Raw genomic sequence first — 57,671 nt, 5'->3', positions numbered from 1 at the left:
ACTTGCACAGGCGTACCCGATCAGAGCGTCAAGGCTCCGGTAAACCCGTTTCAGCATCAGCTCCTCACCTCTTCGACCACCTGGGCGGTCATCTCCTGCATTTGGGCATCGTCAGCCTCCATCTCCTCAACCAAGCGCATCTGGGTATGGGTCCGCACCAGATTGTGCTCCGGGTAGGCGGTAGCGAAATAGGTGTCGCCCTGAAGGTAGTCGGTCAGAAAGCGCATGCCGCACTCCAGGGTCATAATCCTGCAGGAAGCCGGGAAGAGGCTCAGCTCCCGGTCCACGGCCTTTCTGGCCACGGCTCCCAGGAACCCTTGAGCATAGGCACGGTAAAGATCGGGGTTGAAATGAACCTTATCCAGATCACGCTCATCCTCCAGGGCTGTCGAGGCGCCGAAACGGATGGAGTCGCCGAAATCGAAGAGCATGGATCCAGGCATGATCGTGTCCAGGTCAATGATGGCCCTGGCCTTACCGGTGGCGGCATCCATCAGGATGTTGTTGAGCTTGGTGTCGTTATGGGTGACCCTGAGTGGAATGGATCCATCGGCCAGCCCTTCCATGATGATCGGGTACTGGTCGGCACGTTCCATATACCAGTCGATCTCGGTTCGGCAGGTGGATGCCCTGTCTTTGATATCTTCCTGAACAGTCCGTTTGAAAGTCTCGAACCGTTTGGGGGTGTCATGGAAGTGGGCGATGGTCTCGGTCAGCTGCGAGGCGTCGAAGAGCGCCAGGGAGTTCTGGAAGCGTCCGAAAGCCTGGCCCGCCTCCTTGAAGACCTCTGGGCTGGGGACCAGATCGTAGGAAATCGTGTTCTCGATGAAGGCATAGACCCGCCAAGCCCCACTTGCCAGCTCGCAGTATGTATTGCCCTCTCTATTGCGGATGATATCCAGAGTCTCCTGGCCCTGCGAGCGCAGGAATTCGGTCACCAACTCGATGTTGCGCATCAGGGAGGCCGTATCAGGGAAAACCGAGGTGTTCATTCGCTGCAAAATGTAACGACGCTTGTCCGTTTGTATTAGATAAGTCTGATTGATGTGCCCGTTTCCATAAGGGGCAATGCTCTCCACACGCCCTTCGATGGGGTAGCGAGCGGCAACCGCGGCCAGCTCCTGATCTTGAACCGTCGTCATAATAGCCCCTTTCCTGCCGAACCTGCCCTTATGCCTGCTGCCAGACCATGGCGCTGGGTTCCAGGACAATATCTCTGACCTGGCCGTCCGCCTGACGAACGCTGGTCTCCTGGGGCTGGTCGGTGTTGTTGACGACGCAGTAGACACCCTCCTGTGGGAAGTAGGCCACCTCACAATGAGGGTTGGTGCAGCTCCAGTCCCCGTACCGGTCCTGTTGCCCACTGGCGTAGAAGAGGATCCGTTCAAGAAGCCTGGCGTTGACGGCCGAATAGGGCAGTCCGGAAAGGTAGACCCCACGGCCTATGCCATACTGGTTGACCGCCAGCTGCACCTGACCCTGGTCGGCCCTGAGCAGGGTGACATCCCCGTTGATGGGGTAGGTGTTCACCACTGGCTCTCCGAAGTCCGCCTTGCCGTCCTCGGGCAGATCGGCGGTGATGAAGTGCTTCTCGGTGACCTTCGGGAAGTACTTGTCTACCGAAAGGGTGTGGAAGCGCTCCTGATCAACGCCGAAAACGTCGGCCAATTGGAAGAAGCGCCCCTCTCTTTCCAGAGCAGTCGGCTGGCCTATGCCGACCAGGGCCCCTCCCCCGTCGACCCAGGATCGCAGGGTCTCCAGCAGGGCAGGATTCTTCCAGACCCCGCCACCACTGAAGGCCGTATCGGCCGGACCACCGGTGATGATCACATCCAGGTCATGATCCACGCCGTGGGCCAGAATGTCGTCGAAGCTGATGAAGCGGACGTTCACCCTCATGCCCGACAGTGCCTCCAGAACCCCGTAGTAGGAGTATGTCTGCTTGTTAGGCAGGGCGTGCGCCACCGTGTAGGCCATCCAAGAACGCATGGCGCCCCAGGAATTCAGCACCGCCACATTGAGCTGGCCCTGTGCCGCCCTCCCCTTGATCCTGTCGTGCAGATCGCGGAACTCGTCTGCGATGCGGGCCACGGTCTGAACGAACTTGGGGAACTTGGCCGCCAGGGATGGGTAGCCGCCGTAGCCCATGCGCGATATGGGGCTGCGCAGGATGGCCCTACGGGCCTTGCGCCAATTGTCCAGCCCCTCGATGCTGGGATCGTTGCCCTCATGGAAGGTATCAGGGAAGAAGTATGGCAGAAAACGACCTTCGGTATAGCGGACCCCTGGAATATCGGAGATCATGCGCAGGGTAGTACCGTCGCCCACGGACCCGACCACAGCATCCAGACCCAGCTTCTCGAAGCCCGGCTTGTAGGGCTCGGTGCCGATCCACTGGTCTCCCAGGAACATCATGGCTTCCTTGCCTGCCTGGTGGGTCATATCGACCATGGTCTTGACATTCTCCCGCACAAAATCCGAGAGGAAATCGATCCAATCACGCTGCGCCCTGCCAGGAATGCAGAAGGAGGAGTTGTAGCTGCCCTTATTGATGAAGTCCTCTGGACGCAGACGGTAACCGTACCGGGTTTCGAAATCGTCCAAGGCCTGGGGGGAGACCGTGCAGGCATATCCGAACCAATCCACCAGCTTCTCCCGGTGGAGCTGGTCGAAGATCAGCGTGAACTGGTAGAAGAAGGTGGTGAACCGGACCACGTCGGTCGCCGGGTTCTCATCCAGCCACTGCCAATAGGCATCCATGACGAACTTTCGGGTGGCAGGGTGGTAGATGTCCAGGGGAATCTCGTGTTCCTTGTCGCCCCAGTCGTTGGTCAGGTGGTTGTACATCTCGACCGGATCCCAGATGATGTAGGCCAGGAAGGACGCCGTGTACTCATGCATGGAGGTGGCCCCGGTCACGCGAACCAAGTCCTGATCCGGATCCAGGCTCCACTCCGACTGGTCCAGGACCCGTCCGGCGGTGCGGTCGATGACCTCCCAGTACCGGTGGGGGTCGGCATCCCTGTTGGGCCTGAGCTGCTGGTCGAAGTAGCGGTCCATCAAGGGAATCTGCACTTGGTCTTCGTGGGCCAGTACGCGCTCAGACATGAGGTAGACCTGCGGGGTCTCGTCCATGTGCTTGCTGATCCACTCGTTGTGGGCGCGAGTAGGGAAGTAGGCGCTGTACACCTTCATCCCTAAGTTCAGCAGCTCCTGGTCCAAACGGGTGCCGTCCGAGTTACGAATGGCATCCGCTCCCCAGAGCTTGGCCAGCTCCTTGGTCTTTTCGGCAAAGTTCTCTTCGCCCGGCAGGGTAAAGCGCCCGGTCGTGGTCATTGAATCGAATCTCCTTGGAATATCTCGTAACGGAATGACTGAAAAACTGTGTGCAGCCGTGGACTCTTACTCCTTGACCGAACCGGCGGTCAGTCCAGCCTGCCAGAACCGCTGCAGGCAGAAGAAGAGGATGATCACCGGCAGAACACCCAGCAGGGACCCCATCATCAGCGCCCCTCGATCGGTAAAGACCGGCAGAGAGACCAGACCATAGAGGCCCAGGGTCACTGGGAAGAGGTTCTCGCTGGAGAGCATCATCAGCGGCAGGAGGAAGTTGTTCCAGGTGGCCACGAAGAGGAAGAGGAAGATCGTGACCATGGCGGGCGCAAGAATCCTGAGCACAATCGTGAAGAAGATCCTGGCCTCACCGGCACCGTCGATCCTGGCCGCCTCCAGAAGCTCGGTAGGTACCGAACTTTGGGCGTATACCCTTCCCAGGAAGAAACCGAAGGGCGAGACCGAGCAGGGGATGATCACTGCCAGCATGGTGTTGCTCAGATGCAGGGCGTTGAAGATGGAGTACTGGGGGATGGTCATCAGCGCCGAGGGCATCAGCAGGGCAGACATGGCGATGGTCATGACGACGCCCCTGCCCCGGAACTGGAACTTGGCTGTGCCATACCCGGCCATGACCGAAACCACCGTGCCGATCAGGGCGGAGACCCCTGAATAGATCAAGGAATTGAAGACCCAGTGCCAGAACTGCGAGTGGGTCCAGCCCAGGAGGATCGAGTAGTTGGTGGCCACCGCCTGGGGAATCTTCTTCAGGTCGACAGCAAACCAGAGGCCGTTGCTGCTGACCAGCTGGGAGGGTGACTTGGTAGAGGCGATGATGGCCCAATAGATGGGAAAGAGGAAGTAGATCAGAGCGAAGACCAGGACCACGATGGTGGTAATCTTGACCACCTTGGTGGGTCTCATGGAGCGAGGCAGCTCATCGGCCTTCTGCTTGAGGAGCTTGTCCTGCTTTTTTGCAAGGCGTGCGGGATTGGCCGAGGTCATGATTCATTCACCTTCCTCTCGATGTATGCGTAGAGGGCGGCAAGGACCCCGGCAATCAGCGCCATGACAATTGCGATGGCTGAAGCCGGACCGTCACCCTTGGGGGTGAGGATGCCCCGTGATGTGTTCATGGCCATCATCATGGGGGTGTAGGAGTTCGATATGCCCTTGTCGACGGTCTGCATGACCTGGGGCTCGTTGAAGAGCTGGATGCTGCCGATGATGGACAGGAGCATGGCCAGGAGGGCGGCCCCCCTGACGTTGGGGAGTTTGATCCTCATGGCGATCTGGAAGCCATTGGCTCCGTCGATTCGAGCAGCCTCGTAGAGGTCACGCGGGATGGCCTGGAGGGCTGCCAGGAAGATCAGCATGTTGTAGCCCGTGAAGGTCCAGGTGGTGATGTTGGCCATGGAGGCGATCAGAGCGTTGGATGCGAAGAAGTTGACGTGTATTCCTATGGCTGCCAGGCCCTTGACGATGGGCGAGAACTGGTCGTTGTAAAGGAACACCCAGATGATGGCCGCGATCGCGCCCGGGATGGCATAGGGAAGGAAGTAGCCCAGCCGATAAGGGGTGACATGCTTGACGATGAAGGAATCCAGAAGCATGGCCAGGGCCAGGGCTGCGATGATCATGACCGGGACCTGGATGACCGTGTAGATCAGGACCCTGCCGATGCCGGTCCAGAAGGCCGCGGAGGTGACTGTAAATCGGAAGTTCTCCAACCCGACGAACTTATTGATCATCTCGCCCCCGCCGTAGGCGCCGCCGCCCGAGGCCACCTGCTGGAAGAAGCTCATATAGACGGCGTAGGCAATGGGGATGATGAAGACAATCGCAAAGAGGATGCAGAAAGGCATCATGAATGCCCAACCCGTCCGTTCGTTGCGTTTGGTGATCTCGGATCTCCTCTTCTTCTGCGCCCCTGCCTCAGCTGCTGTTCGATGGCTCATGTGAAAACCCATCCTCCCGGAACCTATAAGGCGAGCGACCTTCCAGCAGGCGGGGAACACGAGCCACAGACCCGGGTTCCCCAACCTGTTGAGAATTGTCAGGGAAGGCCTCCCTACTGTATCCGCCGAAGAGCGGTTACCGATCAATCCTTGGCGATCGGAAGGCCATAATCCTTCAGTGTGGCAAGGGACGTCTTCTGCGCTGCATCGAAGGCATCGGAGACCTTGGCTTGACCCTTGCCGGCCTTGTCCGCAGCCTCGCCGACGGCGCTGCTCACCGCGGAGAATCCGGGCATGTAGTTGAAGGAACCCATGTTGGCATTGGCCTTAGCGAATTCCGCCATCACGTCCTGCCCGCCGAAGAATTCGGTCCAGGACTGAGGGGTCTTGGCTTTCTCGGTGGAGGCCGCGACAATCAGACCCTGAGAGGTCAGATCAGGCACCTGGGTGTTGAACCAATCCAGGAACTCCATGGCCTCTGCCTTGTGCTTGGTGCCCTTGATGGCTGCAACACCCGAACCGCCGTTGGGTCCGGTCTTCTCGCCGTTCTTGAACCAGTCGCCGATCTGGGTGACCCTCCACTGGCCCTTGCCGGCATCACCGATCCAGTCCATCATGATCGGGGCATTCCAGGCGGCATCAATGGATCCGATGATGGAGCCGTCATGGAAGGCACCAGCGAAGGAGGGGTCGGTGCTGGGGGTCAGATTCATCGCCTTGGCATCGAGCAGCTGCTGGTAGAAGTCGGCCGTGGCCTTGGAGCCGGGCGTATCAACATTGACGACCCACTTGCCGTCCTTGATTTTGTACCAGGGAGATGACGCGCCGGAAAGGGCGGAGAAGGCCATGCCTGCACCATCGGGCTGGTAGGTCATGATGTACTTACCCTGAGCCGCTGCCTTCTTGGCCGATTCGATGAATTCCTCGGCCGTGGTGGGGACCTTAATGCCCAGCTTGTCGAATTCCGTCTTGTTGTAGTAGTAGACCATGGGGCCGGTATCCTGGGGCAGACCGAAGACCTTGCCGTCTACGCTCATAAGCTTGCTGGGACCCTCTGCGAAGTCTTTGGAGTACTTGCCTGCCTCTGCAGTGACATCCTCGACGATGCCCTTGGTATAGACCTCAGGCAACTCAGCGTAGCCTACCTGGGCCAGATCGGGAGCATTACCGGCCTTGACGTCGGTCTCCAGCTTCTTAATCAGGTCGCCGGGGCTGCCGTTGAACTTGGTAGCCTTGACCTGGATGTTCGGGTGATCCTTGTTCCACCTGGCCACGGTGTCCTTGACCATGGTCATGCCCTGCTTGTCGGGAAGACGGTGCAGGTATGTCAGTTCGACCTTGCCGCCCGACTTGGTGTCACCGCTCTTGTTGGCATCGGATCCGCCGGAGGAACCGCACCCGGCCAGTGCCATGCTTAAGGCCGCGACTGCAGCCATGGCCGCCATTATGCGTTTGTTGCTGGTTCTCATCTAGACTCACCCCTTCACAAAAACATCATTGTCTTACCTCGAAGTTCACATTCAGTATAGCAGTACTTATTTGCAAGGATAGTTTATTAATTCAATTATAAGAATTGTAGATTTAGCAAAGCAGTGCTAAACCACGGGATTTTCATTTGATTACCTTCGTTCACAATTGATATCGATCTATTGGATCCAATGCGTTCTAAGCGAGAGTAGTGATTTGCAGTAGCGGCGCTTTCGACGACTTCACCCCATGCCCTATAGGCGAGCGATCCGGCCTTGTCTGAGAATCCATCTATGCTTACCCGTAATTGCAAAGCCACTGAAGAGGTCGCCGAACCTATCAGTAACCGGGATCAGACAGTGCGGTGTCGCCTATTCCCGGCGAAAGGATGTCCGGCCGAAACGGTTCGGATCCGCCCATCCGACCCGTTGGGCCCGGGTCGAACAGGTCCGGGACTGTCGCAACCAGATGTTGCGGAGCGCTATGTGCAGTGTCACAGACAGGCAACCCGCCTGGATTTCGCCTGAGCGGAACCGGCCGGAACCGTCGTCATAGGGCTCTCAGGTCAGTTCGAGGAGAAGAGCAGTCATGGCGACCAGGCAGGGCGGGAAAGACGACCCCTCCGCATCCGACGACCGGGTCCAACGCAACCTCAAGACCCGACACGTCACCATGATCGCCCTGGGCGGCTGCATCGGCACGGGCCTGTTCATGACCTCCGGATCCACTATCGCCAAGGCCGGACCGGGAGGCGCGCTGGTGGCCTACGCGGCCATGGGCCTCATGGTCTACTTCCTGATGACCAGCCTGGGCGAGCTGGCCACCCACCTGCCCACTTCCGGTTCCTTCGCCGCCTACAACGCCCGCTATGTGGATCCGGCCCTGGGCTTCGCCATGGGCTGGAACTACTGGCTGAACTGGGCCATCACCGTGGCTGTGGACATCTCCACCGCCGCCCTGCTGATCCAGTACTGGCTGCCCCACACCCCAGGATGGATATGGAGCCTGCTGGTCCTGGTGGTCATTTTCCTGATCAACGCCCTGACCGTGTCCACCTTTGGCGAGACCGAGTTCTGGCTCTCCCTGATCAAGGTAGTGACAGTGATTGTCTTCCTGGTCATCGGTCTGGCCATGATCTGCGGCATCATGTTCCGCCCGGCCGTGGGCCTGGGCAACTTCACCTACAAGGATGCGCCTTTCGTGGGCGGATTCCCCGCCATTCTCAACGTCTTTTTGATTGCCGGCTTCTCCTTCCAGGGCACCGAGCTGATCGGCGTCACGGCCGGCGAGTCCGAAAACCCCGGCAAGGCGGTACCCAAGGCCATCAATGATGTCTTCTGGAGGATCCTGCTCTTCTATATCCTGTCCATCTTCGTCATCGCCGCGCTGATCCCCTACACCAGCCCCAACCTGCTCAGCTCCGCCCAGGGGGACATCGCCATGTCGCCCTTCACCATGGTCTTCCAGCGGGCGGGTCTGGCCTCGGCGGCCAGCGTCATGAACGCCATCATCCTGACCTCGGTCCTCTCGTCCGCCAACTCAGGGGTCTACGCTTCCACCCGGATGCTCTACGCCCTTGCCAAGGACCATTACGCCCCGGCCTTCTTCGGGCACACCACCCGTCATGGCATCCCCATGGCCTCGCTGGTCGCCACCCTGGTGGTCTCCCTGGCCACCTTTGCCGCCAGCATCTTTGGCCAGCGGATCTACATGTGGCTGGTGGCCGCTTCGGGCCTGACCGGATTCATCGTCTGGATCGGCATCGCTCTGAGCCACTATCGCTTCCGCCGCGCCTGGGTGGTCCAGGGCCACCGGGTTGAGGAGCTGCGCTACCATGCCAAGCTCTTCCCCCTGGGGCCCATCCTGGCCCTGATTCTGTGCATCATCGTCATCGGCGGGCAGAACATCGAGGCCTTCGTCAACTGGAACTGGCAGGAGATCGGCGTCACCTACATCAGCGTGCCCCTGGTGCTTGCCCTCTACCTGGGCTACAAGATCCGCTACCATACCCGGATCGTGCCCCTGAAGACGATGGATTTGAGCGGGGATCCGGAATCGCTATGAACAATTGGTCAACTAGCATGACATATTGTGGCCATGGGAGGCGGAAAGCCACACCAGTGGCATAGACTCCCTAATCGTTCGAGGACCGGCTCAAGGACCCGGTCATATGAATCTGTTCCGGCATCCAGCCGGCATATCAGGAATCGCAATTTCAGTACGACCCCGGACTCCCCGGTGCGTCGCCCAGCCAAAAGGAGGAGGATCATGACGCAGAACACCAGCAATGCAGCGTCGAACACCAATCAATCCGACCGGGCCGGGCAAGAGCACCATGGCTACGGCAGCGTCAAGCGCAACCTCAAGACCCGCCACATCTCCATGATCGCCCTGGGCGGCTGCATCGGCACCGGCCTGTTCATGACCTCAGGCTCCACCATCTCCACAGCCGGCCCCGGCGGCGGACTTCTGGCCTACATAGCCATGGGCGTCATGGTCTACTTCCTGATGACCAGCCTGGGCGAGCTGGCCACCCACCTGCCGGTGTCGGGATCCTTCGCCGCCTACAGCGCCCGCTACGTGGATCCGGCCCTGGGCTTTGCCATGGGCTGGGACTACTGGCTGAACTGGACCATCTCGGGTGCCGTGGACATCTCCACCGCCGCCCTGCTGATCCAGTACTGGCTGCCCCACACCCCGGGATGGATCTGGAGCCTGCTGGTCCTGGTCATCGTCTTCCTGATCAACGCCCTGACGGTCTCCGCTTTCGGGGAGACCGAGTTCTGGCTCTCCCTGATCAAGGTGGCCACCATCATCGTCTTCCTGGTCATCGGCATGGCCATGATCTGCGGCATCATGTTCCAGCCGGCGGTCGGCCTGAAGAACTTCACCTACAAGGACGCCCCCTTCGTGGGAGGCTTCCCGGCCATCATGAGCGTCTTCCTGATCGCCGGCTACTCCTTCCAGGGCACAGAGGTGGTGGGCGTAACCGCCGGGGAATCCGAAAACCCCGGCAAGGCGGTCCCCAAGGCCATCAACGACGTCTTCTGGCGGATCCTGCTCTTCTATGTGCTGTCCATCTTCGTCATCGCTGCCCTGATCCCCTACACCAGCCCCAACCTCCTGGGTGCCTCTGACGGGAACATCGCCATGTCGCCCTTCACCCTGGTCTTCCAGCGGGCCGGCCTGGCCTCGGCAGCCAGCGTCATGAACGCAGTGGTGCTGACATCCATCCTTTCGGCCGTCAACACCGGGGCCTACGCCTCCAGCCGCATGCTCTACGGGCTGGCCAAGGACCACTATGCCCCGGCCATCTTCGCCAAGACCACCAAGCGGGGCATCCCCCTGGCAGCTCTGGTAGCCACGGTCTGCATGTCCCTGGCCACCTTCGCCTCCAGCATCTTCGGCCAGTCTTTCTACATGTGGCTGGTGACCGCCACTGGACTGACCGGGTTCATCGCCTGGATCGGCATCGCCCTGAGCCACTTCCGCTTCCGGAGGGCCTTCAAGCTCCAGGGACACGACCTGAGCGAACTCAAGTACCACTCCAAGATCTACCCGCTGGGCCCGATCCTGGCCATGGTGCTCTGCGTCATCGTCATCGCCGGACAGGACATCCCCTCCCTGCTCAGCCTGAACTGGTCGCACATGGCCATGACCTACTTCAGCGTGGTGCTGGTCCTGGTCCTCTATCTGGGCTTCAAGTTCGTCAACCACACCAAGATCGTGCGCCTCAAGGACATGGACGTGTCCGGCGCCGAATCCGCCCGCTGAAGCAGAAGGTGCCCCGCAGATGATCTGTTCCATCTACGGGGCACCATCAGGCCAAGCCCAAGCCTAGGTCAATGACGATGACATCGACTTTCTGACCGGAATGGCCACCATCAAGGCCAGCGAAACCATGAGCAAGGCCGCCAGACTCACTCCGACGACATCCGTCCCGGTGGAGGACAAACCACCGCCCCCGACTGATGCATCACGGCCAGGGTCGTGACGACCATGCCCACTGACATCGGCAGAGATCAGACTGGTGCCTTGTCCCAGACTGCCGCCCTGCATCCCATTTCCGTCCGGTCTGCTGAGGGGAACCAGGGCCTTGATAGCCTCCTGAAGACCCTTCAGTGCCTGATCAACTGCAGCCTGGTCGGCATTGGGATCGTCATAGACAGCCTGTGCCTGCGTTCGAGCCGCAGCGAAAGCCAGCCAGGAACCGGACTCATATTTGCCCTGGTCCAAACCATCGGCCTTCTTCAAGGCAGCTGAAAGACCGGATTTGTCGACCTTGACCACGGAATCAACCACCTTGACCCGGACTTTCACATCAGGGTGGGCGAGCTCTTCATTCGCATCCATGTCCAGCACCGGCAGGCCATCCGCTGCCCAATGGACCCGGCGCACGAAGGTATCCCGCCCGGAATAGTTGCGGTAGCCATCCGTCTTGTTGGCGTATGCGTGGAAGACGTAGATCTGATTGCCGTCCTCATCCTCGCTCCACATGCCATGGCCGGTGCCCAGCTGCCACCTTCCGTTGAAAATGCCTGAATTCTGGATGGGGTAGTTCAGATTGCTCCAACTGGCTGGATCGGTCAGGTCGGTATTGCCTGATCCGTCGGCCACAGCCATGCCGGTGGTGTAGGTCTTGCCGACCGAGGAACCGGAATACATCAGATAGAGCTTGCCCTGGTGCAGGGTTACATTGGGCCCCTCGGCGATTGTGGCGTTCCATGCGTAATCCGGGGCGACGATCCTCACCGGGTCGGTGGTGACGTGAGCAGGGTCGGCAGGATTCATCCTGGCCAAATAGGTGGCGCCCAACTGCTGCCAGACATAATAGGATTGTCCCTTCTGATCCTGGAAGTAGCTCATATCCAAGGACATGCCGACACTTCCATCGGCGGCCAGGGCCAGGGGACGTCCGTCGGAACGAGTCACGGCTCGCGGCCGCTCCCAGCTGGAAGCGACGGTCGGGTCGAGATCATGACCTCCGGCATCCTGCTTGAGCTGCATATAGACGGCCTTGCCATTGGTCCACTGGTTTCCGTATCCCGCCATGAACAGGACTGTCAGCCTGCCGTTGATCTCGTGAATCTCAGGCGCCCAGAAGCTGTGCATGATCGGCTGCCCCTCTGCATCAGGATCCCCCGCCTTAAGGATGATGTGCTCCTTGGCGTTGTACCCGTTGGCATCAATCAACCCGGAATCCTGGCCAGGGGTGTCAGCCAGATCGGCGATGGCGTCGGCCATCCGCAGGGGCATATGAGGACTGCCATGCTGCCAAGTGCAGTCCCCTTCAATGTCATTGGTGGCGATCATGAGGTACTTGGTATCCACCCGATCATGGCCGTCCACCTGCCGCTTCCACTGCCACTTGTAGATGGAGGGATCGGCACGCTCCTCAGCGAAAGGAACCTTGTAGGAGGTCTGGCCAATGGTGCCGGTGACCTCATATTCCCCGACCTTGTTCAAGTCAAGATGCGAGGTATCCCAGTCTCTGATGGGCAGCGAACCCGTGGAACCGTCGGAATAGGTCAGTCGAGCGGTTTTCGGCAGCTTCAACCCGTTTGCTGAACTCCCCTTGGTCACGGTGATGTCCTTGAAACTGTCTACGCCGGTGTTGGTCAGACGACCGAATCGGGTTTGCAGGGCCTTGACACGGTCCTGGTCAATGACCATGGACGAACCGTGGCGATAGTCATCAATGCCTTGAACCCCTGACGCCGGTTGGCTGCCGCCGACCGTGGCGAACCGCCCGACATGGACAGGCCCATGCACGGAATCCTTGTCCTTGAGCTCAGCAAAGCTGGTGTACTTGGGCACTCCGTTGTCGTCATGCCACCCGATCATGGTGGTCTTGGACGCCGTATCGTAGACCCCATAGGGACTGTTGACCCCGTTGGTTTCGCCCAAGTCAATCAGGCCTGCGGAATTCGGGCTCTCCTCATAGGCAAGCAGGTCTGGGGACCGGGCAAAGAGCAGGTGACCAGGACTGTCCGGCACATCCGTCCCCCGGTTGGTGCGCACGGAGAGGATTCCGTAGGACCCATCCCCCATCATGAAAATCGCAGGATCCTTCAGGCTGCGCGCGTAGTCCCTGGTGTTCTGGTTGACGGGCTGCGAGGCGTAACCCAGCGGGAAGAAAATGCCATAGTTGCCGTTGTAGGGCTGGTAGCGCCCCGAGGCTTCGTCCTTGAGGGCCAGATGCATGCTGTGCGCGATATCGCCGTTATTGGCTGTATCCGCCGAGGTCGCATTGCGGTCGTAGGCAAGGAGGGTGCTGGCCTTCGACTTGGGAAGGATTTTCACCTCGAAGTCTTTGACGATGGGGTCGGCAACCCCTGCAGCGGTGATTCTGGCAGTGATCCGTCCAGAGACAGGCTTGTCACCAGCTATGGAGACCAGGCCCCCGTCATGGATGGAGATGCCGGAAGCGGCCTGCAGCTGCAGCGTCGTATGATCCGGAGCCACAGGAAGCTTGGTGCCCGAGGCGATCAGGGGCGGGATGACGTAACCGTCAGCCGCCTCCTGCAGCCTTTGGGCCTTGGTCTTCGTGCTCGGTTTGACAGTGATGCGGTAGCTCTTGCTGCCGGTCAATCCACGCACTGTGGTGGTAGCCGTCATGGTTACCGTTTGATCCTGAGCGCCGGAGGGCGGTTGGTTGACCATACCCGTATCAGTGATGACCGAAGGATCCGATGAGGACCAGGTTACCGTGCCTCCTGCTGTGGGAAGTGCCAGGTAGTTGCCGTCCACACTCTGGTCATGAAAGCCCAGGGCATCGATGCGTCCGTCCACCAGTTCGCTCCTGTGGATGTTGGCGTCGACAGTGCTGATGCTCCTGACCTGTCCAGCGTCCAAGGCCCTGCCGTAGACGCGGAAGTTGGCCACCTGGCCCTTGAAATTCACATCCTTCCAAGGCGAGTGGCCGATGGTGTTGAGGCTCTGGTCGCCAATGTCGGCAGTGGTGACGGGAACCTTGCCAGAGGCGACCTCCTCGCCATCGACATAGAGCCTGGCCATACCGTCCGACCCGTCCAAGGTTGCTGTCACCGACATCCACTGGTCGGCCCGGACCGCGCAGGAGCCCGACTGGACCAGATGCTCGATCCCCTTCGCCTTGATGCCCACCAGGGGCTGGCGTCCGAAGGCGCAGTTGAGGGAGCTGAACAGGTATTCCTGGTTGGAGGCGTTGCCGATGTTCCACATGAAGTGGAAGTTCTTCAACATGTCAGGATCCGCCTTGACCTCCATCTGGACGGTAGCGGAGGACTTGCCGGAAAGCAGATCAGCAGGCAGCCGAACCCAGCTGCCCCCTCCGCCCCAGTCCCCACCGGAAAGAACCAGGGACTCATCCTTCCACAGATCGTCTCCCGGGTTCTGCACCTGGGCTTGGCCAAAGGCGCTGCCAGGGGCGGTATTGGCGACTGTGTGCCCGTCCGATGGCTTGCTGGCGAAGGAGTACTCGGCCAGCAAATCGTCGGTGGGCAGGGTTTCAACAGCACCTGCTGCTGCGGGGATGAAAGCCAACCCGGCCAAGGCGGTCGGAATCGCCATCATCCAGGCAATCATTCTTCCATATCGTTTCACTTCTGCTCATCTCCATCCATGGCTGGTGCCGACCCCGGTCGACGGACGAAGAACCTGCAGACGGCAATGAGAACCAGCCCCAGGCTTGCTGCCGACAGGAGAACTGGAACCTTCGACAGGTCTACACCTGTGGCGGAGAGGGAGGGACGGGCCTGTGCATGCGGGTTCACCGTGCCGGAAGCATTGCCGGATGAATTGCCGGATGATGAATGCCCCGGCTTCTGGCTGTTGTCCTTGTCGGGCGCAGGCTGGGCGCTGCGAATCTGGGTCAGTTTGACCTGGTAGGTCCTTGTGGTGGCCTTATCCGCTGCTGTGACCTTGATCGTCAGCATCCTTTCAGCTGATCCGGGAGAATCCAGGGTCAAGGCGACAGTAGCGTGATCGTCCTTGGCGAGAGCGGCGATGTCGGCTTCAGTCAGTCCAGGCAGGTCGGCGAGCGCCAGCGTGGCAGTACCCTCCAAGGCCTGCGCCAGATTCACTGGTTGACCGGCCACGGTCAGAGACTTGAGGCTGGCGTCATTGGAGAGGACCTTGACCGTGACCTCCACGGGCATCCGAGAAGCATCCGCGGCGATGCCGCTTACTCGGAAGGTTCCGGGGTGGCTGTAGGAGGACGGATCCACGGCATCCCAAGCCACCTTCACCTGCTCCTTGCTTCCGTCAGCCTTGGTCAGCTCCACCTGGGCAGGAAGATTCGGCGTGGGATCCTGACCGACCTTCGTCTCGACAGACAGGGCCGGAACCGAGACGACCGCCACATGGGGCGCATAGGCCTCCAGGACCTTCTGATACTGAGCCCTGGTCACTGGCAGTACAGTGCCGTGCCGTGGCTTGCCGCCGTCCGTATTGGTCGGGAAGTTGGCTTCGGGCATCTTGTCGCCGATCACCTTCCACTGATCGGCCTTGGATATATTCTTGGTGGCCATCGGCACATAATGGTTGGGGCCACCGTGGTAATTGGGCTGATCGGCAAAGAGGTAGTACTGGTATCCGTTGACATCCCCATCGTTCGCCCGGAAAAGGGATGGGCCTTCGCCGGCGCTGAAAGTACCACCGTAGCCGTTGGCCTGTCCGCCGCCGATGCGCTCCCCGACCAGAGACCAGCCGTTAACGTCACCGGATGCGGCAGTGGGATAGGATCCGGCAACCTTGGCCAGAAGGTCCTTGGACTTCTCCTGACGCAGGGTCATGGTCTTCTCGTCCTTGTAGACGCGATAGTAGAGGCCATCCTCCTTTTGCACGGTGGCATCGATGGATCCCGAGCCGGGCTGACCTCTGCGGTCTACATCGATCCAGACCTGGGGCTTGGAGAAGTTGATGAAATCGTCAGTGGTGACATACATCATCCGGTTGTACGTCAGCGCGGTCCTTTCGGCCGGATCGGTATCCGGATACAGGTTGGAGGCCCAATAGACCACGTACTTGCCGATCTCAGCGTCGTAATAGGCCTCAGGTGCCCAGGTGTTGCCGGCATAGTCGTTGCTCACCTTGACATGCCGCTCCTGGGACCAGTGGGTCAGATCATCCGACTCCCAGATCTCGATGTATTTGGATCCGTTGGCCTGGGCACCCATGAAACCGCTCAGCCCTCCGGGGGCATTGGGGCGTCCGGATATCTTCAGATCGGTGGCCAGCATGTAGAACTTGTCGCCATCCTTGGACCTCATGATGAAGGGATCGCGAAGCCCCTGCTCGCCCTTGCTGGAGGTGAAGAGGGGCGAACCGTTATTCAGCGTGTTCCAGTCCAGTGCATTGTTGCCCTTGGACGCGGCCAGGCTGATCTTCTCGCCGCCGACGCCCTCGCCGGTGAAGAATGCCCAGACATAGGCCTGATCCTTGGAGTTGTCGGCAGGCATGGGCTGCACCTTAAGGGTGAACTCCTTGACCAGCCTGCTGTCGCCATGCCTGACCTCCACGCTCAGAACCACAGTTGCAGCCGGCTTGCCAGCGGCGGGACGGTTGACCTTCACGGTCTTGGAAGAGGCGTTGACGCCATCGACGATCACCGCGCCGACCGTTCCTGGATCCTTGACGGACCAGGTGAAGGAGGAGCCGTGCTCACCGAGCGTAGGTATGGAAACATTGGTTCGCACATCATCGGCATTCTCGATGGCCACGGCATCCAGATCAGCCTGCGCCTGCTCCTGATCGCTCAGAAGATGGGGAACCAAAACCTGATAGGCCTTGGTGCGAGTGACCCCGTTCAGGCTGAAAGTGGCCGTCAGCGTCACCTGCGCGTCCGGCTGCCCGGAAGAAGGCCTGTTGACGGTGACTTTCCCGTCGCGGTCCACGGCCAGGGCCGATGAATTAGATGTCCACTCCAGATCCACGCCCGAGAGATGCGTAGGCAGGCTGAAGTCCTCTCTCGCCTGAGTAGGAACCGTCACAGTCGGCATGATCTTCTCCAAGGCTTGGCTGGTATAGAGCCCCTTGACCCCAGCGGCATCCATGGCCTGATCGTAGATGGCGTAATCATCGACCTCGATCCTGCTCTTGGGATCGGGATAGGAGGATTTGCCCAGGTAGGCGACCAGATCCCCGTAATTGCCGAGGCCACCTTGGGGTATGGAGTAGGTGGAAGAACCCAGCGGAGCGCCATTGAGATAGGAGCTCATCGTTCCTGTGGAGCCGCTGATGACTGTGGTGTATAGAGCCATGTCGTCAGTGGATTTGGAGCCGGATGAGGGAGCCCCGGTGGACCCTGGACCCACTTCGGTGCCCCATGGGGACTTGTTGGGTTGATTGGCGGTCGCTGTGGTCATTACCGCCTTGACCCGCCCCGCAGGGTTGGATGGGTTGAGCAGGAAATACCCTTTGGCGGTATCTGCGTTCCCTATGTAGGCCGCTGAAGTATTCATGGAGCCGGAATCATTCTTCAGCCAGATTGAAACGGTAAGGTCCTGCTTGTCCTTCAAGGCACCGGTGGGAATGACCACGTCCTGGGTGCCGGTCAGCACGAGGCGGCCATCCTTGACGGAGGCATCACCTTCCAGAGTGGCGTCACTATGACCGTCAGAGCCCTCGTTGGCTATGGTCCGGCTGTTGGGGGCGGCATCGAAGGAATAGTGAACCAGCGGCTTCTCCCCCTCCTCAGCCGAGGCGGCAAGGGGCAGCAACGACCCCGATGCCAGTGTTGCACACCCTAGGAGCAGCCCCAGGGCTTTCTTTCCATGTCCGTTCATTAACGGGCCTCTTCCTGTGTAATGCCACCACATCATTGCGGTGGCTCTTGCATGCTCCCGGAACAGCTGGCTCCAGGAGCCTCTTGTCTTGGACTGCCGATGCCGGCCGTCCCTCGAAAACCCATAGGGACAGCCGGTCATAGCAGTCAGTGCCTGGATGCCGACCTATACCCGGCCGATCGCAACCAGCAGATTGCCAGGACTGCGCATGCGAGCGCAGCCAAGGCAATGACGCCAACAGATGCACCTGTTTGAGAAAGCCCCGGGTCCGGTGAAACCGACCCAGCACCACCTGCCTTGACTTGTTCAATGGGCGATGTCTGGGAGAGGTGGGTGTCGGATGGGCCAGGCCCGCCACTGTCTGCAGCCTTGGCGACCAGCCCGGTCACCTTGGTCGAGGATGGCTTGACCAGTTTGTCGGTGTACCCCTGATAATCGACTCTGATATCTCCGGAGACCTCATCCGGCACAGTCAGCGTCGCCTTTCCATCAGCCCCCAGTTTCACATCGGTCGTCCAAGACTGACTCAGCCGCGATGCCGGGCTTTGCGTGATGCTCACGGTGCCAGCCACATCGCCTTGGTCTTCAGCCTTGACGGTCACGGTCAGTTTGCGGCTGTCCGAGGCATACTCAGCCTGGGTTGTGGAGGCGACCGGTTCCAGATGTGAGGGGTTGGCCGTGGTGTACCGATGCATGGCTTCCAGAACGTTCCGAGGCACGGCGACGAAGGCCCCATGCCTCTTCGGGGTAGGCATGCCATCATCCGTGACATACCCGGTGACGCCCTTGCCGGGCTTCTTCTGAGTAAACCATCCCGGCGTCTGCGAAAGCCTGTGGGACCAGTCTGTTTTGCTCAGATCCGTCTTGCTGGTCATGAAGGGTTGATAACCCCCCGAATCAGCCATGATGACCATGGCATCACCGGCTTCGTTCTGGTTGACGTCATCCTTGTTCAGAGCTATGGATTCCGGCCCCTCAAAGGGAAGCAGCCGCTGGTCGAGCAATCGCCAGGTGCTGGTCTCATCAGCATCGGGATCCGAGCTGGACGTGGTGCAGGTCAGGCACTTCGAGCGTTCCAGGAAGGTGGACTTGCCATCCACTATGTAGGATCCTGCGGCACCGTTCTCCTCGTTTTTGGTCATTCGGTAGTAGTAGCTGCCGATTTTGAAAACCGTGGAGTCTATGCGCGAGTAGCCGGTATCCTGCCAGTCCCTGGCGGGGGTGAAGGTTTTGAAGTCCCTGGTGATGGCATAGCGCACGATGTTGTACGGGGAACCCTTCTTCCCGGTGACGGCCGTCGAGCGTGAGCCATCGGTATAGGCCCTTGAGGAGAAGAAGACCACATAGGCGTTCAGCGCGTCATCCCAGAATGCCTCAGGAGCCCAGGTCATCCCCTGGTTGGGGGAGTTGACGACGATGCCTGCATCCGAACCGTCCTCGGCGTTGGTCCGCGTCCAATTGACCATGTCCTTGGATTTCCAGGCTTCGATCTTCAGCGAGCCATATTGCTGGTTCTGGCCCCAGCCCTGGCGTGAGACCTTCAAATCGGTGGCGATCATATAGTATTCGTCGCCATCATGCGAGCGCAGCACGTATGGGTCGCGCAGACCGGTGGTGTCCGTCTTGGAAGTGATGACAGGGTCGCCATTGTTGATGGGGCTGAAGGAGAAGAAGTCATTGCGCTCGGTGGAGGTCGCCGATTCATACAGAGCCTCGCCGATCTTTCCGCCAGTCGTATTCGCGTCAGAGAGAAAAGTGACCGAGGCATACCCGACATTCGGCGCAGACCGTGGCTTTTCCTTGACCACGACATCAACGCTGCGCGATACGGTGCGCCCATTGCCCGCCTTGGCGGTGGCCGTCAGACTGACCTTCTTGGCATCGCCCTGCCCATAAGAGGGTCGGGTGACGATTCCGGCGCCCCGATAGGGGTCGGCTGCACCATTGGCCGGTGCCTGGTAATTGCTGTCCGTCGGACTGATGCGACCGGGATCGGAAGAGGTCCAGGTGACATCAACATCATGTCTGGGTCCCTTGGCCAGCAAAGGCAGGTTCCCTGTCGCCTGAGAGGGAACCCCGGCGATCAGCGTATCCACATCATCTTGGGCGGCCGTTTCCGGATCCAAGGGTTTGACGGTTACGTCGACTGAACTGACCAGTCCACCAGCCCGGCTGGTGGCGGTAATGGTGCTGGTTCCAGCCTTCACAGCCTTGACCTTGCCCTTGGCATCGACCGTGGCTACAGAGGGATTGGACGAGGCCCAGCTCACCTCCTGGCTGATGGCATTCTCAGGCGTGATTGTTGCGGTCAGCTGCCGCTCATCGTTCTCCGTCAAGGCCAGGGATCCGTTCACCAGGCCGGTTCCGGTCACGGTTATCCCAGTCGGCATGACCAGATCGGCCCCCTTGTAGATCTTCAGGTCATCAATAGCGCCATTCCAATAGGCATCGCCCTGATAGAAGGATCTGCCGATGTAGGTGGTGGAGCCCCCCAGATCGGAGAGCTTGATGCCGGTCTTGGTCTTGATTCCCACCAACTTATTGTCCCTGAGCAGGGCCATGGAATCATCCTTGATGATGATTCGGAAGTCATGCCATATTCCGTCATTGTTGTCCAGCTGCTCCTTGAAGGAGGGCTCATTGTGCCAGCCGTTGTCCGCAACGGCCAATTTGGCGCTGGTCTTGCTCAGATAGAAGAAAAGGTAATGCGAAGCATCCTTGCCGATAGCCAGTGAGAAGTAATTGCCATCGTCGGCATGCCTCGACTTGGCAGCGAAGTCGATGGTCGCCTCGTTGCCTATTGACCCGAAGATCTCCGAAGGCAGCTGAGCATATTGAACGTTTTTTGCAGCATCCGACTGACCGTTCTGCAGATTCAGCGCCTCGTTCCCGTTTCGGTCTCCGAAGGCCCCGATGGATGCCCCGCCGTGAAGGGTCATGGCATAGCCATTGACCGAATCCGACAAGTTTCCCTGGCTGAAGTCATAGGAGGCAACCGGGGTCAGTGATCCGGCTTCCTGCCCTTTTACGTCGGGTCGCTCAAGTGCGTATGCCGTACCTCCTGCGAAGGACAGCAACATCGGCAGGGTCACCATGACCGACACCAATGTTTTCATTGTTTTCATGCGCTCCACCACCTTTGGCTCATCGGGATATCGCAATCCCGCCTGCAGTGTCATGTCGACTGCTGGCTTGGCTTCGATGACTGCCCTTGAGTCCACACGACAAGTATTCATAGATGGGTCATGACTCAGGATTGATCATCACATCAGCACCTATGCCAAAATCCATTCTGACATCCGCGATTAGCCGCTGTCCCTGAAAAGAATAACGATTCAATAACAATAGATTCTCAGTATGAGCAAGTACGAACGGCAGGCATTCCCCCTACCGTATGGAACGAGGAACCATGCAACTGGGGCTCGACACTGAACCCCGATGCCTCAAATAAAAAAAAGCCGCAGACCAGATTCACATCGAATACTGGTCTGCGGCGATGCCAGGGAAATGGCAGCTGATACTCAGAACCTAGAGGTCACTGCACCTGGGAGCGGGCGATCTTGCCGGTGAAGGACTGGGCCTCGTCGGCATCCTTGACGTCCTTGTTCCAGGAGAACATGGCGCGCAGCTTGGGGCCGACCTCTTCGATCTTCTCGTGGGAGTACTTCTCCTGCAGCTCCTTGAACTTGGGGGCGCCGGCATCCTGGTCGTCAATGAACTCCTTGGCGAAGGAGCCGTCCTGAATGCGCTGCAGCTGGTGACGCATCCTGTCCTTGGTGGACTCGTCCACCACGGTGGAGGTGAAATCGCCGTATTGGGCGGTGTCGGAGCAGGACCAGCGGGCCTTGTTCAGACCGCCCTCGTTCATCAGGTCGACCAGCATCTTGAGCTCGTGGCAGACCTCGAAGTAGGCGATCTCCGGCTGGTAGCCAGCCTCGGTCAGCACCTCGAAGCCAGCCTCGACCAGGTGGTTGACGCCGCCCATGAGCACATCCTGCTCGCCGAAGAGGTCGGTCTCGGTCTCTTCCTTGAAGGTGGTCTTGATGGCGCCGGCGCGCAGGGCGCCCAGAGCCTTGGCGTAGGCCAGGGTGATGTCCCAGGCGTCGCCGCGGGGATCCTGCTCCACGGCCACGACCACGGGCACGCCACGGCCAGCGACATACTCACGACGAACGATATGGCCCGGGCCCTTGGGGGCCACCATGAAGACCGGGTGGTCGGCGCTGGGCTTGATGTAGCCGTAATGGATGTTGAACCCGTGGGCGAAGGCGACAGCCGCACCCTCCTTGATGTTGGGCTCGATGTCGTCCCGCCAGATGTTGCGCTGGTACTGGTCGGGGGCCAGGATCATGACGATGTCGGCCTCCTTGGTGGCCTCGGGCACGGTCTTGACTTCCAGGCCCTGCTCCTTGGCGAAGGGCACCGACTTGGAGTTGGCACGCAGGCCGACCACCACATCCACACCGGAATCACGCAGGTTCAGCGCATGAGCATGTCCCTGGGAACCGTAGCCGATGATGGCCACCTTCTTGCCATCCAGAACCGAAAGGTCCCCATCCTTCTCATACCAGATCTGTGCTGCCATTATCTACACTCCTTTATGTGCGGTCCAACCGGACCGGCTCTTCCAGGCCGGGGAACGCAAAATACTGTGAATTCCTGTCGTTGTTCCAGGCGGACGATGCTCTTTCGACCGGGGCGACGGATTTTGTCCTTGACCCCGATCCGTACCCTTTGGATACGGTATGCCTCCAACCATACTCGTGATATAGCCAGATGGACTGTCCGCAATTCGTTGTTCGGACACCGGCACGATTCGAGGAACCGGCCGGCGGGATGCCTCCAGGGCTTACTTGGTGAAGTCCACATCCTTGGTTTCGTGGCAGGTCAGCACTGCCACCAGGCAGCAGACCGCCATAACGGCCAGGTAGAGCCCGACCGAGCGCACTCCCCAGTGGGAGGAGAGCCAGGTGGCGATGGTAGGCACGAAGGCCGCGCCCACGATGGCCGCCAAGTTGTAGCCGATGCCGGAACCCGAGTAGCGCACGTTGGCGTCGAAGAGCTCCGGCAGGAAGGCGCCGATAGGCCCGAAGGCGATGCCCATCAGGGCGAACCCGACGCAGAGGAAGACCATGACCTGGAAGGTGTTGTGATGGGCCATGAGCAGGTAGGGGAAGACCAGGCTGAAGACCACCAGCATGACGGAGCTGCCGATCAGCACCCGGCGACGGCCGATGCGGTCCGCATAGACGCAGGCCAACACGATGAAGAGGGCGAAGACCAGGATGGAGACCATGAGCATGAGCAGGTACTCCTGGTTGGTGAAGCCCAGTCCGCCGCCGCCCTGGGACTTGGGCTTGGTGCCGTAGGCCAGGGACCAGGTAGCCAGGGTGTAGAAGAGGGTGTAGGTGACTGCGACCAGGAAGGTGGCCTGGAGCACCTGGCGCCAGCTCTTGCGGAAGACCTCCAGCAGCGGGGTCTTGACGACCTTCTGCTGATCCAGGGCCATCTGGAAGATAGGGGTCTCCTGCATGGAGACGCGCACAGCCAGACCCACGACCACCAGGATGGCGGAGAGCAGGAAGGGCACGCGCCAGCCCCAGCTCAGCATCTGCTCGGGGGTGCAGAACATCTCCAGCAGGAAGTAGGTTCCGTTGGCCAGGAAGAAGCCGATGGGGGCGCCCAGCTCAGGGAAGGAGCCGTAGAGCGCCCTCTTGCCTTCCGGGGCGTTCTCGGTGGCCACCAGAGCCGCGCCTGACCACTCGCCGCCCAGGCCGATACCTTGCACGAACCGGCACAGGCAGAGGACCGCCACGGCCCAGAGTCCCCAGGTGGCATAGGTGGGCAGGACGCCGATCAGGACCGTGGAGCAGCCCATGGTCAGCAGGGAGACCACCAGGGTAGTCTTGCGCCCCTGGCGGTCCCCGAAGTGTCCGAAGATCAAGGATCCCAAGGGCCGCGCGATGAAGGCTATGGCAAAGGTCAGCAGGGATGCCAGCAGGGCCACGGTCGGATCGGTCTTAGGGAAGAAAAGCTTGGGGAAATAGTTGGCCGAAGCCGTCCCATAAGCATAGAAATCGTAGAACTCGATGGCCGTGCCGACCATGGAGGCCCCGATGACTGTGCGAACCGAGCTGCGGGTCACACGGGTGCTGCCGGACACGGACGCTGCCGGGGCCGGGGAAGCAACACTGACGTCGTTTGCCGTCACTTCATCTCATCTCCTTATAGAAAAACCCCGCTGTTGGCAGGGTCTGATGCGATGAAGCCTATGCGTCCAGCCCCGCCTTCCGACGGGGTCGAACAATGAAGATTGTCGAGTCAGTCCGCCGGTGAGGACGGGCTAATAATTCGTGCGGACACGGTGCCGAATCGGCGGGTGTCTGTCAAGCTGGTCATCACGGCGAACCTCCCTTCATCATTCGCAAACCGAATGCGTTCTCTGCGCATCCGCATTGGTGCCGACCATAGGCCTGGCACCGGCTTGTTCAACGAGACAGGTCCACTATGTGGACGGATGGTCATTGGAGTCAGTGAAGAACCGGCCCGGAAATTCGTCGGAGATCAGAGCCTGACGGTCGGCACGCATCAGCGCGCAGGAGAAGGAAAATCCGGTGGCCAGCGCATCCGGCGGCACCAGGAAAAGGGCTGTAGCCAAACCGTCGGCCAGGCCCGTGGGGTGTTCGTTGTTCTTCTCGTCAGTCACTACCCAGGATGCCAGCACGCGGTCGACCGGACGGCCGTCGATGGCATCCAAGATGTGGTGAAGGGCTGTCAGTCCGGCCGCTGCGGCATCCTCGGACCGGTCGGTCCAATGGCGACGGCTGGGGGCCGAGGCGCACAAGGATCCATGGGACAGCTCGATCCGGCCCACGCCTGCCGACAGATCGCTGGGATCCTCCATGGCTATAGAGACCGGGTGAGAGGTCCGCATACGCATGTCGCCGCCAGCATCGATCAGATACTCTTCGACCCGGGGCTCGAGCAGATCGGCAATGAGGTCTACCAGATAGCCCTTGCCAACTGCGCCGAAATCAAGGCTGACCGGACCGGTAGTCACAAGGACAGCACCCTGACGCCTGAGGTCATCGCCCCAGGTCGGTCGCCCGTGGATCCGCCCCAGATGACCAGCGGCATCGGCCTGCAGCCGGAAGGTGGGCTGCCTGCCGTAGCCCAGACGGGTCAAGTCCTCGCCCACCATGGGGTCCAAGGCCCCGTCGGTGGCGGAATACAGCCTGTCATATAGGTCAAAGAGCCCCTGGCAGTAGTCAGGAAAGACAAACCTGCCCCCATGAGCAGCCTGGGCCATTTGCGCAGGTATGGCATCCTGCCTGAACCGTGACAGGGCACGCTCGTAACCCTCAATCAGATCAACGATGGCACCGTGCAGCCGTTCTCCCAGAGGCCTGTCCGTGGAGATGATGATTCCCGTACCGACCGCCCCAGGGAAGGCGGTCAGGCAGGGCAGAGCCATGGATCTTCCTTAGTCGATCAGCGAGTGGATCTGCACGATTTGATCGCGGCCCGGACCCGAACCCACGGCCGAGATGCGACAGCCGGACAGATCCTCCAGACGGTGGATGTAGTCCTTGGCCTTGGTCGGGAACTCTTCGAAGCTCTTGGCGCCGGAGATATCCTCGCGCCAGCCCGGCAGCTCCTCGTATACCGGCTGGGCGGATTGGAACTCGGCCTGGTCCACGGGCATCTGGTCCACCCTGGCCCGGGAGCCGTCGGACCGGGTGATGTCGTAGCCCACGCAGACCGGGATGGTCTCCAGGCCGGAGAGGACATCCAGCTTGGTCAGCACGATGTCGGTCAGGCCGTTGATCTGCACTGCATAGCGGCTGACCAGCGCGTCGAACCAGCCGCAGCGGCGGGAGCGGCCGGTGGTCACCCCGTACTCGTGGCCCTGACGACGCAGCCATTCGCCCTGCTCGTTGTCCAGCTCCGTGGGGAAGGGCCCCTCGCCAACGCGGGTCACATAGGCCTTGGCCACGCCGACCACCCGGTCGATCTTGGTCGGGCCCACGCCAGTGCCGGTGCAGGCGCCCCCGGCCGTGCAGTTGGATGAGGTGACGAAGGGATAGGTGCCATGGTCCACATCCAGCATGGTGGCCTGTCCCCCCTCGAAAAGCACGTTCTTGCCCTGCTCCAGGGCCTGGTTGAGCATCAGCGAGGTATTGGCCACGTAGGGCTTGAGCCGCTCGGCGTATCCCGCCAGCTCTTCAACGGTGGCCTCCACCTCAATGGCCCGGCGGTTGTAGAGCTTGACCAGCATCTGGTTCTTCTGGTGCAGGCTGGCCTCCACCTTGTCGCGCAGGTGGTCGACATTGAACAGGTCATGCACGCGAATGCCTACGCGGTTGATCTTGTCGGCATAGGCCGGACCGATCCCGCGGCCTGTCGTGCCGATCTTATGCTTGCCCAGGAAACGCTCGGTCACCTTGTCCAGCGTCCGATGGTAGGGGGCGATGATGTGCGCGGACTCGCTGATCCTCAACCGGCTGCAATCCACGCCGCGGGACTGGAGCCCATCGATCTCCTCGAAGAGGGCAGCCGGGTCGACCACGACGCCGTTGCCGATGACCGGGGTGATGGCCGGATGAATGATCCCCGAGGGCAGAAGGTGGAGGGCGTACTCCTGGTCGCCCACAACCACGGTATGGCCGGCATTGTTGCCCCCGTTGAACCTGGCGACGTAGTCCATGTGCTCGCCGATCAGATCCGTTGCCTTGCCCTTGCCCTCGTCGCCCCACTGGGCCCCGACGATCACGATTCCAGGCATACGATGCTCCTTATCCGCTGGCCGCCATCCAAGGAAAACAAAGGCAGACCATCCATAGACGAGCCTAACCCCACGTATGGAGCTGGAGGTCTTCCAGACCTTTCGCATCAGCATGGGTAGATCCGAAATTGGAAAAGTCTGGTCAGGTCCTGGAACCGATCATGGTATCCCGGCCCCGACAGAGCAGGAAGATCGCACTGACGAGCAACCCTAGGATGACCGGAATCAGGGATGCTTCGATGCCGAATGATCCACCGGTCAGCAGGGTCGGCCCCTGAACCTTCATGACCATGAAGCCGCGTATATCCTGGCCGGAGACCGGAATTCCCAACAGGGCCTCAGTGAGGTTCCACCCTATATGAAAGCCTATGCAGATCCAGAGATTATGCCTGGATACCATGATGGAGCCCAACATAAGACCGGCTTCGATGGCTATGGCCAGACAGGAGAAGAGGGTAGCCCCAGGGTTGAGCGCATGCATGAACCCGAAAAGAAGCGAAGTCAAAGTCAGGGCAGGCACCCATCCCAGCCAGCGATCCAGGGCGTGGAGAGCTACACCCCGCATTATGAGTTCTTCAAAAACCGACGCGCAAGCCAGAACTCCTAAGGTCAGGATCTGGGAGACACCGAATGGGCGGAAACCATCCACCCTGTAAAACCCAAGGATTATGAGGATGAAAGCCGAAAGGGCCAACAATCCGAAGCCGATGCCCAGTCCGCCCAACAAGGAGACGAGGAAACCATGGGCCGTCAACTCGGTAGGCTGACGTCCGGCCCACCTCACCATCACAACTTTGGCATAGAACCAGATGCCGAAGCCCACGAGGAGGATAGCGACCAACAGCACCAGCCATTGGGCCCATAAGGGACGGCCGGTCATCGGGGTCGTTGAGGAATCAAGCATCAGCAATACGCCGAACCCGAGCAATCCCCAAGCAGCAGTCTTGTGTATTCCCTGCCTGGGTGGGCGTGAATTGGATTGCGTATGCCGTTTCATCTCATGGCCCGCCCTGCACTGCCCAGCTGCTGACAGGCTTCGACTACACGAGCCGCCATCCCATCCTCGGCCTGGCGCCCCCAGGAACGGGGGTCGTACTCACTCTTGTCGCCGACCTCCCCGTCCACCTTGAGGACCTTGTCGTAATTGGCGAACATGTGCCCGGCCACGGCCCTGGTGAAGGCGTACTGGGTGTCGGTATCCACATTCATCTTGACCACCCCGTGAGCGACGGCCGAGGCGATCTCCTCCGGCTGCGAGCCGGAGCCCCCATGGAAGACCAGAAGGAAGGGCTTGTCGGCAGGGGCGCCTGGGGCGGGGATGCCGTCAACCTTCCCATCAGATATGGCCTTGGCAGTCCTGGCCTGGATCTGCCCCAGCAGATCGGGCCGCAGCTTGACCACACCAGGCTTATAGGACCCGTGCACGTTGCCAAAGGTGAAGGCCACCATGTAGCGACCGCGCTCGCCCAGACCCAGGGCATCAACCACCTTGGGACCATCCTCGGGCGAGGAATAGAGCCGCTGGTCGATAGCAGCCGAGTGACCGTCCTCCTCGCCGCCGACAGTGCCCACTTCAATCTCCAAGATGGTGCGGGCGGCCCGGGACAACTCCAGCAGCTCCGCCGCCGTAGCCAGATTCTCCCGCAGGGGCAGACCGGAACCGTCCCACATATGCGACTGGAAGAGTGGATCCTGACCGTGGGCCACTTGGTCCTTCTCATAGGCCAGCAGGGGCCGAACCCATTGGTCCAGGTATTGCGGGGCACAGTGGTCCGTATGCAGAGCCACGGTGATGCTTGGGTAACGGGAAATCACTTCGTGGGCGAACTTGGCAAAGGCAATGGAACCAGCCACCCGGTCAGCCAGGCGCTGTCCGGACAGGTAGGCAGCACCTCCGACGGAGACCTGGATGATCCCGTCAGACTGTGCTTCGTCCAGCCCTTGCAGGGCCGCGTTCAGGGTCTGCGTGCTGGTCACGTTGATCGCGGGATAGGCATAGGACCCCCGTCTGGCCGCATCGAGCATTGCCGCATACCGTTCAGGAGTCGCTAAAGTCATACCCTCATTATCGTCGGTTGCGAGGAAAAGCAGCCGACCACTCGCAGCTGCAGACATCACCGATGGCTTTTGCAGGTCTCTGCCCTGATGGCGAACAGCCCACGACGCGCTTTGACAAGCCTCCAAGCCGCAGGTAGTTTAGCTCCGTACAGTTTGATGAAACGTTACATCAAACAGGTTGTTTGTTTCACGGCAGTAACGAATCAGCCTAGAGAAGGCACGACATAGGTAAGCAGAAGGTTGGGGCTGCCCATCCTTCTGGGAAGGAGACCAACGTGTCAGCAAGCAAGGAAACCGTCCGCAAGATCATCCTGGATCTGGACACTGGCATCGATGACACGCTGGCTCTGTCCTACGTCCTGGGCTCCCCGGATGCCGAACTGATCGGGATCACCGGCACCTATGGCAACGTAGTGCTCGACCGGGGCGTCGACAACGATCTGCGGTTGCTGGCCATGTATGGCCGGGAGGACATCCCGGTCTTCAAGGGAATCGACCACCCCAGCACGGCCGACTCCTTCAGCGTTCCGCCGGACTCCGAAATCTTCCACGGGGCCAACGGCACCGGCAACATTGAAATCCCCGCACGCACCGACCGGCAGGCCAGCCAGCAGAGCTCGGTAGACTTCATCATCGACGCGGTCCGCCGCTACCCCAAGGGCGAGCTGGTCGTGGTGCCCACCGGCGCCCTGACCACCATCGCCGCCGCCCTGGAAAAGGCCCCCGACATCGTCGACCGCATCAGCATCGTCATGATGGGCGGCACGCTGACCCAGCCGGGCAACGTAGGACCCTTCGCGGAAGCCAACATCAACCAGGATCCCGAGGCCGCCAACCGGGTCTTCGCCACCACCGCAGACATCACCATGGTCGGCCTGGACGTGACCACCCAGGCGCTGATGAGCCGCGAGGACACCCAGGCCCTGCGCGCCACAGGCACCAGCGCCGGCCGCTTCCTGGCGGACATGACCGACTACTACATCGACATCAGCGAAAAGGAGAGCGGGGTCTACCTGGGCGGCTGCAACCTGCACGACCCCCTGGCCGCCGCCGTGGCCATCGACCCCAGCCTGGTCACCACCTTCGCCACCAACCTGATGGTCGAGACCGAGGGACCACAGCGGGCACGCACCATCGGCGACCCCAGCAGGCTTCTGGACACGGTCAAGAACACCAAGGTGGCCCTGTCGGTCGACGCCGAGCGGTTCACCCGGCGCTTCATGGACAGGCTTCTGACCCTGGTGCGCAAGACCGAGAGCGAACGATAGAAGGACGGCAGTCATGAGCGAATCCATCACCACAACGGCCACCGAAGCGACCGTTGACGAGAACCGCCGCAGCACCAAGCGGGCCCTGCCGGCCCTGCTGACCATCTTCCTGCTGGGCACCCTGATGATCCAGGCCTTCAACCTGGTCTTCCAGAACGTGGGCGACTCCCTGGGGATGTCCGCCAACGCCTCGCTGATCAGCACCCTGCCCGGCATTGTCCTGGGCGTGGTCTGCATGCTCTACGGAACCCTCTGCGACTACATCTCCCCCCGGAAGATGACCCTGTTCGGCGTGGGCGCCCTGATCGTCGGCAGTCTCCTGGGCTTCTTCGGCGCATCGAACTTCTGGGCCGTGGTCCTTGCTCGCATGATCCAGACCGCGGGCGGCCAAGTGGCTGGTTCGGTCTTCCTGGTCATGGCCATGAAGTACCTGAGCGACAAGGAGCGCGCCTTCTATCTGGGCATCTTCAACGCTGTCTACTACGCATCCTCGGCTGTGGGCATCTTCGCCGGCGGACTGATCACCTCCATCGACTGGCGCTACCTCTTCCTGGTGCCGCTGGTCTCCATCCTCCTGATCCCCCCGGTGCTCAAGTACACGCCTGACACCGGCATCAAGGGCGAGCGCATCGATGTCTTCGGCATCGCCCTGTTCGCGCTGATCGCCGGGTTCGTGGCCGTCTACTTCTCCTTCCCGGCCACTTGGATGCTGGGAGTGTTGGCCGTCCTGATCCTGATCTTCGCTGGCTATGTCTGGAAGGGCGCCAACCCCTTCCTGAGCCGCGGGTTCGTGACCAACGGCGCCTACATGGCTGTCCTGCTGGCCCTCTTCGTCTTCTACTTCTTCAACTTCGCCTGCGTGCCCATCTACAACGTGATCGGCGACCGCATCTACGGAATCTCCCTGAGCCAGGTCTCCCTCTGCCTGACCATCGTCTACATCGTGGCCACCCTGGTGGGCTGCCTGTCCGGAGTCATCATGAACGCCATGGGACGCCTGCCCATGCTGATTCTGTCTGCCCTGCTCATGATCGCCGGAGCTGCAGGTTCGGCCCTGATGCTCACCTCGGGCTTCTGGGTCCTGACCGCGCTAGCCTCGGTCTTCATCGCCGGCATCACCATGTCCTACACGCCCCTCTACGACTCCTTCTCGGCCACCCTGCCCGTGGATCAGAACGGACGCGGCATCGGCATCGGGGATCTGATGATGAACACCTCGGCCTCCATCGGCATGGCTGTCTACAGCGGACTCATGGCCAATCCCCAATTCGGGTCACATGCCCTGGCGGGTGTCAAGACCGGCATCCAAGCCCAGGTGGCCAACATGTTCTGGGTCATGGCGCTGGCCGCCCTGCTGGCCCTGATCATCGTGGCCGTCTTCCACAAGGCCATGTCAGCCAAGGCTCCCCAGGAGTAAGGCTGGTGTGACTCACACATACTTGGTCGGATAGCTGCACGGCCCGGTCCGCTCTCCCCAGCCTTGGGAATGAGTCAGGTCCAGGCCCGGCACCCGGCCGCGCGAACCGGGGAGGAAGCGGAGTTCGGACTGCTTTCGGCATTGTGATAGTCCCCCTCTTCCCTCAGCCGCCGATGGCAAGAAGATCGCCGCCCCTCCCCCCGGTGGAGGACCCCCGTCATAGCCATAACTGACGGGGGTTCTTCCATATCTTCAGTTCCTGCCATGAATCCTGTGCCTATGGTTCGGACTGTGCCTCGGAGCACAACTTATACAGACGTTTGAGAAAGGGAATCCGAGAATGCAGCTGGACTGCGCTTTCCGTCCCATTGTCAGTATCCGCCGACCTTGAGGCTCAAAAACAGATGACTGGCCCAACTAGGCACTGGACGACTTAGGGGTTTGCAAAGGCCTGACCTCCTGTAATAGGCCTAAACGAACTCAATTGACCCATTGGCCTTACGGTTTCACGTGAAACATCAGCGTTCCAGAAACCCTCCACAATGAAGAGAACCCGGCGGTGCATGAACACCGCCGGGCGAGAGAGAAGAAAGGGAAATCAGTTGTCGGACGGAGGTCAACCGCCCGTTCGGTTTTTGAGCCGATAGTTATAGTAAAGAACACCTACCTTATGGTGACGATAGTGTTATCTGAAAATTCTCTGTGAATCCAGCCGGATCACAAAGCGGGCATAGGGCCGGTTAGACTGGATTTCGGATGGTTTCCCGCCCACGGAGAGACCCTCGACCAACGAGCTTAAAGGAGATACCTCGGCATGCTGCTCAGCGACCATGACATCCTGGATGCCCACCAGGCAGGACACCTGAATCTGGATCCGTGGACGCCTGCCATGGTCCAGCCCTCCAGCGTGGATGTGCGCCTGGACCGTTACTTCCGAGTCTTCAACAATCATCAGTACACCTATGTGGATCCAGCGGAGGACCAGGGTGCATTGACTGAGCAGTTCGAGGTACCAAAGGACGAACCCTGGATCCTGCATCCAGGCGAGTTCGTTCTGGGATCCACCTGGGAGTATGTCAAGCTGGATTCGACGCTGGCAGCCCGACTGGAGGGCAAGAGCTCCCTGGGCCGTCTGGGCATTCTGACCCACTCCACTGCTGGATTCGTCGATCCAGGCTTCGAAGGGCATATCACCCTGGAGCTGTCGAACGTGAGCACCCTGCCGGTCAAACTCTGGCCAGGCATGAAAATCGGCCAGATGTGCTTCTTCCAGCTCTCCTCACCCGCCCAGTACCCCTATGGATCCAAGCACAACGGCTCCCACTACCAGGGCCAGCGCGGTCCGACCCCTTCCCGCTCCTACGTCAACTTCTACAAGGCTGACGTCTCGGGCTGACTGCCAGCAGCCGCTTCCGCCATCACCTTGACTTCGAGCGCACTCGAAGGGGTATAGCTGAGTCTGCCGGAATGATCCGGCCAAGATGATGGCAGGGAGATCAACCCATGGCAATCAAACAGACGGCGGGCCAGGACCGGCTCGGTCGGTTCGCACCACAATTCGCCCATCTCAACGATGATGTGCTCTTCGGCCAGGTCTGGTCCCGCGAGGACGAGCTTTCGGCTCGAGACCGCAGCATGATTACCTGCGCAGGTCTGATGAGCATGGGGCTCTTCCCCCAGTTGAAGAGCCATATGGCCATGGCCAAGGGCAATGGCGTCACCCGCACTGAAATGGTGGCGCTGATCACCCACCTGGCCTTCTATGCGGGATGGCCCAAGGCATGGTCGGCGTTCGACCTGGCCAAGGAGGTCTACGGTGAGAGCGACCGTGATGACAAGAGCCAGGACACCACGGCAACGGCAACGGCGACCGGGACTGAGCCGGATTCAGGGCCCTATCCATTGGGAGATTCGGCAGACGGACCCAACTTCACCGGCCATGTCTGGCTGCACCCCCTGACCGATCCGGACGCGGAATGCTCAGCCAGCAATGTGACCTTCGCACCCGGATGCGTCAACCGTTGGCACACCCACCCGCATGGCCAGCTCCTGATCGTCACCGCCGGGCAGGGGTGGGAGCAGGAGGAGGGCCATCAGCCCCGCAGGCTGGAACCCGGCGACGTGGTCTTCTGCCCGGCAGGGGTCAGACACTGGCATGGCGCCTCGGGCCGCTCATCCATGGCCCACATCGCCGTCACCCCGGCATCGAGCGGGCAGTCTCCGGTCGAATGGATGGAATTCCCAGATCCTCATCAGGTGGCCGCCCTGGGTTGACCTGCACGACCTATCCGCGCGGCCCGGTCTGCAAAGGTACAGCCTGTTTTCGCCCCTGCCGATATTGAATCCGACAGACAGCTGACCGGTTCCCGCCTGCCTTTACACTGAAGGCATGGCTAACAAGAAAGGCCCGACCAAGGGTTCGGGCGGCAAGCACCGCAACAAACTGCGCGGCCGAGGGCCTACCCCCAAGGCTGAGGATCGCGTCTACCACAAGGCCTACAAGGCCCGGCAGGCGGCCCAGCGCAGGCAGGCGGCCGACCCACGCCTGGCGGCCCGCCGCCGGGCCGACCGGTTCACCTCCGATTCCGACGACCTGGTCATCGGCCGCAACGCCGTCCTGGAAGCCCTGCGTGCAGGCGTCCCGGCCAGCCAGCTCTATCTGGCCGCCCGGATGGAACACGACGACAGAACCAGGGAGATCGTGCGACTGGCCGGACAGGAGGGACTCAACCTGCTGGAAGCCGACCGTCTGGAGATGAACCGCATCGCCCGATCCAGCAACCACCAGGGCGTGGTCCTCAAGGTGCAGCCCTACCAGTACGCCTCCCTGCAGAGCCTGGTCGACAAGGCCGAGAAGCACGCAGCCGCCCTGGAAGGAGCCGACCAGGCCACCAAGATTGCCGCCCGCCCCCTGTTCATCGCCCTGGACGGGGTCACCGACCCGCAGAATCTCGGGGCTGTCATCCGTTCAGCCGCGGCCTTCGGAGCCTCGGGTGTGGTCCTGCCCGAGCGTCGCAGCGCCTCGGTCACAGCTGCAGCCTGGAAGGTCTCCGCCGGAGCCGCCGCCCACCTGCCCGTGGCCCGCGTGGTCAATCTGACCAAGGCCATCCAAGGACTCAAGGAGCGCGGTTACTATGCGGTAGGCCTGGACGGCGCAGGCAGCGCCATAGTAGGCGAGACCGGCTTCGAGACCGATCCCCTCGTGGTGGTCCTAGGCTCCGAGGGCAAGGGGCTGAGCCGCCTGGTCCGGGAGAACTGCGATGCCCTGGCCTCCATCCCCATCTCCAGCTCGGTGGAATCCCTGAACGCCTCGGTGGCGGCCGGCATCAGCCTCTACGCCGTAGCCATGGCACGCCGACGGTCCGCCAGCCAAGCCAAATAGCCCCAGGCAGGCACCGGCAACCTGAAGACGGACAGACCCAGGCGGCAAGGGTCTACATACAGCAGCCAGCATCCGTCAGACCGGTGCCGCACACACTCAAGAGTCAGCTGGAGGCCCAGACCGCATCATCCTGATCGTCCTCGTCGGCAGCCGCATCCAGGCTGCCAGGGGCGTAGACCGATCTCAGCGAGCTTCGGCCGCCATTGGCGTCTTCAAAGGCCGGCTGCGACGGCACCTCCCCGCCTGCCCGATCACGGTCCTTCTGGGTGCCTGCTCCGGCCTCGCCTCCAACATTGGTTTGGTCAGTCACCCCACTGTGAGCTGCGTCATGGCCTCCCACGTCATGGCTATTCGCATCCTTGTCAGTCCGATCACCGGCGGCTTGCTTACCCTGACCAGCCTGGGCATGGGCATCCTGCCAACTCATCTCGTCGTCGACCACCCCGGCGTCGGCCTCTTCGTTGATGGTCTTCATGTCCTCGGAGTCCAGCCGGTACTCGGGCAGGGACTCGCTGATGTAGCTCTGCACAGCCTCGGCCATGGGCACGTCGTGGCCGGCCTTCTCGGCCATCAGCCAGCGGTGGGTCAGCACCTCATGGAAGAACTGGGCCGGTTCGATCTGCGAGCGATATTCCGGCGGAATCATGCGCACGGTGGGCTCGAAGACCTCGCGCATCCAGTCGGTAGCCACAATCTCCAAGTCCTCGCCCTGCCGCCAGGTGGATGCCCGATAGGCATCCAGATCGTTGAGCAACCGCCGGGCCTGGTTCTCCTGCACATCCAGACCGGTCAGCCGCAGCAGCTTGCGGGAGGCGTAGCCGGCATCGACCACCCTGGGGCGCACCAGCACCCGGTTGCCGTCCTCCTCGGTCTTCATCTCCAGCTCGTCCACATCGAAACCCAGATCGTTGAGCCGGTTGACGCGCCGCTCGATCTTCCACATCTCGTCAGGATCGAAGCTGTCCACGTCCGTCAGGGCGCTCCAGAGGGAGTGGTAGCGGTCCACCAGCCGGTTGCCCACGCCGACCTCGTCCACCTCGCCGGCCAGCAGGTTGCCGGAATCCAGATCCATGAGCTCGCCAATGATGTTGGTTCTGGCCAGGTCGATGTCGTACTCGCGCTGGCCGTCGGTCAGGCTGGCGTGCAGATCGCCGGTCTCGGCATCGACCAGGAAGGCCGAGAAAGCATCGGCGTCGCGCAGGAAGAGCACGTTGGACAGGGAGACATCGCCCCAGTAGAAGCCGGCCAGATGGAGCCTTACCAGAAGAACCGCCAGGGCATCGATCAGCCGCTCGGCTGTGTCCGGACGCAGGTTGCGGGCAAAGAGGGCACGGTAGGGCAGTGAGAACTTCAGGTGCTGGGTGACCAGCATGGCCTCCAGGGGCTCGCCCTCGCGAGTGTGGCGACCGGTGACCACGGCTACGGGATTGACCGTGGGCAACTCCAGTTTTTGCAGCTTGCGCAGGAGCTCGTACTCACGCTCGGCCACCCGCTGGGTGATCTCCTTCATGGCGTAGACATCGTCGCCCACGTGGACAAAGCGCACCACGTGCCGGGATATGCCTCTGGGCAGGTTGGCCAGCAGATCCCGGGGCCAGGTGGCCAGCGGCCGCTCCCAGGGCAGGGTGAACATCCTGGGGTTGGAGCTGGTAGCTGTGATGTGCAGGGCGGCCGGCTCCTGCTCGGAGGAGGGATCGGCCGTGGTCTTTATCGAGGTGGCTTTCAGGGCACGGGGGTCCAGAGAGGAGGCCGTCGCCCGGTTGATGTTCACGCTAGTCATGCTTCATCCATCCCATCGCCGCCCATCCTATACGGGAAGAGCCCCGCACGGATGCGCCGCGCGGGGCTCCTGGTCACCCGGTCAACAAGGAAAGGAGATGATATCAACAATCGATACGGGCCCTGCGGGTCGGCGGGAAACCGTGGCCGAACTGCAGGGCTACAGGAAGACTCAGTTCAGCCGCAGCTCGCTGGCCGGGGAGAACAGGTGCATCTTCTCAGGATCGATGTGGATCTTGACCACGTCGCCCACCTTGGGCAGGTCACGCGGGTTGACACGGATGGTGGTCAGCTTGTTCTGGTCGGACATGACGATGGCCTGCTCAGCCGCGCTGTTGTCGGTCAGAATGTTGCCGTAGATGTAGCCATCGGAGCCCAGATCCTCCACGTTGGCCACCTTCAGGGAGAAGGCATCCGGCTCGTCGGCACCGGCCAGAGAAGCATTCTCGGGACGGAAACCTACGACGATCTTGCCCTGGTCGTCGGGGGTCAGCTTGTCGACGGCCTCGCGCGGCAGGCTGATGGTGTCCTCGCCGATCTTGGCCTGCCCGTTGACCACGGGGTGGATGTTGATGTTCATGGAGGGCGAGCCGATGAAGCCGGCCACAAAGACGTTCTCGGGCCGATCATAGAGCTCGGTAGGCGCACCCACCTGCTGCAGGACGCCCAGCTTGATGACGGCGATCCTGTCGCCCATGGTCAGCGCCTCGGTCTGATCGTGGGTCACGTACAGGGTGGTGACGTTGAGCTGCCGCTGCAGAGCGGCGATCTGGGTACGGGTCTGGACACGCAGCTTGGCGTCCAGGTTGGACAGAGGCTCATCCATCAGGAAGACCTTGGGCTGACGCACAATGGCGCGCCCCATGGCCACACGCTGACGCTGACCACCGGACAGAGCCTTGGGCTTGCGGTCCAGGTACTCGGTCAGATCCAGCACTTCGGCGGCCTTCTCCACCCGCTGGCGAATCTCATCCTTGGGGGTGCCGGCGATCTTCAGGGCGAAGCCCATGTTGTCGGCCACGGTCATATGGGGGTAAAGAGCGTAGTTCTGGAAGACCATGGCGATGTCGCGGTCCTTGGGCTGCATGGTCGTCACGTCCTTGTCGCCAATCATGATGCGGCCCTTGTTGACCTCCTCCAGGCCGGCCAGCATGCGCAGGGTGGTGGACTTTCCGCAGCCGGAAGGCCCTACCAGAACAAGGAATTCACCGTCTTTGATGTCCAGACTGAGGTCACTGACCGAGGGCTCATCGTTGCCCGGGTAGATACGAGTGACGTGGTCGAATACCACTTCTGCCATTATTCATCCTTTCATCGGCAGGTACGTGCCGAACGATCCGTAGTGAAGGGGTTGATGTTCACTGTGGTTTCCGTCCCGGGGTCAACACCGACATCGGTATGGCCATGCGACGGTTTTCTGTTTTGTGGTTAAGAGAAACTCTCCCTTGAGCCAGTGCCCACTATACACCAGGGTCTGAATCCGACCGGTGAACCCTTGCCAACTCAATCCTTGGGCTTGTCGGAATCCCCAGCATCGCCCTCGAAGACCGTCCTGGCCACGTTGATCGCGTTGATGACCCGCGGGAATCCCACGTAGGGAGCACATTGGAGTATGGCCTCGACCACGGCCGCCTTGCTCAGCCCCACATTCAAGGCTCCCTGTATGTGAACGGCCAACTGCGGAGCCGTGTCACCCTGCGTCACCAGGCTGCCTATGGTGACCAGCTCACGCTGCTGAAGATCGAGTCCTTTCCGGGTGTATATGTCGCCAAAGGCAAATTCGACAATCCAGCGGCCCAAGTCCGGTGCTATGTCCTGGAGAGAGTCAATGACGGCCTGACCACCCTTGCCATCGATAGCGGCCAAGGCCTCAGATCCTTTTTCAAAGCGCGAAGCTTCCACGAAGCCCCTTCTTTCTGCTGTTTTGGATGTTTTCCCACCGATAATATTGTATCAACGCCTGTTTACGCATTATGCCGCTGGCTCCGATCAGGCTCCCAGATTCCCAGCGGCCGAGGACGCGAAACAGCAGGAACCGCAATCAGGTGCTTTTCAACCTGTCGGGGCACAATGGAGATATGAGCGATCTTGAGGGTTTGGACCTAAGACCGGGACGGCTGGTCGGGGGCTACACCCTGATTGAGCCCCTGGGCGGCGGAGCCATGGGGTCCGTCTGGCGCGCGCGGGATGGCGGGGGCCAGGACTACGCCATGAAGATTCTGCGGGAATCCTTGGAGGAGGACGAGCAGACCTCGCCAGACAACTCTGATGAACGTGACCGCGCCTCGGCACGCGAGCGCCTGCGACGCGAGGCACTGGCCCTGCAGCGGATCCGTCATCCAGGCGTCTGCCGGATCGTGGACATGGAGCTTGATGATGCCCTGGCATTCATCGTCACCGAACTGATCGAGGGGCGCAATCTACGGGACGACGTGGCCGTCAACGGGCCCTATCAGGGCGACGACCTGGAACGGCTGGCGCGGAAGCTGACCGATGCCGTCGCGGCCGTCCACCAGGCGGGCATCGTCCACCGGGACATCAAACCCACCAATGTCATGATTTCGGTCTCGGGCCCGGTGCTGGTGGACTTCGGCATCGCCATGGGCCAGGGACAGAGCCATGTGACCCGGACCGGGCTGGTCATGGGAACCCCCGGCTTCATCGCCCCGGAAATCATCGACGGAGCCGAGGCCGATCAGGGAACCGACTGGTGGAGCACGGCCGCCGTTCTGGCCTATGCGGCCACTGGACGGGCGGTCTTCGGCGACAAACCCATGATGGCGGTTCTGGAGCGGGAAGCCTCGGGCAATGCTGACCTGTCTGGGCTGCCCGTGGGCACCATGAGAGCCCTGCGCTCGGCGCTCTCCCCCGACCGGGGAGCGCGTTGCACGCCTGAGGAGCTTCTGGAGGCCATCAGCCGGGATGCCATGGATCCGCAGGCCTGGCAGGGTGAGCAAGACGACCAGGAACCCGGCAAGGGCAGTCAGGAGACGATGCGCCCTTTTGGCGGCGGCTCTTCGGAGGCTGAGGAGCAGACCGACTCGCCCACCATGGTCGTTGAGCCGGCCACCATGCCCATGCCGCCTATTACGCAGGCTAATCCAGACAGTCCACGGACGGCCTGGTCGCAGCCTCTGACAAACGGCGAAGCCGATGAACAGACGACCCTCCTACCCGACTTGGAGCAACCCACCACCCTCTTGAATCCCCTTCCAGCAGCCCAGGAGCAGCAGGAGCAGACGCAGACCTGGCAGGATCTCCAGCCTGCAGCCGATCGTCAAGATCTACAAGCCACTACCGTCCAGGATCCGCTTCCGCCGGCACAGCCCCTGCCCAGCGGCTACAGCAATGACGCAAACGCCCACTGGCTGGGAGACCAGCCCCCTGCCCAGATACGACGCCTGCGCTACCTGAAGGCCGGAACCCCCTGCCTGGTCATGCTGGGAATGTTCCCCGCCCTGCTGACAGCACTGGCTCCGGTCTCGGCCCTGGCAACCGCCGGAATCCTTCTCTGGGCCCTGAGCACTGCCGGATGGAGCATCAAAGCCCAGATCGAACGCGAGCTGCGCCGCGACGGCCCTCGGCGGGGCACCGACCGTCTGCTGAACGCAGCTGCCCTCCCCTGGCACCTGCTCAAGGGCTTGGGGGCCGCCCTGCTGCGCCTGCCGGGCATGATCCTTGTCCAGGTTTTGGTCGCTCTGCCGCTGACCTGGGCGGGCGCCCTCACCACCGTCCGCGCAGGCCTGACCCTGGGTGAACACCTGTTGACCCTCCCCCTGCCGGCAGCCAGGCCCCTGTCCGCCGGCGGGCTGGCCATGGCCCTGGCGACGCTGGCAGGCTGGCTGTTGACGACTCTGCCGACGCAGAACCGCTCAGCCCCCAAAGCCAACAGCGGCAACAGGGTCCTGCGGCTGGCGGCGGGTCGCATCCCCATGGGCCGCCAGGATCCCACGGCGCCGGGCAACCCCCGCCGCAGGTGGATCCTGCTCCTGATCTGGCTGCTGATTATTGCTGTCCTCCTGGCCGGGCTGATCGCCCAGCCCTCCATGGACTGGGCCCCCATCCACCTCCTGCGCGCCTAAGATCGAGCTCCACCCCTGGCGGCTACACTATGCTCAGTACGCCAAGGAAAGGATCCAGGTCATGTCCAAGGGCAAGCAGAACCGCAAGGCCGCGCTCAAGGCCCAGGAAGAGGCCCGGCGGCTCCAGGAGGCCAAGGAGCGCCGCCAGCAGACCATGATCGGCGTCATCGTCACTGTGGTGCTCATCGCGCTGATCGCTCTGGGCGGATTCCTGTACTGGCGCAGCCATCGCCCGGTCAAGACCCAGGACCTGGAGCAGGCTCGTCAGGCCGTCGCAAAGGTCAAGGAAAAGCCCTCGGCCGCCAATGACCAGGGCGGCTTTCTGATCAGCTCTCAAGGGCTCAACAAACCGGTGGCCAAGGCTCCGACCGTGGAGATCTACATGGACTTCATGTGCCCGGGCTGCGGCGCCCTGCATCGCGGGCTGGACTCCACCCTGACCGGTCTGGTGGATGCCGGGCAGATCAACCTGGTCATCTATCCCATGAGCTTCATGGACCGGCTCTCCACCGACAACTACTCGACCAGGACGGGCACGGCTACCATCTACGTGGCCCAACACGATCCCGACCATTTGCTGCCCTTCATCGCCAATCTCTACGCCAAGGACTTCCAGCCGGATGAGTCCGACTACCACCCCATCAGCAACGACAAGATCCGCCAACAGGCCATCAAGGCCGGGGTTGATCCCAACGTGGCCGACCAGGCGGTCAAGGGCCACTACCGGGCTTGGATCAAGGCCATGGACACCTACACCCCCCTGCGCAAGGAGCTCTGGAATCCCTCCGGATCCAACAAGGGGCAGATGACCACGCCCACGGTCCGCATCAACGGCAATTACTGGGAGCTGGGCAACCTGTCCCAGGCAGGTTTGGACTACCGCACGGGCCTGCTCAAGGCTCTGGGCCTGGGTCAGTCCAAGGTGGGCGTCAAGGGCGCCATGCCTGCCATCGGCGCCTCCGGCCAACCGCGCTCGTTGGACTGAACCGGGCAGATCGAGAGCAATTTCGCGTCCAGCGTCCCCTCGGGGGCACGGTGATGGTACGATATCATTCCGTACCGCGGCCCGGAGCTGTAATGGACCACCGGGACCGCCTCCTTAGCTCAGTTGGCCAGAGCAGCCGCCTTGTAAGCGGCAGGTCGTCAGTTCGACTCTGACAGGAGGCTCTACGCCAGGAACGAACCATCGAATTCGACTGTTCAGCTTTGTCTCCGGGCAGGCTATAATGATGGACATTACCTGGATAATTGCAAATACTTCCCTCGAGTAAGTCATTTCGGAGGCTCGTTCTCCGAAGTACGAACGGAGCTTTTTCCCCAACCATCTCCGTTCGTATTCGAGGACGGGATCATTCCCCTTCATTCCCGTCCTCTTGACGTTGATCCGCCGGCCCCAGGGCCCGGGTCTTGAAAAGCCGACTGACCGATGACGGCCAAGTCGGCTTTTTTGTGGCCACCCGTCTGTGACAAATGTGGATGTTTGCCCGACCTTGCTGATTGTCTGGCTTGGCTCCATGCCCGCGCCGCTAGAATTGCCAGGTACGCACAAGGCAGGAACGGGGAGGCGAGCACATGGCCAGACGCTGGACGCCGCGGCGTTTCGTCGTGCTCAGAAGGATCCGCGTGGCCTCCTGCGCACTCCTGGTCGTTCTGGCCATGGTTCTGACCTTCGGCATCACCGCGCGCAAGAGCGTGGCGTTAAGCGTCAACGGCCAGACCAAAACGGTGACCACCTACGCCTACAGCGTGGACGGCCTGCTGCGCCAGCAGGGGATCAAGGTCAAGACCCACGACCTGGTCGATTCCAGCTCCGGCGGCCAGTTGCGCAACCATGCGGCAGTCACCGTGCGTTCCGCTTATCAGACCACCATCGTCATCCAGGGCCAGCGGGTGCCCTTCTGGACCACGGCCACCAGCATGGACCAGCTGCTGGGATTCTTCGAGGAGAACCGCAAGCAGGCCATGAAGGTCACCGTGGATATAGGCAACGTCTACAACCAGCTGACAGGCGGTCTGGTCATCAACCAGGCGGGGCCGGTCACGGTCGTGGCCGACGGGAAGACCTCGGTGGCCCCTGACGGCAAGCTTCCGGCTGCCTCCATCCTGGACTCCAAGGGCATTGTGCTGGGCAAGGAGGACCGGGTCAGCGTGGAGCACGACCAAGGCGCAACCGTGCTGCGTGTCCGACGGGTCACCCACGGGAACACCCAGAAGACCATCCCCCTGGCCTTTGCTACACGTACCGTGGTCGACCCGAGCCTGGCGCCAGGCCAGACCCAGATCCGACAGGAGGGGGTAGCCGGCCAGCGTCTGCAGACCATCCAGGTCACCTATGTGGACGGACAGGCAGAATCGGAGCAGGTCGTCAAGGAAGAGACTGTGGCCATGCCAGTGGACCAGGTGGTGGCCGTCGGCCCTGACAAGCCAAAGGAGGGGCAGAACAGCGGGCAGCAGTCCAAGGACAAGGGATCCGATCACGCCAAGGACACCTCCTCGCCAAGCGCCTCGCCGAACAAGGATGCGCAGTCGGGAACGACCACTACCACGCCACCACAGGCATCACAGCCATCAGGCTCGAATGCAACGACCAAGCCGGATCCCCCGAGCCAGGCCGAAAACACACCAGCCCCGTCGCCATCGCCAAGCCCACCGCCAAGCGGCCTTTGGCATGCAGGACCCGGCGTAGCCCAAGCCTATGCCTCGGGCGCAGCCGCTCAGCGCGGGTGGACAGGTTCGCAATTCGATGACCTGGTGAAACTCTGGAACAAGGAATCAGGATGGCAATGGGATGCCGAGAACCTCTCCGGTGCCTACGGCATCCCCCAAAGCCTGCCGGGCTCTAAAATGAGTCAATTCGGTGCCAACTGGCGTGACGATGCTGCCATCCAAATCGACTGGGGCCTCTGGTATATCGGCCAACGATACGGAAACCCCAGCACGGCCTGGCACCATTCCGAGCAGTACAACTGGTACTGACCTCCTACTACATTCACGAGCAGCGAACCGACATGAACACTAGAAGCGAGAGCGACCGCCTTCTGGGTGCCGCCGATATCCGACGCATCGCCGACCAAGCGGGCATCCATCCCACCAAGCGTCTGGGCCAGAACTTCGTTATCGATCCAGGCACTGTCCGCAGGATCGTCCGCCTGGCAGGGGTGAAACCCGGTCAGTCCGTTTTGGAGGTGGGTCCAGGTCTGGGATCCCTGACCCTGGGGCTGCTGGAGGCGGGCTGCCTGGTGACCGCCGACGAGATCGACTCCGGACTGGCCCGGCGCCTGCCTCAGACCGTCAGCGAGCGCATGCCGGAAGCCCTGGACCGGCTGACCGTGATCAACCGGGATGCCCTGACCCTGACCCCTCAGCTGGCAGACAACGCGGGCAGAACCGCCGACCTGACCCTGGTAGCCAACCTGCCCTACAACGTAGCCACTCCGATCATCCTGACCCTCCTGGCCCGGTTCGCCAATCTGAGCCGGTTCCTGGTCATGGTCCAGAAGGAGGTGGCGGATCGTCTGACGGCTGGCCCGGGTTCCAAGGTCTACGGCGCCCCCAGCCTGAAACTGGCCTGGTACGGCCGTGCCACCCAAGCGGGAAGGATCGGACGTCACGTCTTCTGGCCTGCTCCCAATGTCGACTCGGCCCTGGTCTCCTTTGTCCGTGACGAGGAAGGGCACATCGGCGAGGACGAGCGCACCCGGATCCGGGTTTTCGCTCTGATCGACGCTGCTTTCGGCCAGCGCCGCAAGACCCTGCATGCCGCCCTGAAAGGCCTGGTGTCCCCCGAGGCCTTCAAGGCGGCAGGCATCGATCCGAGCCGACGCGGAGAGACCATGACCATTGCGGAATTCGCCGCCCTGGAGCGGGCTGGCCGCGAGGTGGACGCGTGAGCCCGGCCGTCAGCAGGGAGGGGATCGCCCTGGACTGCCCGGCAAAGATCAACCTGCTGCTGCGGGTCGGACCCGCCCGAGCGGATTGGGGTGGCCGTCACCGCCTGGACACCATCTACAGCGCCGTAAGCATCCTGGACAGAGTGGAACTGCGCCCAAGAGAGCCTGGCAGTGGCTTCCGGCTGCACATGGAGGGGGAGCATCTGGGCGATCTGGCCAACAATGACGCTGATCCCCATGCAAATCTGGCTGTCAAGGCCCTTCTAGCCATGGCTCAGGCCACCGGACACCAGCCGGATGTGGCCATCCGCATCATTAAACGGATACCGGTGGGTGCCGGGCTGGCCGGGGGATCCACGGATGCGGCCGGAACCATGCTGGGCCTGAACCGGCTCTGGAAGCTGGAGCTGGGCGCGGCTGATTTGGATGAGATCGCCGCCGGCCTGGGTGCAGACCTGCCCTTCTGCCTGCATGGTGGCCTCAGCCACGGCTCGGGTTTCGGCCAGGTTCTGGAGCCCTTGGATCCGACCAGCGCGGAGGCTCGAAATTTGCGCAATGCCGGACTGACCGGCCGCCTGCTGATCGGCGCCTATGAAGACCAGCTGAGCACGGCCCAGGTATACAAGGCCTTCGACGCAATCGGCCCCAGCCCCGGCGACCTGAACGACCTGCAAAAAACCGCCTGTGCTCTTCACCCACGCTCGCTCCTGGCTCTGGATCTGGCCAGGCGGGCAGGGGCAGGGCCGGCTTTCGTCTCAGGATCTGGCCCATCGGTGGTGGCTATGGTTCCTCACTTAGACCAGGCGGCTACGCTGATAAGACTCTGGCGGGAGCAGAATGCCGTGGACAGGATCATTGAGGCTGACTCGCCAGTCCTGCCCAGGATGGTCCCCCTGCGAGTCACCCATGGACAGTAGAGTAGACAACATGACGAATCCCGAACCACTCGACGAACGCGAGGCCCGCAGGCAGTTCGTACGACGGCGGCAGAAGATGGTCTTCACTATAGCCGTCAGCGCCCTGGTGGTCATCCTGGTCATCTGTGGTCTGATCATCTTCGGGTCCATCGGGCATACCGCCAAACACGCCACCATCGCCAAGCCCAACTATGGGGTCGCCGTGCCCTGTCCGCCCGACAAGTCCAAGCTGGTCAACCACCCCGACATCCGTGTGCGGGTGCTCAACGGAACCAACAAGTCCGGTCTGGCCACTGCCCTGGCGTCGGCCCTGCGCAATCGGGGATTCAACATGCAGGATGTGGCGGACTATCCGGGCAAGACCGAGACAGCGCGTACCCAGATACGCTTCGGTGCCTCGGCCATTGATCGCGGCTACACGGTGGGGTCCCAATTCAACGATGCCGTTCTGGTCATGGACGACCGCAGCGACGATCTGATCGATGTGGTCATCGGGGCAACCTTTACCGATCTGAACGACGAGGACAGCACCTCTGTCGTAGGCCGTAACATCAAAGCCATCAAGGGCTGCCTGGCTGACCCCTCCTCCCTGAAGAACCTGCCCAAGGCTCCCAAGGCCTGACACCGCAGCAATGTTGCCGGCCTGGCATCCCGCCCAGGAGCGCGGACCCGGCTGTTGTAGAACCTTCAACCGGAGGCGTTTGCGCGCATGGTATGGTAGTAGGTGTAACACCTTGGGGTCGTGGATGTTTGGGGACTTGATACAGTTTCTTAGTACAGCTTTTTGCTACAGTTTTGAGTGCGATGTCCGGGGGATGCTGTAGCAGGCTCTGCGAAGAAGGGGGTCGACTCATCATGCGTCAGCGTTCGGGCATGGCAGCAGCAGCCCTGGCCTTTCTCCTAGCCCTGTCCTGCACACCCGCTTTGGCCGGGAGCACCGGCAGTCCATCCGAAGCAGTCACGCCCACCACCCTGGACAAACAGCAGGGGGATGATAGCCCGCAGGCCGTATCGCCGTCCTCCTCCCCACCAACGTCCTCCCCACCAACGTCCTCACCCCTGCCAACGTCCTCGCCCCTGAGCCACACGACCCCGATGCCTTCCTCACCCACGCTCGACACTGCCGGCGATGCTGATGCCGTCCAGGCCCGGTCCTCCACAGCCTGGACGGTCAGTTTCGACACGGCAGGCGGCGGCAGCGTTGGCAGGCAGACCATCCCCGACGGGGGCCAGGCCAGTCGGCCCAGCCCCGACCCCGCCAGGGACGGATATCTGTTCGACGGCTGGTTCCAAGGCGACGTCGCCTACGACTTCACCCAGCCCGTCACCGGCAGCATCACCCTCACCGCCCACTGGACCAAGGGAGACGGCCATTGGGCCATCAGCCCCAGTCAAGGACCCATAGCCGGGGGCGCCAAGGTCACCCTCACCCCGCCCGCGCAACGCGGCATCAGACTCAGCCAGCTCAGCATGGGCGGCCTTCATTCCGCGGCCATCAGCTCGGACGGCAACCTCTACACCTGGGGAGACAATGGCGCTGGCGAGCTGGGCGACGGCACCAACACCAACCGGTCCACACCAGTCCAAGTCAAAAAGCCCAAGGGCACGCCGGAAAAATTCATTTGGAAAGAAGTCAGCATAGGCTGGGACCATTCTGCGGCATTCGGTTCGGACGGCAACCTCTACATCTGGGGCCAAAACGGCCGCGGCCAGCTGGGCGACGGCACCACCACCAAGCGGAACACACCGGCCCCGGTCGACAAGCCCCAAGGCACGCCAGCAGGATTCACCTGGAAACAATTCACCCTAGGCGACTTGAGTACCGCAGCATTCGGTTCGGACGGCAACCTCTACATCTGGGGAAACAACCAGTATGGGCAGCTGGGCAACGGCACCACCACCAACCAGACCAGGCCGATCAAAGTCGACAAGCCCCAAGGCGCACCCGCAGGATTCACCTGGAAAGAGGCCAGCCTTAGCTGCAATCATTCCGGAGCTATAGGCTCGGACGGCAACCTCTACACTTGGGGATGGAACTTCAGCGGCCAGCTGGGGGACGGCACCACCACCGACCGGCACACGCCGACCCTGGTCAACAAGCCCCAAGGCGCACCCGCCGGGTTCACCTGGAAACAGGTCAGCATAGGCTGGCAGCATTCCGCGGCAATCGGCTCGGACGGCAACCTCTACACCTGGGGGCAAAACTACAGAACCCAGCTGGGCGACGGCACCAACACCGATCGGCACACACCGACCCTGGTCAGCAAGCCACAAGGCGCACCCGCCGGGTTCACCTGGAAACACGTCAACCTAGGCGACTGGCATACCGAGGCGTTGGGCTCGGACGGCAACTTCTACATCTGGGGAAGCAACGAAAACGGCCAGCTGGGCGACGGCACCAACACCACCCGGGGCAGGCCAATCCCGGTCAGCAAGCCACAAGGCGCACCCGCCGGGTTCACCTGGAAATACACGATCCCAGGATGCAACCATACCGCAGCGATCGGCTCGGACGGCAACCTCTACACCTGGGGAGTCAACGGCAACGGCCAGCTGGGCAACGGCACCACCACCAGCTGGAATAGGCCGGGCATGGTCAACTTCCCCGGCGCCGTCACGCCCACCAGCGTCCTGTTCGGCCAGGCCAAGGCCACAGGGATCACGGCCAACCAAGACGGCACCTGGCAGGTATCCACGCCCAAGCATGAGCCGGGGGGCGTGGACGTGACGGTCGGCTGGAGCCGGAACGGGCCGCAGCCGGACGATCACCTGCAATACACGTACATCGCCCCCCAATACCAAGTCGGCTTCAATTCAAAAAACGATTCCTGCCCCACCCCCACGGGCATGCCGCCCAGCCAGTCCGTCACCCAGGACGGGCAGGCGGAACGCCCCTACCCGGACCCGAGGGCCGAAGGCTGCCTGTTCGACGGCTGGTTCCAAGGCGATGTCGCCTACGACTTCAGCCAGCCAGTCACCCATGACACCACCCTGACCGCCCACTGGACCAGGGAGGACACGCAACACTGGTCCATCAGCCCGGACCATGGGCCCGAGACCGGCGGCACCGAGGTGACCCTGACTCCGCCCGCACAGCGAGGCATCAGATTCAACCAGATCAGATTGGGCTACAACCATTCCGCAGCCATCGGCTCAGACGGCAACCTCTACACTTGGGGAGGCAACGACGACGGACAGCTGGGCGACGGCACCAACACCAGCCGGAGCAGGCCGACCCTGGTCGACAAGCCTCAGGGGGCGGCGGACGGGTTCACCTGGAAACAGGTCATCCTCGGCGGCTGGCATTCCGCAGCCATCGGCTCGGACGGCAACCTGTACGCCTGGGGAGACAATGGCAGTGGCCAGCTGGGCAACGGCACCATCACCAACCAGAACAGACCAGTCCTGATAGGCAAGCCCGATGGGGCACCCAAAGGATTCACCTGGAAACAGGTCAGCCTGGGTGGCTTTCATTCCGCAGCCATCGGCTCCGACGGCAACCTCTACACTTGGGGGTACAACGAGTACGGCCAGCTCGGCAACGGCACCACCACCAACCAGAACAGACCGGTCCTGATAGGCAAGCCCCAAGGCGCACCTGAAGGATTCACCTGGAAACAGGTCAACCTAGGCGGCTGGCATTCCGCAGCCATCGGCTCCGACGGCAACCTCTACACCTGGGGAGACAATCAGTACGGCGAACTAGGCGACGGCACCACCACCAAGCGGAACATGCCAGTGCAAATCGGCAAGCCCCAAGGAGCGCCAGAAGGATTCACCTGGACACAAGCCAGCCTAGGCGAACATCATTCCGCAGCCATCGGCTCCGACGGCGGCCTGTACACCTGGGGAAGAAACTCCGAGAGCCAGCTGGGCGACGGCACCACCACCGACCGGCACACGCCAATTCAGATCGCGAAGCCCGATGGATTCACTTGGGCACAAGCCAGCCTCGGCGACGGGGATTCTGTAGCTTCCGGATCCGATGGGAACCTGTACGCCTGGGGATGGAACATCAGCGGCCAGCTGGGCGACGGCACCACCACCGACCGGCAGACGCCGACCCTGGTCAGCAAGCCCCAGGGGGCGCCCAAGGGATTCGCCTGGAAACAATCCGGCCTGGGATGGTATCATTCCGCAGCCATCGGCTCCGACGGCCAGCTTTACACCTGGGGAAACAACGGCAACGGTCAGCTGGGGCGCGCCCCCTCCAACGCCTGGCCGGCCAGCCGGCCGGGACCGGTCGGCTTCCCCGGAGAGCCGCAGACCACCAGCGTATGCTTCGGCCAGAATCAGGAGCAGGGCACGTGCCTCGCCGCAGGCAAGGACCTCAAGCCCAGCCCCGACGGCACCTGGAAGGTGACCACTCCCCCTTACACGCCGGGGCTGGCGCCCGTGGCCATCGACTGGACCCAGGACGGCAAACAGCAGGAAACCGACAAGGGCAACACCTACCGGTACCTGTCCATCGCCAGCCTGCCCCTGACCGGAGGCGACGGCATGCTCCTTCTGCTCGCCATAGGACTGCTCACCGCAGGAGCCGCCACAGCCGCCAAAAGCCGCCAAAAGCAGGCCCGCACGACAGGCAGCATGAACACTTCACACAAGTAAGCAACAGTCCGGGCCGTACAACAATCACAGCTAATACCAGCCTGGCACCTGATGACCATGCAAGCACCTTCCACATATAATGCGGGCATCCGAACCCGCAGAATGCAGGTCAGGCCTGGCCCTGGTCCTGGCTCTGCCACCAGTCCCGCAGCTCCTGCTCGGCTGTCTGCTGGTCGACAGGGCCCTGATCCAGGCGGTAGTCCAGCATGTGCTGATAGGCGCGTCCCACCTGCGGTCCCGGCTTGAGGTTCAGAATCTGCATGATCTGTTGCCCATTCAGGTCGGGCCGGATGGCGTCCAGATCCTCCTGCCGACGCAGTTGAGCCACCCTGTCCTCCAACTCGTCCATGGCGGATGAGAAGACCTGAGCCTTGCGCTTGTTTCGGGTGGTCGCATCGGCCCGGGTCAGGCGATTGAGCCGCTCATAAAGCGGACCGGTCTCCCGGGCGTAGCGGCGTACGGCCGCATCGGTCCACCGCTCGTCCACATAGCCGTGGAAACGCAGGTGCATGGAGATCAGGTCACAGACGTCGGCGATCAGGTGGTGGTCGAAGTGTAGGGCCTTCAGGCGCTTGCGGGCCAACCGGGCCCCGACCGCGTCGTGATGATGGAAGCTGACCTTGCCACCGGGCTCAAAGCGTCTGGTGGCGGGCTTGCCGATGTCGTGCAGCAGGGCGGCCAGTCGCAGGGTCAGGTCCGGGGCGGGCACAGGTCCGTCAGGTCCGGTCTCCAGGGCGATGGCCCGGTCGACCACCATCAGGGTGTGCTCGAAGACGTCCTTGTGCCGGTGATGCTCGTCGATCTCCAGCTGCAGGGCTGGGACCTCGGGCAGAACGATGTCAGCCAGGCCGGACTGCACCAGGGCCTCGATACCCTGGACGGGGTGGTCGGACAGCATGAGCTTGGTCAGCTCGTCGCGAATCCGCTCGGCCGAAACGATGCTGATTCGATCGGTCATGCGGGTGATGGCCTCGGCCGTCTCCGGTGCGATGGTGAATCCCAGCTGGGCCACGAACCGCACGGCCCGCATCATCCGCAGGGGGTCGTCATCGAAGGACTGACGGGGGTCCACCGGGGTCCGCAGCACCTGCTTGGCCAGGTCGTTGGCCCCCCGGTAGGGATCCACAAAGACCAGGTCGGGCACCCGCAGGGCCATGGCGTTGACGGTGAAGTCGCGCCGCGAAAGGTCGCCCTCAAGGCTGTCCCCATAGTCCACCTCGGGCTTGCGGGAGTCGGGATCGTAGGTGTCTCGCCGGTAGGTGGTCACCTCCACCTTGACCTCGGTGCCGTCAGGACGCCGCCGCAGCGCGCCCAAGGTGCCGAATTTGCGCCCCATGTCCCAGAAGCCTGACCCCCAGTGACGCAGGATGGGCTCGAACTGCTCGGGCCGGGCCGAGGTGCAGAAGTCCAGGTCGTGGGAGGGCCGGTGCAGGAGCAGATCGCGTACAGGACCCCCTACCAACGCCAGTTCAAATCCCTGCTCGGCGAAGAGGCGCCCGAGCTCGATGGCCTCCGGCCAGACTTGGAAATCCACGCTCACCCTTTCCTACGGAGTTGATGCGCCTACTAGCATACCGTTACCCCACCTGCACATTACCTTACGTAAAGTTGGAGTATGATTACGCCCGCGGACATGGCGCGCATGCTTGCACATAGCGCCGACTCTGCGGACACCCATGCCCGCGGACAGCAGGGGCAGGACCACCTTGTGGAAACCGTAAGCGAACGTCTGGATCCGCGGGTCCGCGAGCGCATACAGACCGAGGACGACATACCCACGCCTGCCCTCATGCCCCGGCATAAGCATGCCTCAGGGCCTTCCACCTTTGCCTCCCTGGATGCCCAGGAACTGCCCGTAGTGCGCGAGTATTCAGCGGGTGGACTGATCTTCGACCGACACGACCGGGTGGCCATCATCGCCCGGCACTCCCGCTCGGGCCACCTGGAATGGTGCCTGCCCAAGGGGCATATCGAGAAGGGGGAAACACCCGAGCAGACGGCCGTGCGCGAGGTCCACGAGGAGACGGGGATACTGGGCAGAGTGACCGACTCCATCGCCACCATCGACTACTGGTTCACCGGAACCAACCAACGGGTCCACAAGCTGGTCCACCATTTCGTCCTGCGGATGATCGGCGGATCCCTGAGCGTGGAGGGCGACCCTGATCATGAGGCCGAAGATGCCATCTGGGTGGACTTTTCCGACCTGACCTCGGTGCTCAGTTACCCTAATGAGCGTAAAATAGCCTGGCTCTACGCGAGGAAGTACAAAAAACAGCCATGATCCAGACCCCCCTGCGCCCGAGCGGGCGCACCAGCCAGCGCACCCATGCCTTCAACCGATGGGCCCGGTGGGCTCGAATCCTACCGGCGATCATCCTTCTGCTAGCCCTGGTGATGACTCCCTGGCTGCCAACACCGGCCCTGGCTGCCCCCAATCATCAGAACTCGGCCGAGGTGGCTCTGCGCTGGTCGACGCCTGTGGTAACCGACAAATCCGGTTATGCCCTGCGCGCTACGGTGACCAACACCGCGAACCAGCCCATGGAAAATGCTCATCTGGGCGTGTCCACCAGCGCCCTGTACTCTTTCAGCTCCCGGGCCGACATGCAGGCCTGGTCCGAAGGCCACGCCCGCATCCCCACCCCGGACGTGCTGGGCACTCAGAGCGTACCGACAATCCCGGCCGGGCAGAGCATCGAGGTTTCAGTCAACGTGCCGGCTGATCAAGATGCGATCAGGAAGATGACCAGCTGGGGGCCCAAACCCGTCCGGCTTTCTTTAAGCGACGGCCAGAGTCGGGTCCTGGGTGACGTGTTCACCTTTCTGACCCGGACATGGGATGGCCTGCCCACTGCAGGCACACCCGCCCTGTCGCTGACCATGGTCATGCCGCTGATCTCCTCGGACTGGAATATTGACGACAAGGCCATGACAGCGCTGATGACCCAGCCCGGTGCCGAATCCGAGTCAGGCCCGGGCAAGGATAAAGACCAGAGCGTGACACTGACCCGTCAAGGGAGCCGCCGTCAGGAAGATCAGAGCCAGCTGCTGGCTAAACATGGGTCCCTGCAGGCCTTGGGCGATCCGGTCTACCTGTCAGCCTTCGCCAACCGCCCCAAGATCCAGGGGCTGATTCAGCCAGCCGACTTCGACATCACCGGATACGCCTCCCAGAACCAGGATCGCTATGCCAGGGCCGGAGTCACCCCCGAGTCCTGGAGCGCCCAGACTGCAGCCAAGCTCTATCCTGATGCCGCTTCCGGCACATACGCCTGGCAGGGCAAGCAGGAGTGGACCATGGAATCCATCGCCGCAGCCCGCCGCGCCGGCTACCAGACGGTCATTGCCCCGCAAGGCTTCGAGGTGGGAGCCGGCACCTCCGCCCACACCGGCAAGTACACCATCGACACCCAGGCCGGAAAGGTGACTGTCCTGTCGGCCCAGCGCGAACTCAGCAACCTGGCCAGGGGCAACCCCAGCTCCACCCGAGCCACCGGGGAGCAGACCCAGGCAGGGCAGACGGCGCGCTTCATGGCCCAGAGCGCCTTCTATCAGATGGAACAGCCCTACGCCGAACGCTCCCTCCTGGTCTGCTTCGATGCCGATCAGGACACTCAGCAGGCGGACAGGATCATGACCGAGCTGGAGCACGCTCCCTGGATCCACTTGGAACCCATGGACAATCTGATGCGAGCACCCGACTTCACCGGCGGCTCATCGGGCCTGCTCAAAGCCCTCGAAGCCGATGACGGTCAGGACGGCGCCAAGCACGGCGACAGCTCGACAGCCACCTTGGACTCTCTAATCGCCAGCAGGGTGGACATCGACCGGTTCGCCTCCTCCATTCTGGCCGACAGTCAGCAGGCCTCCCAGCCCACCGCCAGCGCCACGACCGGCAAGACCGACAGCCAGGCCTTGGCCCGACAGGATGCTGACACCACCGCCCGCCAGCCCAAGGATCCGCACCAGTGGCTGAACCGGCTGACCGCCGCCCACGACGATCTAGCCCTGAAGTCCCTGGGCGGAACCGCAAACGCCGCCGGCCTGGCCGATCAGGCAGGTGCCATATCCCACCGGCTCCTGGACGGCATCAGCATCACGCCCAGCGAGTCCCTGAACGTGGTCAGCGAGACGGCTTCCATGCCCGTCACCGTCAGCAACAGCCATCCCTACCCGGTCCACGCCCGTATCAGCGCCCGCACCGATTCCATGGAGATCGTCACCTCGCGCATGGCGGATGTAGTCATTCCCGCCCGCTCCGAGGCCCAGGTGACCTTTAAGGTCAGAGTGGCGACGGCCGGCAGGGCCAACGTGGACATCGGCCTGCTGGACAGCCAGGGCCGTCCCTTCGGTCAGATGCGCCGGGCTCAGATCACCAGCAACCTGCGTTTGAGCGACATGAGCGGCCTGCTCATCATTGTCTTCGCCGTACTGCTTGGGCTCCTGGGGCTCTGGCGGCAGTTCCACCGCACGAAGGACCCGGACGAATGAGCTCCGTAGGGCGCAATTCCGCCATCATGGCCACGGGCACCGCGGCATCCCGGGTGACCGGGCAGATCCGCACCATCCTATTGGCAGCCGCCATCGGCACCACCGGGATCGCAGCTGATGCCTACCAAACCGGCGCCATGATCCCCCAGGTCATGTTCACCCTGATCTCGGGCGGCATCTTCAACGCCGTCCTGGTTCCGCAGATCGTGCGCACCCTCAAAGAGCGGGACGCAGCTGACCGGCTGAACAAGCTGATCACGGTCGCCATGGTCCTTTTGGCCCTGCTGACCCTGCTGCTGATGCTGGGCACCCCGGTGCTGACCACCATCTATCTGAACTCCAAGTGGAACCCCGCGCAGCGCGCCCTGGCCAACTCCTTCACCCTCTGGTGCATGCCCCAGGTCTTCTTCTACGGGCTCTACACGGTCCTGGGTCAGATCCTGGCCGCCAAAGGCCGGTTCACCGCATACGCCTGGAGCTCGGTGGGCGCCAATCTGATCAGCTGCCTGGGCTTCCTGGTCTTCATCTTCCTGTTCGGCAACGCCCGCAGCCAGCCGGTCGGCTTCTGGGACAACGGCAAGGTGGCTCTGACTGCCGGAGCCTGGACCCTGGGGGTGGCCTTCCAGGCGCTGGTCCTCTTCATCCCCCTGATCATGAGCGGCTTCCGCTATCGACCGCGCTGGGGTCTGCGGGGCATCGGCCTGCGATCCATGGGCTCGGTGGCCGCCTGGAGCATGGGTGTGGTGGTCATCGACCAGCTGGCCAACGTGATCAACGCCCGCATCAACAACGGCGCCCCCCTGGAGGGCAACCCCTTGGACATCGCCGGCAACGGTTCCTACCAGAACGCCTACACCCTCTTCATCCTGCCATACTCCCTGGTGGCCGTTTCCGTCAGCACGGCCATCTTCCCCAAGCTGTCCAAGGCGGTTTCGGACGGCCGCATCGGTGATGCCCGCGAGGATCTGAGCCAGGCCCTGCGCAATGTCGGGCTGATGATGTTCTTTTTCACTGCGGTCATGCTGGCCATTCCGGTGCCCATCACCCGTGCCCTGCTGCCCTCCGTGGGCGTCCACGAAGCAGTCCTGATCTCGGGACCCCTGATAGGCCTGTCCCTGGGGCTGGTGCCCATGAGCGCCTTCCTGCTCATTCAGCGCACCTTCTACGCCTTCGAGGACGGACGGCATCCCTTCATCTTCGCGGCCGTTTCCAACACCATCCAGGTGGTGCTGGTCCTGGCATCCATCCGTCTGGCCCCTCCCCGCTATTGGGCGGCCCTGGTGGGACTCAGCCTGTCCCTGAGCAACATCCTCAGCTTCCCCATGTTGGCGGGCATGCTGCGCAGGCCATTCCAGGGTTATTTGGATGGTCGGCGCATTCTCAGCACGTACGCCAAGGCTTTCCTAGCGGCGGGCCTGGCTCTGGCAGCCTCCCTGACGGTCAAGACTCCGCTGACCCGCCTGGTCGGCGCCTGGGTCCAGGACCGGCAGGGCCACATGAGCTGGGTGCAGGCGCTCTGTATCTGCGTGGTCATCACCCTGCTGACAGCGGCCATCTACGCCGTGACCCTGGTTGCGCTGCGCACCGAGGAATTCACCCAGCTCATGGTCGACCTGGCCCGCCGTCTGGGCAGAACGGCCCGGCACCCGGTCCGCAGCCTGGATGCCTTGGAGGGTCGGCCCTCCAGGCTGGCCGACCGCTCGGTCAGGGTGGTGCACTCCTCCTCTCCCGATTCCACCCAGCCTGGCATGGACGCAGCTCTGGAGAACTTCGAAGAGACCCGCGAGCCCGGCACTGATGGAGAATCCGCGACGGCCGGGCCCCCTCCGGCTCCTCCGGCCCCGCAACCCGTTAGGATTGTGCCTAGGAACAGCACGGTCCACCACGGCATCGCCAACCACAGGCGACGCCCCACTTCTGATGAGAGCTCGGCAAGCATGAACGCGCATATCGGAGACACCATCCTCGGCAGATACACCTTGGTCACCCTGCTCCGCCGTGCCAACGGCCTGAGCGTCTGGCGGGCCAAGGACAAGGTTCTGGACAGGGACTGCCAGCTCTTCATCGTCGGCGATTCGACCTGCATGGACCTGATCAACGTCAACGCCTCCGGCCTGGCGCTGAGCAAGGATCGCCGATTCACCCCGGTCTACCAGCTGCACACCCGGGACGGGGTCTCCATGATCGTCACCGCTCCCGATGCCGGCATGTCCCTAAGGGACTATATGCACGGGCCCGCCGGCGAGACGCTGAGCGACCGGGCCATAGGCACCATCATGGGCGAGATCACCGAGGCCATGCGCACCCTGCATGCCGCCGGCATGGTCGACTATGCCGTCTCAACCAGTACCATCAGGCTGGCGCCGGCCTCCATCACCCTGGCAGATGCCCCCATCTCGCCCATGATCGCGCACCCGGCAGTCCCGAACGAGATGGGATTGACGGACGAGGAGCATGCCATACGCGAACTGGCTGGCGTGCTCTATGCCATGCTGACCCGCCGGCCCGACCAAGACGGGCGGCAGCCCAGCCTGCAAGAGCTTCCCAAGCACACGCCCGAGGAGTTCAGGATCATCTGCATGCGCGGACTGGGACTGGCCGATGGCCAGGGAGCCAAGCCAGTGCCTCTGGTCACTCTGGCCGAGCTGTCGGCACTGCTCAGCCCCTGGATCCCTCCCGAGGAACTGACCGACAGCGATCTGATCTGGCCTGAGATGGACGGCCGCGCATCCATCGAGACCGTGGCTCTGAGACCGGTGGATCCCAAGGATGTGCTGCCCCTGCCCGATGGGCTGACCTCCTCAGCCCTGCCTGCCGCACAGACTGTGACCCATCATGAGCCGCACTGGAAGACCAACCAACTGCTCTTCCCCGGCCGGGGCGAAATCGAGATGCTCAATCCCGAAGATACGGACACCGACCTCTTCTCGCTCTTCGACGAACGCCAGCGGCTGCGCTCGCTGAACAGCCGCTCCCGCAGGACCGCAGCCATGGATGTGAGCGCACTCAGGACGACGACTGCCAGGCCCGCTGCCCTACATGACGAGGAGTCCAAGGCAGTGACCGGGCGGATGCCGACCGTGGGCGACGATCAGCATCGGCCGCCTGAGGCCATCAGCGGCAGCGGCGTGACCGCCGACAACCCCGTGGAGCGCGGCTTCTCCCAGTGGGACTTCGACAAGTCCGGCGACGAGACTGGCGAACGTCAGGCCAGGGCGGCATCCAGCCGGGCCGCCTCGCAGACCGACCCACAGAGCAATGGAGACTCACACGCCCGGCGCGAGGATGGGGCCGAAGCACCCGACAGTACCCATGCCCGCGTGGCCAGCGGCTCGACCGACCAGGCATACGAAGAGCGGCAGAATGCCCACTCGAATCAGGATGCCGAGCGAGCGCCCCGATCTCCCAAGAAGCGCGATATTGATGAAGAAGAGCAGCAGACCACGGTCATGGAGCCCCTGCCC

Annotated in this window: 36 protein-coding genes, 1 tRNA gene and 1 riboswitch (2 of these 38 cut by a window edge); of the genes, 18 read left to right on the top strand and 19 right to left on the bottom strand. The window is 62.1% G+C overall.

Annotation, left to right across the window (positions count from 1 at the left end; translation table 11 throughout):
- The 6 genes from FPK30_RS00390 to FPK30_RS00365 form a co-directional block, all read right to left on the bottom strand.
- A protein-coding gene (locus FPK30_RS00390; protein ID WP_144084844.1) for a UDP-glucose--hexose-1-phosphate uridylyltransferase crosses the window boundary here: on the bottom strand, positions 1 to 57 show its beginning. The gene continues 1,416 nt to the left of window position 1, outside the view; 57 of the gene's 1,473 nt are visible here — the first part of the coding sequence; it begins with the start codon at positions 55 to 57; its stop codon lies off the left edge, out of view.
- Positions 57 to 1,142 (bottom strand): phosphotransferase enzyme family protein, encoded by a 1,086-nt coding sequence (locus FPK30_RS00385; protein WP_144084843.1) that lies wholly within the window; start codon positions 1,140 to 1,142, stop codon positions 57 to 59. Before FPK30_RS00385 ends, FPK30_RS00390 begins: the two co-directional genes overlap by 1 nt.
- A gap of 28 nt (positions 1,143 to 1,170) precedes the next feature.
- Positions 1,171 to 3,336 carry a 1,3-beta-galactosyl-N-acetylhexosamine phosphorylase gene (gene gnpA, locus FPK30_RS00380; RefSeq protein ID WP_144084842.1) on the bottom strand — a complete coding sequence of 722 codons (2,166 nt, stop codon included), beginning with the start codon at positions 3,334 to 3,336 and terminating at the stop codon, positions 1,171 to 1,173.
- A gap of 66 nt (positions 3,337 to 3,402) precedes the next feature.
- Positions 3,403 to 4,338, bottom strand: coding sequence for a carbohydrate ABC transporter permease (locus tag FPK30_RS00375; protein WP_024627072.1), 936 nt, complete (start codon positions 4,336 to 4,338; stop codon positions 3,403 to 3,405).
- Positions 4,335 to 5,291, bottom strand: coding sequence for a carbohydrate ABC transporter permease (locus FPK30_RS00370; protein WP_373924693.1), 957 nt, complete (start codon positions 5,289 to 5,291; stop codon positions 4,335 to 4,337). Before FPK30_RS00370 ends, FPK30_RS00375 begins: the two co-directional genes overlap by 4 nt.
- A gap of 143 nt (positions 5,292 to 5,434) precedes the next feature.
- Positions 5,435 to 6,760 carry an ABC transporter substrate-binding protein gene (locus tag FPK30_RS00365; protein ID WP_144084841.1) on the bottom strand — a complete coding sequence of 442 codons (1,326 nt, stop codon included), beginning with the start codon at positions 6,758 to 6,760 and terminating at the stop codon, positions 5,435 to 5,437.
- 311 nt (positions 6,761 to 7,071) lie between these two features.
- Positions 7,072 to 7,250: riboswitch (Lysine riboswitch) on the top strand.
- 96 nt (positions 7,251 to 7,346) lie between these two features.
- Between FPK30_RS00365 and FPK30_RS00360 the strand changes: the two genes are divergently transcribed.
- Both FPK30_RS00360 and FPK30_RS00355 read left to right on the top strand, forming a co-directional pair.
- Positions 7,347 to 8,822: an amino acid permease gene (locus FPK30_RS00360; RefSeq protein WP_144084840.1), complete on the top strand. Its 1,476-nt coding sequence runs from the start codon at positions 7,347 to 7,349 to the stop codon at positions 8,820 to 8,822.
- A 204-nt stretch (positions 8,823 to 9,026) separates the two neighbouring features.
- Positions 9,027 to 10,532 (top strand): amino acid permease, encoded by a 1,506-nt coding sequence (locus FPK30_RS00355; protein WP_144084839.1) that lies wholly within the window; start codon positions 9,027 to 9,029, stop codon positions 10,530 to 10,532.
- A 63-nt stretch (positions 10,533 to 10,595) separates the two neighbouring features.
- On the opposite strand, the gene FPK30_RS00350 is transcribed toward FPK30_RS00355, so the two are convergent.
- The 9 genes from FPK30_RS00350 to fbaA all read right to left on the bottom strand — a co-directional run bounded on the left by FPK30_RS00350 (position 10,596) and on the right by fbaA (position 28,367).
- Positions 10,596 to 14,312, bottom strand: a complete 3,717-nt coding sequence (locus FPK30_RS00350) for a family 43 glycosylhydrolase (RefSeq protein WP_232345902.1) — start codon at positions 14,310 to 14,312, stop codon at positions 10,596 to 10,598.
- 26 nt (positions 14,313 to 14,338) lie between these two features.
- Complete coding sequence (locus FPK30_RS00345; RefSeq protein WP_144084838.1) at positions 14,339 to 17,524, bottom strand: immunoglobulin-like domain-containing protein; 3,186 nt, start codon at positions 17,522 to 17,524, stop codon at positions 14,339 to 14,341.
- 146 nt (positions 17,525 to 17,670) lie between these two features.
- Positions 17,671 to 20,649, bottom strand: coding sequence for an Ig-like domain-containing protein (locus tag FPK30_RS00340; protein ID WP_232345903.1), 2,979 nt, complete (start codon positions 20,647 to 20,649; stop codon positions 17,671 to 17,673).
- Between the two features lie 410 nt (positions 20,650 to 21,059).
- Positions 21,060 to 22,109 (bottom strand): ketol-acid reductoisomerase, encoded by a 1,050-nt coding sequence (gene ilvC, locus FPK30_RS00335; protein WP_015022635.1) that lies wholly within the window; start codon positions 22,107 to 22,109, stop codon positions 21,060 to 21,062.
- Between the two features lie 264 nt (positions 22,110 to 22,373).
- Positions 22,374 to 23,630 carry an MFS transporter gene (locus FPK30_RS00330; protein WP_231575821.1) on the bottom strand — a complete coding sequence of 419 codons (1,257 nt, stop codon included), beginning with the start codon at positions 23,628 to 23,630 and terminating at the stop codon, positions 22,374 to 22,376.
- 399 nt (positions 23,631 to 24,029) lie between these two features.
- The gene (locus FPK30_RS00325) at positions 24,030 to 24,998 is read right to left on the bottom strand and encodes an FAD:protein FMN transferase (RefSeq protein WP_144084837.1); all 969 of its coding nucleotides are present in this window, start codon (positions 24,996 to 24,998) and stop codon (positions 24,030 to 24,032) included.
- Between the two features lie 9 nt (positions 24,999 to 25,007).
- Positions 25,008 to 26,309 (bottom strand): adenylosuccinate synthase, encoded by a 1,302-nt coding sequence (locus FPK30_RS00320; protein WP_101433069.1) that lies wholly within the window; start codon positions 26,307 to 26,309, stop codon positions 25,008 to 25,010.
- A gap of 142 nt (positions 26,310 to 26,451) precedes the next feature.
- Entirely contained in the window at positions 26,452 to 27,096 is a 645-nt protein-coding gene (locus tag FPK30_RS00315) for a CPBP family intramembrane glutamic endopeptidase (protein WP_260804376.1), read from the bottom strand.
- Positions 27,097 to 27,302: 206 nt separating this feature from the next.
- Positions 27,303 to 28,367, bottom strand: a complete 1,065-nt coding sequence (gene fbaA / locus FPK30_RS00310) for a class II fructose-bisphosphate aldolase (RefSeq protein WP_144084835.1) — start codon at positions 28,365 to 28,367, stop codon at positions 27,303 to 27,305.
- 275 nt (positions 28,368 to 28,642) lie between these two features.
- On the opposite strand from fbaA, the gene FPK30_RS00305 reads away from it, so the two are divergent.
- The 5 genes from FPK30_RS00305 (at position 28,643) to rlmB (ending at position 34,434) form a co-directional block, all read left to right on the top strand.
- A complete protein-coding gene (locus FPK30_RS00305) occupies positions 28,643 to 29,635 on the top strand; it encodes a nucleoside hydrolase (protein WP_144084834.1) in 993 nt (330 codons plus the stop codon).
- Between the two features lie 13 nt (positions 29,636 to 29,648).
- Positions 29,649 to 31,052 carry an MFS transporter gene (locus tag FPK30_RS00300; protein ID WP_144084833.1) on the top strand — a complete coding sequence of 468 codons (1,404 nt, stop codon included), beginning with the start codon at positions 29,649 to 29,651 and terminating at the stop codon, positions 31,050 to 31,052.
- 814 nt (positions 31,053 to 31,866) lie between these two features.
- Complete coding sequence (gene dcd, locus FPK30_RS00295; protein ID WP_045925038.1) at positions 31,867 to 32,448, top strand: dCTP deaminase; 582 nt, start codon at positions 31,867 to 31,869, stop codon at positions 32,446 to 32,448.
- Positions 32,449 to 32,555: 107 nt separating this feature from the next.
- Positions 32,556 to 33,326, top strand: coding sequence for a carboxymuconolactone decarboxylase family protein (locus FPK30_RS00290; protein WP_144084832.1), 771 nt, complete (start codon positions 32,556 to 32,558; stop codon positions 33,324 to 33,326).
- A 115-nt stretch (positions 33,327 to 33,441) separates the two neighbouring features.
- Positions 33,442 to 34,434 carry a 23S rRNA (guanosine(2251)-2'-O)-methyltransferase RlmB gene (gene rlmB, locus FPK30_RS00285; protein WP_144084831.1) on the top strand — a complete coding sequence of 331 codons (993 nt, stop codon included), beginning with the start codon at positions 33,442 to 33,444 and terminating at the stop codon, positions 34,432 to 34,434.
- A 103-nt stretch (positions 34,435 to 34,537) separates the two neighbouring features.
- Here rlmB and FPK30_RS00280 read toward each other — a convergent pair whose 3' ends face one another.
- From FPK30_RS00280 to FPK30_RS00270, 3 genes are all read right to left on the bottom strand, one after another.
- A complete protein-coding gene (locus FPK30_RS00280; RefSeq protein ID WP_144084830.1) occupies positions 34,538 to 36,214 on the bottom strand; it encodes a DUF4032 domain-containing protein in 1,677 nt (558 codons plus the stop codon).
- Between the two features lie 171 nt (positions 36,215 to 36,385).
- Positions 36,386 to 37,513, bottom strand: coding sequence for an ABC transporter ATP-binding protein (locus tag FPK30_RS00275; RefSeq protein ID WP_144084829.1), 1,128 nt, complete (start codon positions 37,511 to 37,513; stop codon positions 36,386 to 36,388).
- A gap of 203 nt (positions 37,514 to 37,716) precedes the next feature.
- Positions 37,717 to 38,079, bottom strand: coding sequence for a carboxymuconolactone decarboxylase family protein (locus FPK30_RS00270; protein ID WP_232345905.1), 363 nt, complete (start codon positions 38,077 to 38,079; stop codon positions 37,717 to 37,719).
- Positions 38,080 to 38,291: 212 nt separating this feature from the next.
- Here FPK30_RS00270 and FPK30_RS00265 point away from each other — a divergent pair, with 212 nt between their 5' ends.
- From FPK30_RS00265 to FPK30_RS00230, 8 genes are all read left to right on the top strand, one after another.
- Positions 38,292 to 40,295: a serine/threonine-protein kinase gene (locus FPK30_RS00265; protein ID WP_144084827.1), complete on the top strand. Its 2,004-nt coding sequence runs from the start codon at positions 38,292 to 38,294 to the stop codon at positions 40,293 to 40,295.
- A 61-nt stretch (positions 40,296 to 40,356) separates the two neighbouring features.
- The gene (locus FPK30_RS00260; protein WP_144084826.1) at positions 40,357 to 41,280 is read left to right on the top strand and encodes a DsbA family protein; all 924 of its coding nucleotides are present in this window, start codon (positions 40,357 to 40,359) and stop codon (positions 41,278 to 41,280) included.
- A 108-nt stretch (positions 41,281 to 41,388) separates the two neighbouring features.
- A tRNA-Thr gene (locus tag FPK30_RS00255) sits at positions 41,389 to 41,462 on the top strand.
- Positions 41,463 to 41,867: 405 nt separating this feature from the next.
- Positions 41,868 to 43,271: an aggregation-promoting factor C-terminal-like domain-containing protein gene (locus tag FPK30_RS00250; RefSeq protein WP_144084825.1), complete on the top strand. Its 1,404-nt coding sequence runs from the start codon at positions 41,868 to 41,870 to the stop codon at positions 43,269 to 43,271.
- A gap of 32 nt (positions 43,272 to 43,303) precedes the next feature.
- A complete protein-coding gene (rsmA, locus tag FPK30_RS00245; protein WP_144084824.1) occupies positions 43,304 to 44,185 on the top strand; it encodes a 16S rRNA (adenine(1518)-N(6)/adenine(1519)-N(6))-dimethyltransferase RsmA in 882 nt (293 codons plus the stop codon).
- Positions 44,182 to 45,102 (top strand): 4-(cytidine 5'-diphospho)-2-C-methyl-D-erythritol kinase, encoded by a 921-nt coding sequence (locus tag FPK30_RS00240; RefSeq protein ID WP_144084823.1) that lies wholly within the window; start codon positions 44,182 to 44,184, stop codon positions 45,100 to 45,102. Before rsmA ends, FPK30_RS00240 begins: the two co-directional genes overlap by 4 nt.
- 10 nt (positions 45,103 to 45,112) lie before the next feature.
- Positions 45,113 to 45,724 carry a LytR C-terminal domain-containing protein gene (locus FPK30_RS00235; RefSeq protein WP_029676096.1) on the top strand — a complete coding sequence of 204 codons (612 nt, stop codon included), beginning with the start codon at positions 45,113 to 45,115 and terminating at the stop codon, positions 45,722 to 45,724.
- Positions 45,725 to 45,957: 233 nt separating this feature from the next.
- Positions 45,958 to 49,713 carry an RCC1 domain-containing protein gene (locus FPK30_RS00230; RefSeq protein ID WP_186279304.1) on the top strand — a complete coding sequence of 1,252 codons (3,756 nt, stop codon included), beginning with the start codon at positions 45,958 to 45,960 and terminating at the stop codon, positions 49,711 to 49,713.
- A 109-nt stretch (positions 49,714 to 49,822) separates the two neighbouring features.
- Here the strand turns inward: FPK30_RS00230 and FPK30_RS00225 are convergent, their stop codons facing one another.
- The gene (locus tag FPK30_RS00225; RefSeq protein ID WP_144084820.1) at positions 49,823 to 51,247 is read right to left on the bottom strand and encodes a CCA tRNA nucleotidyltransferase; all 1,425 of its coding nucleotides are present in this window, start codon (positions 51,245 to 51,247) and stop codon (positions 49,823 to 49,825) included.
- A 108-nt stretch (positions 51,248 to 51,355) separates the two neighbouring features.
- On the opposite strand from FPK30_RS00225, the gene FPK30_RS00220 reads away from it, so the two are divergent.
- The 3 genes in view from FPK30_RS00220 to FPK30_RS00210 are tightly spaced (each overlapping or abutting the next) and all read left to right on the top strand, a layout consistent with a single transcriptional unit that may run on beyond the window.
- Complete coding sequence (locus tag FPK30_RS00220; RefSeq protein ID WP_415873691.1) at positions 51,356 to 51,997, top strand: NUDIX hydrolase; 642 nt, start codon at positions 51,356 to 51,358, stop codon at positions 51,995 to 51,997.
- Positions 51,994 to 54,207 carry a DUF6049 family protein gene (locus FPK30_RS00215; protein ID WP_144084818.1) on the top strand — a complete coding sequence of 738 codons (2,214 nt, stop codon included), beginning with the start codon at positions 51,994 to 51,996 and terminating at the stop codon, positions 54,205 to 54,207. The genes FPK30_RS00220 and FPK30_RS00215 overlap by 4 nt, the downstream gene beginning before the upstream one ends.
- Positions 54,204 to 57,671, top strand: the 5' portion of a protein-coding gene (locus FPK30_RS00210; protein ID WP_144084817.1) for a murein biosynthesis integral membrane protein MurJ. The gene runs 750 nt beyond the window's last position; the window shows 3,468 of its 4,218 coding nt (coding positions 1-3,468); the start codon lies at positions 54,204 to 54,206; its stop codon lies beyond the right edge, outside the window. Before FPK30_RS00215 ends, FPK30_RS00210 begins: the two co-directional genes overlap by 4 nt.

The sequence above is a fragment of the Bifidobacterium apousia genome (genome assembly GCF_007559275.1).
In the GTDB taxonomy this organism is placed as follows: domain Bacteria; phylum Actinomycetota; class Actinomycetes; order Actinomycetales; family Bifidobacteriaceae; genus Bombiscardovia; species Bombiscardovia apousia.
Note: the sequence above shows the minus strand (reverse complement) of the source record. Positions and strands in the feature narration are given on the sequence as shown.

Bases quoted from the DNA above. Each gene is read 5' to 3' on its own strand.
- FPK30_RS00215 (WP_144084818.1), top strand. From the start codon at position 51,994: ATGATCCAGACCCCCCTGCGCCCGAGCGGGCGCACCAGCCAGCGCACC.
- FPK30_RS00315 (WP_260804376.1), bottom strand. From the start codon at position 27,096: ATGGTGAGGTGGGCCGGACGTCAGCCTACCGAGTTGACGGCCCATGGT.
- rsmA (WP_144084824.1), top strand. From the start codon at position 43,304: ATGAACACTAGAAGCGAGAGCGACCGCCTTCTGGGTGCCGCCGATATC.
- FPK30_RS00375 (WP_024627072.1), bottom strand. From the start codon at position 4,338: ATGACCTCGGCCAATCCCGCACGCCTTGCAAAAAAGCAGGACAAGCTC.
- FPK30_RS00345 (WP_144084838.1), bottom strand. From the start codon at position 17,524: ATGAACGGACATGGAAAGAAAGCCCTGGGGCTGCTCCTAGGGTGTGCA.
- FPK30_RS00340 (WP_232345903.1), bottom strand. From the start codon at position 20,649: ATGAAAACAATGAAAACATTGGTGTCGGTCATGGTGACCCTGCCGATG.
- FPK30_RS00385 (WP_144084843.1), bottom strand. From the start codon at position 1,142: ATGACGACGGTTCAAGATCAGGAGCTGGCCGCGGTTGCCGCTCGCTAC.
- FPK30_RS00220 (WP_415873691.1), top strand. From the start codon at position 51,356: ATGCTTGCACATAGCGCCGACTCTGCGGACACCCATGCCCGCGGACAG.
- FPK30_RS00370 (WP_373924693.1), bottom strand. From the start codon at position 5,291: ATGAGCCATCGAACAGCAGCTGAGGCAGGGGCGCAGAAGAAGAGGAGA.
- FPK30_RS00350 (WP_232345902.1), bottom strand. From the start codon at position 14,312: ATGATGGCGATTCCGACCGCCTTGGCCGGGTTGGCTTTCATCCCCGCA.
- FPK30_RS00250 (WP_144084825.1), top strand. From the start codon at position 41,868: ATGGCCAGACGCTGGACGCCGCGGCGTTTCGTCGTGCTCAGAAGGATC.
- FPK30_RS00300 (WP_144084833.1), top strand. From the start codon at position 29,649: ATGAGCGAATCCATCACCACAACGGCCACCGAAGCGACCGTTGACGAG.
- FPK30_RS00260 (WP_144084826.1), top strand. From the start codon at position 40,357: ATGTCCAAGGGCAAGCAGAACCGCAAGGCCGCGCTCAAGGCCCAGGAA.
- FPK30_RS00265 (WP_144084827.1), top strand. From the start codon at position 38,292: ATGAGCGATCTTGAGGGTTTGGACCTAAGACCGGGACGGCTGGTCGGG.
- FPK30_RS00325 (WP_144084837.1), bottom strand. From the start codon at position 24,998: ATGGCTCTGCCCTGCCTGACCGCCTTCCCTGGGGCGGTCGGTACGGGA.
- FPK30_RS00365 (WP_144084841.1), bottom strand. From the start codon at position 6,760: ATGAGAACCAGCAACAAACGCATAATGGCGGCCATGGCTGCAGTCGCG.
- FPK30_RS00290 (WP_144084832.1), top strand. From the start codon at position 32,556: ATGGCAATCAAACAGACGGCGGGCCAGGACCGGCTCGGTCGGTTCGCA.
- FPK30_RS00320 (WP_101433069.1), bottom strand. From the start codon at position 26,309: ATGCCTGGAATCGTGATCGTCGGGGCCCAGTGGGGCGACGAGGGCAAG.
- FPK30_RS00230 (WP_186279304.1), top strand. From the start codon at position 45,958: ATGCGTCAGCGTTCGGGCATGGCAGCAGCAGCCCTGGCCTTTCTCCTA.
- fbaA (WP_144084835.1), bottom strand. From the start codon at position 28,367: ATGACTTTAGCGACTCCTGAACGGTATGCGGCAATGCTCGATGCGGCC.
- FPK30_RS00360 (WP_144084840.1), top strand. From the start codon at position 7,347: ATGGCGACCAGGCAGGGCGGGAAAGACGACCCCTCCGCATCCGACGAC.
- FPK30_RS00235 (WP_029676096.1), top strand. From the start codon at position 45,113: ATGACGAATCCCGAACCACTCGACGAACGCGAGGCCCGCAGGCAGTTC.
- gnpA (WP_144084842.1), bottom strand. From the start codon at position 3,336: ATGACCACGACCGGGCGCTTTACCCTGCCGGGCGAAGAGAACTTTGCC.
- rlmB (WP_144084831.1), top strand. From the start codon at position 33,442: ATGGCTAACAAGAAAGGCCCGACCAAGGGTTCGGGCGGCAAGCACCGC.
- dcd (WP_045925038.1), top strand. From the start codon at position 31,867: ATGCTGCTCAGCGACCATGACATCCTGGATGCCCACCAGGCAGGACAC.
- FPK30_RS00280 (WP_144084830.1), bottom strand. From the start codon at position 36,214: ATGACTAGCGTGAACATCAACCGGGCGACGGCCTCCTCTCTGGACCCC.
- FPK30_RS00275 (WP_144084829.1), bottom strand. From the start codon at position 37,513: ATGGCAGAAGTGGTATTCGACCACGTCACTCGTATCTACCCGGGCAAC.
- FPK30_RS00355 (WP_144084839.1), top strand. From the start codon at position 9,027: ATGACGCAGAACACCAGCAATGCAGCGTCGAACACCAATCAATCCGAC.
- FPK30_RS00330 (WP_231575821.1), bottom strand. From the start codon at position 23,630: ATGGTCGGCACGGCCATCGAGTTCTACGATTTCTATGCTTATGGGACG.
- ilvC (WP_015022635.1), bottom strand. From the start codon at position 22,109: ATGGCAGCACAGATCTGGTATGAGAAGGATGGGGACCTTTCGGTTCTG.